Source organism: Streptomyces sp. NBC_00873 (assembly GCF_045207415.1).
Taxonomy (GTDB): Bacteria; Actinomycetota; Actinomycetes; order Streptomycetales; family Streptomycetaceae; genus Streptomyces.
Genome location: NZ_CP108803.1, coordinates 4693814 through 4751484, shown reverse-complemented (window position 1 = coordinate 4751484; position 57671 = coordinate 4693814). Strand labels below are relative to the sequence as shown.

At 69.3% G+C, this 57671-nt stretch carries 51 protein-coding genes, 1 tRNA gene and 1 pseudogene (1 of these 53 cut by a window edge); 28 read left to right on the top strand and 25 right to left on the bottom strand.

Translation table 11 applies throughout. The features are described 5' to 3' along the window. The first annotated feature begins 61 nt into the window (after positions 1-61). Positions 62-961 (top strand): D-alanyl-D-alanine carboxypeptidase family protein, encoded by a 900-nt coding sequence (locus OH809_RS21895; protein ID WP_406420782.1) that lies wholly within the window; start codon positions 62-64, stop codon positions 959-961. Positions 962-1160: 199 nt separating this feature from the next. Further along, complete coding sequence (locus OH809_RS21890; RefSeq protein ID WP_406515471.1) at positions 1161-3089, top strand: PA14 domain-containing protein; 1929 nt, start codon at positions 1161-1163, stop codon at positions 3087-3089. Between the two features lie 75 nt (positions 3090-3164). On the opposite strand, the gene OH809_RS21885 is transcribed toward OH809_RS21890, so the two are convergent. From OH809_RS21885 to pdhA (OH809_RS21875), 3 genes are read right to left on the bottom strand one after another with little or no spacing between them, the layout of a single operon-like run. Beyond that, positions 3165-4559, bottom strand: coding sequence for a dihydrolipoamide acetyltransferase family protein (locus tag OH809_RS21885; protein WP_406420784.1), 1395 nt, complete (start codon positions 4557-4559; stop codon positions 3165-3167). Positions 4560-4570: 11 nt separating this feature from the next. After that, entirely contained in the window at positions 4571-5551 is a 981-nt protein-coding gene (locus tag OH809_RS21880) for an alpha-ketoacid dehydrogenase subunit beta (protein WP_406515470.1), read from the bottom strand. A gap of 2 nt (positions 5552-5553) precedes the next feature. After that, positions 5554-6702 carry a pyruvate dehydrogenase (acetyl-transferring) E1 component subunit alpha gene (gene pdhA / locus OH809_RS21875; protein WP_406420786.1) on the bottom strand — a complete coding sequence of 383 codons (1149 nt, stop codon included), beginning with the start codon at positions 6700-6702 and terminating at the stop codon, positions 5554-5556. A gap of 338 nt (positions 6703-7040) precedes the next feature. On the opposite strand from pdhA (OH809_RS21875), the gene OH809_RS21870 reads away from it, so the two are divergent. The 3 genes and pseudogenes from OH809_RS21870 (at position 7041) to OH809_RS21860 (ending at position 9314) form a co-directional block, all read left to right on the top strand. Further along, positions 7041-7700: a response regulator gene (locus tag OH809_RS21870; RefSeq protein ID WP_406425055.1), complete on the top strand. Its 660-nt coding sequence runs from the start codon at positions 7041-7043 to the stop codon at positions 7698-7700. Between the two features lie 145 nt (positions 7701-7845). Next, a pseudogene (locus tag OH809_RS21865) lies at positions 7846-8267 on the top strand (pyridoxamine 5'-phosphate oxidase family protein). Positions 8268-8330: 63 nt separating this feature from the next. Further along, positions 8331-9314, top strand: a complete 984-nt coding sequence (locus tag OH809_RS21860; RefSeq protein ID WP_406425057.1) for a phosphotransferase — start codon at positions 8331-8333, stop codon at positions 9312-9314. 12 nt (positions 9315-9326) lie between these two features. Here the strand turns inward: OH809_RS21860 and OH809_RS21855 are convergent, their stop codons facing one another. Further along, on the bottom strand, positions 9327-10934 hold the full coding sequence (locus tag OH809_RS21855; protein WP_406420787.1) for a protein kinase domain-containing protein: 1608 nt from the start codon (positions 10932-10934) through the stop codon (positions 9327-9329). A 303-nt stretch (positions 10935-11237) separates the two neighbouring features. Here OH809_RS21855 and OH809_RS21850 point away from each other — a divergent pair, with 303 nt between their 5' ends. Continuing rightward, positions 11238-12869 (top strand): protein kinase domain-containing protein, encoded by a 1632-nt coding sequence (locus OH809_RS21850; protein WP_406420788.1) that lies wholly within the window; start codon positions 11238-11240, stop codon positions 12867-12869. Between the two features lie 412 nt (positions 12870-13281). Here the strand turns inward: OH809_RS21850 and OH809_RS21845 are convergent, their stop codons facing one another. Then, complete coding sequence (locus OH809_RS21845) at positions 13282-13467, bottom strand: hypothetical protein (RefSeq protein ID WP_406515469.1); 186 nt, start codon at positions 13465-13467, stop codon at positions 13282-13284. Positions 13468-13621: 154 nt separating this feature from the next. On the opposite strand from OH809_RS21845, the gene OH809_RS21840 reads away from it, so the two are divergent. The 5 genes from OH809_RS21840 to OH809_RS21820 all read left to right on the top strand — a co-directional run bounded on the left by OH809_RS21840 (position 13622) and on the right by OH809_RS21820 (position 19078). Then, positions 13622-13813, top strand: a complete 192-nt coding sequence (locus OH809_RS21840) for a hypothetical protein (protein ID WP_406420790.1) — start codon at positions 13622-13624, stop codon at positions 13811-13813. An 82-nt stretch (positions 13814-13895) separates the two neighbouring features. After that, entirely contained in the window at positions 13896-14510 is a 615-nt protein-coding gene (locus OH809_RS21835; protein ID WP_406515468.1) for a PadR family transcriptional regulator, read from the top strand. A 277-nt stretch (positions 14511-14787) separates the two neighbouring features. Then, complete coding sequence (locus OH809_RS21830) at positions 14788-15567, top strand: ABC transporter ATP-binding protein (protein WP_406420792.1); 780 nt, start codon at positions 14788-14790, stop codon at positions 15565-15567. Continuing rightward, positions 15564-18410: an FtsX-like permease family protein gene (locus tag OH809_RS21825; RefSeq protein ID WP_406515467.1), complete on the top strand. Its 2847-nt coding sequence runs from the start codon at positions 15564-15566 to the stop codon at positions 18408-18410. Before OH809_RS21830 ends, OH809_RS21825 begins: the two co-directional genes overlap by 4 nt. A 119-nt stretch (positions 18411-18529) precedes the next feature. Then, entirely contained in the window at positions 18530-19078 is a 549-nt protein-coding gene (locus OH809_RS21820) for a bacterial proteasome activator family protein (RefSeq protein ID WP_406420794.1), read from the top strand. Positions 19079-19170: 92 nt separating this feature from the next. On the opposite strand, the gene OH809_RS21815 is transcribed toward OH809_RS21820, so the two are convergent. The 7 genes from OH809_RS21815 to pdhA (OH809_RS21785) all read right to left on the bottom strand — a co-directional run bounded on the left by OH809_RS21815 (position 19171) and on the right by pdhA (OH809_RS21785) (position 27866). Beyond that, positions 19171-20157, bottom strand: coding sequence for an NAD(P)H-quinone oxidoreductase (locus OH809_RS21815; protein WP_406420795.1), 987 nt, complete (start codon positions 20155-20157; stop codon positions 19171-19173). 57 nt (positions 20158-20214) lie between these two features. After that, positions 20215-21345, bottom strand: a complete 1131-nt coding sequence (locus OH809_RS21810; protein ID WP_406420796.1) for a potassium channel family protein — start codon at positions 21343-21345, stop codon at positions 20215-20217. Then, the gene (locus tag OH809_RS21805; RefSeq protein WP_406515466.1) at positions 21303-23345 is read right to left on the bottom strand and encodes a molybdopterin molybdotransferase MoeA; all 2043 of its coding nucleotides are present in this window, start codon (positions 23343-23345) and stop codon (positions 21303-21305) included. Before OH809_RS21805 ends, OH809_RS21810 begins: the two co-directional genes overlap by 43 nt. Beyond that, entirely contained in the window at positions 23342-24190 is an 849-nt protein-coding gene (locus tag OH809_RS21800; RefSeq protein WP_406420798.1) for an NTP transferase domain-containing protein, read from the bottom strand. The genes OH809_RS21805 and OH809_RS21800 overlap by 4 nt, the downstream gene beginning before the upstream one ends. An 84-nt stretch (positions 24191-24274) precedes the next feature. Then, complete coding sequence (locus OH809_RS21795) at positions 24275-25669, bottom strand: dihydrolipoamide acetyltransferase family protein (RefSeq protein ID WP_406515465.1); 1395 nt, start codon at positions 25667-25669, stop codon at positions 24275-24277. Beyond that, on the bottom strand, positions 25669-26697 hold the full coding sequence (locus OH809_RS21790) for an alpha-ketoacid dehydrogenase subunit beta (protein ID WP_406420800.1): 1029 nt from the start codon (positions 26695-26697) through the stop codon (positions 25669-25671). Before OH809_RS21790 ends, OH809_RS21795 begins: the two co-directional genes overlap by 1 nt. Next, complete coding sequence (gene pdhA, locus OH809_RS21785) at positions 26694-27866, bottom strand: pyruvate dehydrogenase (acetyl-transferring) E1 component subunit alpha (protein WP_406515464.1); 1173 nt, start codon at positions 27864-27866, stop codon at positions 26694-26696. Before pdhA (OH809_RS21785) ends, OH809_RS21790 begins: the two co-directional genes overlap by 4 nt. A gap of 264 nt (positions 27867-28130) precedes the next feature. Here pdhA (OH809_RS21785) and OH809_RS21780 point away from each other — a divergent pair, with 264 nt between their 5' ends. Then, complete coding sequence (locus OH809_RS21780; protein ID WP_384033006.1) at positions 28131-28637, top strand: Lrp/AsnC family transcriptional regulator; 507 nt, start codon at positions 28131-28133, stop codon at positions 28635-28637. Positions 28638-28643: 6 nt separating this feature from the next. Here OH809_RS21780 and OH809_RS21775 read toward each other — a convergent pair whose 3' ends face one another. Continuing rightward, a complete protein-coding gene (locus tag OH809_RS21775) occupies positions 28644-29432 on the bottom strand; it encodes an alpha/beta hydrolase family protein (protein WP_406515463.1) in 789 nt (262 codons plus the stop codon). Between the two features lie 42 nt (positions 29433-29474). Then, complete coding sequence (locus OH809_RS21770; protein ID WP_406420802.1) at positions 29475-30068, bottom strand: TetR/AcrR family transcriptional regulator; 594 nt, start codon at positions 30066-30068, stop codon at positions 29475-29477. A gap of 123 nt (positions 30069-30191) precedes the next feature. On the opposite strand from OH809_RS21770, the gene paaN reads away from it, so the two are divergent. After that, complete coding sequence (gene paaN / locus OH809_RS21765) at positions 30192-31892, top strand: phenylacetic acid degradation protein PaaN (RefSeq protein WP_406515462.1); 1701 nt, start codon at positions 30192-30194, stop codon at positions 31890-31892. Positions 31893-32077: 185 nt separating this feature from the next. Here the strand turns inward: paaN and OH809_RS21760 are convergent, their stop codons facing one another. Genes OH809_RS21760 through OH809_RS21750 form a run of 3 tightly spaced genes read right to left on the bottom strand, consistent with a single transcriptional unit; the run spans position 32078 to position 34871 of the window. Beyond that, positions 32078-32812, bottom strand: coding sequence for a TrmH family RNA methyltransferase (locus tag OH809_RS21760; protein WP_406420804.1), 735 nt, complete (start codon positions 32810-32812; stop codon positions 32078-32080). Continuing rightward, the gene (locus OH809_RS21755) at positions 32809-34098 is read right to left on the bottom strand and encodes an HTTM domain-containing protein (RefSeq protein ID WP_406515461.1); all 1290 of its coding nucleotides are present in this window, start codon (positions 34096-34098) and stop codon (positions 32809-32811) included. Before OH809_RS21755 ends, OH809_RS21760 begins: the two co-directional genes overlap by 4 nt. After that, the gene (locus OH809_RS21750; RefSeq protein ID WP_406420806.1) at positions 34095-34871 is read right to left on the bottom strand and encodes a DUF5819 family protein; all 777 of its coding nucleotides are present in this window, start codon (positions 34869-34871) and stop codon (positions 34095-34097) included. The genes OH809_RS21755 and OH809_RS21750 overlap by 4 nt, the downstream gene beginning before the upstream one ends. A gap of 115 nt (positions 34872-34986) precedes the next feature. Between OH809_RS21750 and paaA the strand changes: the two genes are divergently transcribed. The 6 genes from paaA (at position 34987) to OH809_RS21720 (ending at position 40030) form a co-directional block, all read left to right on the top strand. Then, positions 34987-36102 carry a 1,2-phenylacetyl-CoA epoxidase subunit PaaA gene (paaA, locus tag OH809_RS21745; RefSeq protein ID WP_406515460.1) on the top strand — a complete coding sequence of 372 codons (1116 nt, stop codon included), beginning with the start codon at positions 34987-34989 and terminating at the stop codon, positions 36100-36102. After that, positions 36099-36389, top strand: a complete 291-nt coding sequence (paaB, locus tag OH809_RS21740; RefSeq protein WP_030972485.1) for a 1,2-phenylacetyl-CoA epoxidase subunit PaaB — start codon at positions 36099-36101, stop codon at positions 36387-36389. The genes paaA and paaB overlap by 4 nt, the downstream gene beginning before the upstream one ends. Then, positions 36386-37087: a 1,2-phenylacetyl-CoA epoxidase subunit PaaC gene (gene paaC / locus OH809_RS21735; protein ID WP_406515459.1), complete on the top strand. Its 702-nt coding sequence runs from the start codon at positions 36386-36388 to the stop codon at positions 37085-37087. The genes paaB and paaC overlap by 4 nt, the downstream gene beginning before the upstream one ends. Then, positions 37081-37587, top strand: coding sequence for a 1,2-phenylacetyl-CoA epoxidase subunit PaaD (gene paaD, locus OH809_RS21730; RefSeq protein ID WP_406420809.1), 507 nt, complete (start codon positions 37081-37083; stop codon positions 37585-37587). The genes paaC and paaD overlap by 7 nt, the downstream gene beginning before the upstream one ends. Further along, the gene (locus OH809_RS21725; protein ID WP_406420810.1) at positions 37588-38646 is read left to right on the top strand and encodes a 2Fe-2S iron-sulfur cluster-binding protein; all 1059 of its coding nucleotides are present in this window, start codon (positions 37588-37590) and stop codon (positions 38644-38646) included. 196 nt (positions 38647-38842) lie between these two features. Beyond that, positions 38843-40030 (top strand): acyl-CoA dehydrogenase family protein, encoded by a 1188-nt coding sequence (locus OH809_RS21720; protein WP_406515458.1) that lies wholly within the window; start codon positions 38843-38845, stop codon positions 40028-40030. A 52-nt stretch (positions 40031-40082) separates the two neighbouring features. On the opposite strand, the gene OH809_RS21715 is transcribed toward OH809_RS21720, so the two are convergent. The 4 genes from OH809_RS21715 to OH809_RS21700 form a co-directional block, all read right to left on the bottom strand. Beyond that, positions 40083-40427 (bottom strand): rhodanese-like domain-containing protein, encoded by a 345-nt coding sequence (locus OH809_RS21715; RefSeq protein WP_406420812.1) that lies wholly within the window; start codon positions 40425-40427, stop codon positions 40083-40085. Between the two features lie 46 nt (positions 40428-40473). Further along, the gene (locus OH809_RS21710; protein ID WP_406515457.1) at positions 40474-41373 is read right to left on the bottom strand and encodes a hypothetical protein; all 900 of its coding nucleotides are present in this window, start codon (positions 41371-41373) and stop codon (positions 40474-40476) included. Between the two features lie 58 nt (positions 41374-41431). Next, positions 41432-42883 carry a DUF2252 domain-containing protein gene (locus OH809_RS21705; RefSeq protein WP_406515456.1) on the bottom strand — a complete coding sequence of 484 codons (1452 nt, stop codon included), beginning with the start codon at positions 42881-42883 and terminating at the stop codon, positions 41432-41434. Positions 42884-43018: 135 nt separating this feature from the next. Beyond that, positions 43019-44161 carry a hypothetical protein gene (locus OH809_RS21700; protein ID WP_406515455.1) on the bottom strand — a complete coding sequence of 381 codons (1143 nt, stop codon included), beginning with the start codon at positions 44159-44161 and terminating at the stop codon, positions 43019-43021. Positions 44162-44236: 75 nt separating this feature from the next. On the opposite strand from OH809_RS21700, the gene OH809_RS21695 reads away from it, so the two are divergent. Beyond that, on the top strand, positions 44237-44704 hold the full coding sequence (locus tag OH809_RS21695) for a MarR family winged helix-turn-helix transcriptional regulator (protein WP_406420816.1): 468 nt from the start codon (positions 44237-44239) through the stop codon (positions 44702-44704). Between the two features lie 13 nt (positions 44705-44717). On the opposite strand, the gene OH809_RS21690 is transcribed toward OH809_RS21695, so the two are convergent. Next, the gene (locus OH809_RS21690) at positions 44718-45065 is read right to left on the bottom strand and encodes a winged helix-turn-helix transcriptional regulator (protein ID WP_406420817.1); all 348 of its coding nucleotides are present in this window, start codon (positions 45063-45065) and stop codon (positions 44718-44720) included. A gap of 132 nt (positions 45066-45197) precedes the next feature. Here OH809_RS21690 and OH809_RS21685 point away from each other — a divergent pair, with 132 nt between their 5' ends. Next, entirely contained in the window at positions 45198-45809 is a 612-nt protein-coding gene (locus OH809_RS21685; RefSeq protein ID WP_406515454.1) for an FMN-dependent NADH-azoreductase, read from the top strand. Between the two features lie 196 nt (positions 45810-46005). Here the strand turns inward: OH809_RS21685 and OH809_RS21680 are convergent, their stop codons facing one another. The 3 genes from OH809_RS21680 to OH809_RS21670 form a co-directional block, all read right to left on the bottom strand. After that, the gene (locus OH809_RS21680) at positions 46006-46665 is read right to left on the bottom strand and encodes a response regulator (protein WP_406420819.1); all 660 of its coding nucleotides are present in this window, start codon (positions 46663-46665) and stop codon (positions 46006-46008) included. Positions 46666-46800: 135 nt separating this feature from the next. Further along, positions 46801-48186 (bottom strand): sensor histidine kinase, encoded by a 1386-nt coding sequence (locus OH809_RS21675; protein ID WP_406420820.1) that lies wholly within the window; start codon positions 48184-48186, stop codon positions 46801-46803. A 144-nt stretch (positions 48187-48330) separates the two neighbouring features. Beyond that, positions 48331-48413, bottom strand: a tRNA-Leu gene (locus tag OH809_RS21670). A gap of 317 nt (positions 48414-48730) precedes the next feature. Here OH809_RS21670 and OH809_RS21665 point away from each other — a divergent pair. From OH809_RS21665 to OH809_RS21635, 7 genes are all read left to right on the top strand, one after another. Then, positions 48731-49603, top strand: coding sequence for an FhaA domain-containing protein (locus OH809_RS21665; RefSeq protein ID WP_406420821.1), 873 nt, complete (start codon positions 48731-48733; stop codon positions 49601-49603). Between the two features lie 10 nt (positions 49604-49613). Continuing rightward, positions 49614-50129 (top strand): FHA domain-containing protein, encoded by a 516-nt coding sequence (locus OH809_RS21660; RefSeq protein ID WP_037702017.1) that lies wholly within the window; start codon positions 49614-49616, stop codon positions 50127-50129. A gap of 129 nt (positions 50130-50258) precedes the next feature. After that, entirely contained in the window at positions 50259-51776 is a 1518-nt protein-coding gene (locus OH809_RS21655) for a Stp1/IreP family PP2C-type Ser/Thr phosphatase (RefSeq protein WP_406516270.1), read from the top strand. Between the two features lie 23 nt (positions 51777-51799). Beyond that, positions 51800-53212 carry an FtsW/RodA/SpoVE family cell cycle protein gene (locus OH809_RS21650; RefSeq protein WP_406420822.1) on the top strand — a complete coding sequence of 471 codons (1413 nt, stop codon included), beginning with the start codon at positions 51800-51802 and terminating at the stop codon, positions 53210-53212. Continuing rightward, positions 53209-54663, top strand: a complete 1455-nt coding sequence (locus OH809_RS21645) for a peptidoglycan D,D-transpeptidase FtsI family protein (RefSeq protein WP_406515453.1) — start codon at positions 53209-53211, stop codon at positions 54661-54663. Before OH809_RS21650 ends, OH809_RS21645 begins: the two co-directional genes overlap by 4 nt. A 167-nt stretch (positions 54664-54830) precedes the next feature. After that, positions 54831-56828, top strand: coding sequence for a Stk1 family PASTA domain-containing Ser/Thr kinase (gene pknB, locus OH809_RS21640; RefSeq protein ID WP_406515452.1), 1998 nt, complete (start codon positions 54831-54833; stop codon positions 56826-56828). 254 nt (positions 56829-57082) lie between these two features. Beyond that, positions 57083-57671 carry the 5' portion of a restriction endonuclease gene (locus tag OH809_RS21635; protein WP_406515451.1) on the top strand. Its footprint extends 272 nt past the window's final position, so only the first 589 of its 861 coding nucleotides appear in the window; it begins with the start codon at positions 57083-57085; its stop codon lies beyond the right edge, outside the window.

Genomic DNA, 57671 nt, shown 5'->3' with positions numbered 1-57671 from the left:
GTCTCACCACCGAGCGGCACCGACATGCGGCCGCATTCCAGGGGCATTTGGAGCGTTCAAGTTGAAAATCGGTATTAAGGGCATAAATCGCGTTTCCGCCACTGCCACCGTGGCTCTTACCGCGGGTGCCGTCATCGCGGGCAGCGTCTTCGCCTCCGCGGCGCAGGCTGCCACGCTGCCCGTCCCCACGATCGCCGCCAAGGGCGGCTACGTGATGAACAACGGAACGGCGTCGAGCCTCTACTCGAAGGCCGCGGACACCCGTCGCGCCACCGGCTCGACCACCAAGATCATGACGGCCAAGGTGGTGCTGGCCCAGACGAACCTCAACCTGGATTCCAAGGTCACGATCCAGAAGGCGTACAGCGACTACATCGTCGCCAAGGGCGCCTCGTCGGCGCGCCTGATCGTCGGCGACAAGGTCACCGTCCGCCAGCTCCTCTACGGTCTGATGCTGCCGTCCGGCTGCGACGCCGCGTACGCGCTCGCCGACAAGTTCGGCACCGGCACCACCCGCGCGGCCCGCGTGACGTCGTTCATCGGCAAGATGAACGCCTCCGCCAAGTCCCTCGGTCTGACGAACACCCACTTCGACTCGTTCGACGGCATAAGCAATGGCTCGAACTACTCGACGCCGCGCGACCTGACGAAGATCGCCAGCAGTGCGATGAAGAACTCCACGTTCCGCGCGGTCGTGAAGACCAAGTCGACCACGCAGAAGGTCACCACGAGCAGTGGTGGCTACCGCTACATGTCGTGGACCAACACCAACAAGCTGCTCGGCAGCTACACCGGTGCGATCGGCGTGAAGACCGGTTCCGGTCAGTTGGCCGGGTACTGCCTGGTGTTCGCCGCGACCCGTGACGGCAAGACGGTCATCGGCACCGTCCTGGCGTCCACCTCCGAGACGGCCCGGACGGCGGACGCGACGAAGCTCATGAACTACGGCTTCTCGAAGTAGTTCCCCGCCCCGCTCCCGGGGTCACGAGGAGGGGTCCGCCGTGCGGTACGGCGGGCCCTTTCCTGCACCCGGCCGCGGGCTCTCCCCCGTCATTCGGCCTGAAAGGGCAATGCACACATTGACCACCATTCCTCGTGGGCGGCTTCGCAGTGTCACCGCGCTGTCGGTCGCCGCGACCTCCTGCAGTCTGCTCACCGCCGTGAGTGCCACGCCCGCTGCTGCGGCGACCAGTTGCACCTCGCCGGTCTTCAAGCGGCAGTTCTTCGCGAACACGTCGTTCTCCGGTACGCCGAAGAAGACCGACTGCGACTCGGTCATCGACCAGAACTGGGGCACCGGCGCACCCGCCTCCGGCCTGCCGAAGGACAACTTCGGTGTCCGCTGGTCGATGACCCGGGACTTCGGCTCCGGCGGCCCCTTCGCGTTCACCGCGGCGACCCGTGACGGCATTCGCGTGTACGTCGACGGGGTGCGCAAGGTCGACATCTGGAAGAACGTCTCCACCACCCAGAAGAAGACGGTCAACGTCACCGTCCCCTCCGGGAAGCACTCCCTGCGCATCGACTTCGTCAACTGGACGGGCTCGGCCAACGTCACATTCGGTTACGCACCGAGGACGTCGGCCACCATCGACAAGGTCAAGCCGCTCAGCCCGGTCGGCGTGAAGGCGGTCCTCGACAACGCCACGGCGAACGCCAAGGTGACCTGGTCCGCGAACAAGGAGATGGACCTCGCCGGCTACCGCGTCTACCGCCGGCTCAAGGGATCCAGCACGTTCGCCCTCGTGAAGACGACCACCGCGACCTCGTACGCGGGTCTCCCGCCCGAGGCCGGGAAGACGTACTACTACGAGGTACGCGCCTACGACAAGGCCGGGAACGTCTCCACCGGCAGTACCGACCAGCCGGTGACCACCATCGCCGTCACCGCTCCGGCCGGCCTCACCGCGCAGGGCACGGACGCCGCGATCGTGCTGGCCTGGAAGCCCGTCCCGGGCGCGGTCCGCTACAACCTGAAGCGCGACGACCAGCACGGTCACGTGTCGGTCCGCTCCGTCACCGCCACGGCCTTCACCGACACCACGGTGAAGCGCTCCGAGAAGTGGACCTACCAGGTGGCCGCCGTGGACGGCGCCGGGCGCGCCTCCGCGTACGGCCCCGCCGTCGCGGCCTACCGTCCGGTCGCGGCGCCGCGGGACATCGTCGCGACGCCGGGGATCGACAGTGCGACCTTCACCTGGACGACCGATCACTCCGTCGACGGTGATGTGTACGACTTCCACGTCTACCGTTCCGAGACGCTCCCCGTGGACACCTCGGCCGCGCCGATCCGCTGCAGCACCACCTGGAAGACGCTCGGCGACGGGCGGCTCCAGTACACCTGCACCGACACCTCCCCGGCCGGCGGCCTCACCTACCACTACATGATCAAGGCCTACGACAACTCGGGCAGGGAGTCGGTTCCTTCGGCCACGGTCGAGGTCACCACGCTCGCCAGGGACGTGACCCCGCCCGCGCCGGTCACCGGGCTCACCGCCAAGGCCACCGAGTACGGCATCGAGCTGCACTGGAACGCCAACACCGAGCCCGATCTCAAGCGGTACGTGGTGTACCGCGGAGAGCTGATCGACGGCGAGGACGAGCGGGTCTGCTACGGCACCTCGTCCGAGTACCTCGACGCGGCCACCACGTCCTACACCGACGAGCGGCTGCCCGACGGTGAGGAGCGGTGCTACTTCGTCGACGTCGAGGACACCTCCGGCAACTCCAGCTTCCGGATGACGCACAGCGCCGAGGTCGCCGTCGTCACCGAGCTGGACCTGACCCCGTCCGTCGAGACCCCGGCGGGCTCCCCGCTCACGCTCACCGCGACCCGGGGCACCACCGGCACCTCGGTGGACCTGTCCTGGAACACGGTCGCCGATGCGACGGGCTACCTGGTCGAACGGTGGAACCCGAGCGCGGGCGCGTACGAGAAGCTGACCGTCGACCCCGTCACGGACGTGTCGTACACGGACGCCACCGCCCCGACCGGCACCACCCACTTCTACCGGGTGACCGCCGTGTACGCCGACGACACCCGGTCGGCGCCCGCCGCGGACTGGGTGATCCTGGCCCCCGCCGAGTGACCTGACCCGACAGAAAAGCGGGCCTGCGCGGAAGGAATCCCCGCGCGGGCCCGCTTCTTCCGTCTCACACGGCCATCAGGCCCAGGTGATCAGCCTCTTGGGCTGTTCCAGGATCGCGGCGACATCCGCCAGGACCTTGGAACCGAGCTCGCCGTCGACCAGGCGATGATCGAACGACAGCGCCAGCGTGGTGACCTGACGGGGCTTCACCTTGCCCTTGTGGACCCACGGCTGCAGCTTGATCGCACCGACCGCGAGGATCGCGGACTCGCCCGGGTTCAGGATCGGCGTACCCGTGTCGACGCCGAAGACGCCGACGTTGGTGATCGTCACCGTGCCGCCCGCCATGGCGGCGGGAGACGTCCTGCCGTCCCGGGCCGTGGCGACCAGCTCGCCCAGTGCTGCGGCGAGTTGCGGCAGGGTCTTGTCCTGCGCGTCCTTGATGTTCGGCACGATCAGACCGCGCGGGGTGGCGGCCGCGATGCCCAGGTTCACATAGTGCTTCTGCACGATCTCCTGGTTGGCCTCGTCCCACGCGGCGTTGATCTCCGGGTTCCGCTTGATCGCGACCAGGAGCGCCCTGGCGATGATCAGGAGCGGGTTGACCCGGACCCCCGCCATGTCCTTGTCGTCCTTGAGCTCCGCCACGAGCTTCATCGTGCGCGTGACGTCGACCGTCACGAACTCGGTGACATGCGGTGCGGTGAACGCACTGCCGACCATGGCCTGCGCGATGGCCTTCCGCACACCCTTGACCGGGATACGGGTCTCCCGGGCACCCGGCACCGGGGCGGGCACGGTGGCGGTGAACGCCGGTTCCGGGACCGTGGCCGGCACCGGGGCGGGTGCGGTCGCCTGCGCCTGGACGGGCGCGGCCGCCGCGTGCACGTCCTCGCGCGTGATGATCCCGCCCTCGCCGGTCGGGACGACCGTGGCCAGGTCGATGCCCAGGTCCTTGGCCAGCTTGCGCACCGGCGGCTTGGCGAGCGGGCGGCTCTCCGGGACGACCGGTCCGCGACCGTTCAGCTCGCCCTGGATCGCGGCAGCCACGGCAGCCGGCTGCTCGGCGCCCTTGCGGGCGCGGCGCTTGGTGGAGGACTCGGCCACGCCGTAGCCCACCAGCACCGGCTGGCGGCCCTTCGGCGCCTCCGGTTCCGGTTCGGCCGCGGCCGGAGCCGCCTCCGTAGCCGCGTCACCGCTGCCCGGCGCCACGTCCACCGCGATGATCACCTGGCCGACGTCGACGGTCGTGCCCTCGGCGAAGCGCAGCTCGTGCACCACGCCGTCGAACGGGATCGGCAGCTCCACGGCCGCCTTCGCGGTCTCGACCTCGCAGACGACCTGGCCGTCGGTGACGGTGTCGCCCGGCTGTACGTACCACTTGAGGATCTCGGCCTCGGTCAGTCCCTCGCCCACATCGGGCATCTTGAACTCACGGAAGCGAGCAGACGTTTCGGTCATCGTCGTCACGACCCCTCTCCTCAGTACGCCAGCGAGCGGTCGACGGCGTCGAGCACCCGGTCCAGGCCCGGCAGATACTCGTCCTCGAGACGCGCCGGCGGATACGGGACGTGGTAGCCGCCGACCCTGAGCACCGGTGCCTCCAGATGGTAGAAGCAGCGCTCGGTGATGCGGGCGGCGATCTCGGCACCGGAGCCGTAAAACACCGGCGCCTCGTGGACGACGACGAGCCGGCCGGTCTTCTCGACCGAGGCCTGGACGGCGTCGAAGTCGATCGGGGACATCGACCGCAGGTCCAGGACCTCGATCGACTTGCCCTCCTCCTGGGCGGCCGCGGCGGCCTCCAGGCAGACCTTCACCATCGGGCCGTACGCGATGAGGGTGAGGTCCGAGCCCTCCCGCACGGTCGCGGCCTTGTGCAGCGGACCGGGGATGAGGTCGGTCTCGACCTCGCCCTTGTCCCAGTAGCGCCGCTTCGGCTCGAAGAAGATGATCGGGTCGTCGCTCTGGACGGCCTGCTGCATCATCCAGTAGGCGTCCGAGGCGTTGGACGGTGAGACCACCTTCAACCCCGCGACGTGCGCGAACAGCGCCTCGGGCGACTCGCTGTGGTGCTCGACGGCTCCGATGCCGCCGCCGTACGGGATCCGGACGACGACCGGCAGCTTGATCTTGCCGAGCGCGCGGGCGTGCATCTTCGCGAGCTGCGTGACGATCTGGTCGTACGCGGGGAAGACGAAGCCGTCGAACTGGATCTCCACGATCGGCCGGTAGCCGCGCAGGGCCAGACCGATAGCGGTGCCGACGATGCCGGACTCGGCGAGCGGCGTGTCGATGACCCGGCCCTCGCCGAAGTCCTTCTGGAGCCCGTCGGTGATCCGGAAGACCCCGCCCAGCTTGCCGACGTCCTCACCCATGATGAGGACCTTGGGGTCGGTGTCGAGGGCCTTGCGCAGCGACTCGTTGAGCGCCTTCGCGATGGACATCTTTTCCAGGGCCATGACTAGTTGCCCTCCTCGGCGAACGAAGCCTGGTAGGCGGCGAACTGGGCGCGCTCCTCGTCGACGAGGGGGCTGCCGTCGGCGTACGCGTGGTCGAAGATCGCCATCGGGTCCGGGTCGGGCATGGCCCGTACCGCCTCACGGACCCGCTTGCCGAGAGCCTCGCTCTCCTCGTCGAGCGCGGAGAAGTACGCCTCGTCGGCGAGGTCCTGCTTCTCCAGGTACGTACGCAGCCGCAGGATCGGGTCCTTGGCCTCCCAGGAGGCGCGCTCCTCGTCCGCCCGGTACTTCGTCGGGTCGTCGGAGGTGGTGTGCGCGCCCATCCGGTAGGTGAACGCCTCGACGAGGGTGGGGCCCTCGCCCCGGCGGGCCCGCTCCAGCGCCGACTTGGTGACGGCGAGGCAGGCGAGTACGTCGTTGCCGTCGACCCGGACGCCGGGGAAGCCGAAGCCCTGCGCGCGCTGGTAGAGCGGGACGCGGGTCTGCCTCTCGGTGGGCTCGGAGATCGCCCACTGGTTGTTCTGGCAGAAGAAGACGACCGGGGCGTTGTAGACCGCGGAGAAGGTGAACGACTCGGCGACGTCGCCCTGGCTGGAGGCGCCGTCCCCGAAGTACGCGATCACGGCGGAGTCCGCACCGTCCTTGGCTACGCCCATGGCGTAGCCGGTGGCGTGCAGGGTCTGCGAGCCGATGACGATGGTGTACAGGTGGAAGTTGTTGCTGTTCGGGTCCCAGCCGCCGTGATTCACACCGCGGAACATCCCGAGCAGATTGGTCGGGTCGACCCCGCGGCACCAGGCGACACCGTGCTCACGGTAGGTCGGGAAGACGTAGTCGTCGTCCCGCAGCGCCCGGCCGGAGCCGATCTGCGCGGCCTCCTGACCGAGCAGCGAGGCCCACAGACCCAGTTCGCCCTGGCGCTGCAGGGCGGTCGCCTCGGCGTCGAAGCGGCGGGTCAGGACCATGTCCCGGTACAGACCGCGCAGCTCGTCCGCGGTCAGGTCGATCGTGTAGTCCGGGTGCTCGACGCGCTCGCCCTCGGGCGTCAGCAGCTGTACGAGCTCGGGCTCGGAACTCTGTGGTGTCTTCGCGGCGCTGGTCCGCTTGCTGCTGCGTCGCGGTTTGCGCGCGGCAGTGCTCTCCACGGTCACGTGCGTGCTCCTCCGTCGGTCCGGCCCCCGGGGTCTGCCGGGAGACCAGTGCGGCTCGCCTGTGTCCGTACCCGTGCACGGGGTGGGTGCCGCTCGGCCGGGAACAGGCGTGACAGGTGCCCCGGCGAGCGCCCTGTCAAAGGCACGTTACCCAGTGCGTCGCACAACTGTGAAACCCTCCTTGACCTGCGATTTTGCTTGGATTTCCAAGTAAATCGAGAAATTCGGGAACTCTCGCTGGTCACAGCACTGGGAACAGCCTTGCAGGCCGCCGGAACAACGGCACGTTATCCCGCCGTTCAGCGGCAGGGAAGAGGGGAGTGTGTGAGACTGCGAATGTGCGCGAAGAAGGAAAAATCACCGTATTTCTGTTGGACGACCATGAGGTCGTACGACGCGGAGTGCATGAACTGCTCTCGGTCGAGGACGACATCGAAGTCGTCGGCGAAGCCGGTACGGCGGCGGACGCTCTGGTGCGCATCCCCGCCACGCGGCCCGATGTGGCGGTGCTCGACGTACGGCTGCCGGACGGCAGCGGGGTGGAGGTCTGCCGGGAGATCCGTTCCCTGGACGACAGCATCCACTGCCTGATGCTGACCTCGTACGCCGATGACGAAGCTCTCTTCGACGCGATCATGGCGGGCGCGTCGGGATACGTGCTCAAGGCGATTCGCGGCAATGAGCTGCTGAATGCGGTACGGGATGTGGCGGCCGGAAAATCGCTGCTGGACCCGGTTGTGACCGCGCGTGTGCTGGAGCGGCTGCGCGAGGGAAAGAAGGGCCGGGGCGACGACAAGCTCGCGAGCCTCACCGACCAGGAGCGCAAGATCCTCGATCTGATCGGCGAGGGGCTGACGAACCGGGTGATCGGTGAGCGGCTCCATCTCGCCGAGAAGACGATCAAGAACTATGTCTCCAGCCTGCTCTCCAAGCTGGGCATGGAGCGCCGCTCGCAGGCCGCCGCCTATGTGGCGCGGCTCCAGGCCGAGCAGCGCTGAGCGGTACGGGACGGGGCCGCGGGCACCCTCCCTCCTCCCTCTCCGACGGGGCCGCGGTCCCGGGTGGTCCTCGGGACTCTGGTCCCGGACCACCCGGGGCCGCGGCCTCTTTCTGTGCCCACCGCGGTATCGCAGAGTGGAGCGCATGTCCTCCGAGGAACTGCAAGCGATCGAGCTGCTCGCCCGGGTGCCGTACGGCCGGCTGGCGACGACCCGGCGGGCGCTCCCGTATCTGGCGGTGGCCCGTCACATCGTGATCGACGCCACGTCGTCCTGCGGATGCACAGCGGACTCGGGTATCACACCTCGTGCGACGGCACCGTCGTCGCGTACGGGGCGGATAATTTCAACGCGGCGGCCACCGGCGGCGACCTGTGGTCGGTCCAGTTCACCGGCCCTGCCGAGATCGCGCATCCGACCGAGGAGCAGCGCGAGCGCTTCGGTGCGGCACCTCGGGAGGTCAGCGGCGAACCCTTCGAGCCGGTCCACCGCCGCCTCGCCCCGCACTTCGTCACGGTGCACACTCTGGGCTTCCACACAAGTCAGGCGAACCGACACGCAGCGTGATCTACCATTTGGTGAGTGCCGCGCTCATCTGTCACCCTCCCGCCTGTTCCTCCGGTCGGCGAGGTGCTGCGCCGCTACCCGGACACCGGTGAGCCCCTCAGCTGCAAGCCCCTCACCAAGGGCCTCCTCAACCACGGCTACCGCGTCTCCACCACCCGCGGCTCGTACTTCCTCAAACACCATCTCGACGACTCCACCGGCGACCGCGCGACGATCGTCCGCCAGCACCGCGCCACCCAGCGGCTGCAGTCGCTCGGGGTGCCGGTCGCCCCGCCCGTCGAGGACACGGAGGGCGACACGGTCACGGAGATCGACGGCCGGTGCTACGCGCTGCACCCCTGGGTGGACGGACTGCACCGGGTCGGCGCCCAGCTGACCCTCGCCCAGTCGGAACAGCTCGGGGCGCTTCTCGCGGCCGTACACACGGGGCTCGCGCAGGTGATGGAGACGGGGGCGACCGGGGGGCGCGGGCCTGCCAGCCCGGACGCCGTCGACACGTTCGCGCTGATCGACGACCTGCTGGCCGTGGCGCGCGACCGCCGCCCCCGGGACTCCTTCGACGAGCTGGCCGAGCACCGGCTCGTCGAACGGCGTGCCCTGCTGGAGCGGCACGCCGACCGCCGGCCGCCCACCCCCGACATCCCGGCGACCGGCTGGGTGCACGGCGACTTCCACCCGCTGAACGTGCTGTACCGGGGCGCCGACCCGGTGGCGATCATCGACTGGGACCGGCTGGGGGTGCAGCCGCGCGCCGAGGAGGCGGTACGGGCCGCGGCAATCTTCTTCGTACAGCCCGCCGGGAAGCTGGACCTGGAGAGGGTACGGGCCTACGCGCGGGCCTATCGGCGTGCGGTCGGGGCGGGTGCCTGTGAACTGGCTGCCGCGGTGCACCGGGTGTGGTGGGAGCGGCTCAACGACTTCTGGATACTGCGCTGGCGCTACCGCCTGGACGACCGAAGGGCCGACCCGCAGTTTCCTGCGGTGTCGGCCCTGGCGGTCTGGTGGACGCGGGAGTACGAGGCGGTGCGCGACGCCTTCACTGAGTGAGGGCCCGGCGCATCAGGGAGTGGCGCCCGCGGCGGTTCCGGCCGTTCCGTTGGCACCGGTGGTGGTCCCGCCGTCGGTGGTCGTGCCCCCGTCGGTGGTCGTGCCCCCGTCGGTCGTCGTACCCCCGTCGGTCGTCGTACCACCGTCCGTACTGGTGCCGCCGTCCGTGCTCGTACCGCCGTCGGTCGTCGTGCCGCCACCGGTGGTGCCGGTGTCCGACGGGGAGGCCGTGTCGGACGGGGTCTGGGACGGTGTGCTCGGCGAGGGGGACGCGGAGAAGGACGGCCGCTTGCTCGACTGCTGCTTGCCACCGGTGGTGTTGTCCGGCCGCGGGATGATGTCCGTCTGCTCGTCGGTCGGCTCCGCCGAACTCTCCTTCGTGGCGGGGGAGCTGGAGGTCGTGGGCGGCGTCTTCGTGTCGTTGCTGTCGTTGTTGTTGTCCGCGGCGTTCACCGCGATGGCGACACCCGCCCCGATCGCGATCAGCGCGAGGACGACGAACAGCCAGAGCTTGCCGCGGCCGCCACCGCTCCCGTGTCCGCCGTCGTACCCGCCGTCGTCCGGATTCATCGGCGGCAGGATCGGGCTCTGCGAGGTGTCCCCGTGCTGCGGGTGCCCCATCGCCATCGTCCCGCCGGACATGCCCATGGCAGGGGTGTTGCCGCGCTCGTGCGCGGTGACCGGTCCGGTGTTCCACGTACCCGTGTGACCGCCCTGCACCTGGAGCATCTGCAGGCTGTACTGGACCAGCCCGCGCATCTCCTCGGCGCTCTGGAACCGGTCGTCCGGGTCCTTCGCGAGCGACCGCATGACGAGCCCGTCCAGCTCCGGCGGCACCGCGTCCAGGATCTCGGACGGCGGGACCGGAATGTCCTGGACGTGCTGGTACACCACGGAGAGCGGTGTCTCGCCCGTGAACGGGGGCCGCAGCGCGAGGAGTTCGTAGAGCAGACAGCCGGTGGCGTACAGGTCGGAGCGGTGGTCGACGGCCTTGCCCAGCGCCTGCTCGGGGGAGAGGTACTGCGGCGTGCCCATGACCATGCCGGTCTGGGTCATCGTCGACTGCGCGCCGTGCAGCGCACGGGCGATGCCGAAGTCCATCACCTTGACCGCGCCGGAGTTCGTGATGATCACGTTGGCCGGCTTGATGTCACGGTGCACGATGCCGTGCTGGTGCGAGTACGCGAGGGCCTCCAGCACCCCCGAGACGATGATCAGAGCCTGCTCGGGCGGCGGCGCCTCGGCGTTGAGCAGCAGATCACGGATGGTGCGGCCCTCGACGAGCTCCATCACGATGTACGGGACGGTCTGGCCGCCCACGACGTCCTCACCGGAGTCGTACACGGCGACGATCGCATGGTGGTTGAGGCCCGCGACCGACTGTGCCTCACGCGTGAACCGGGCCTTGGAGACCGGGTCCTCGGCAAGATCGGAACGGAGCAGCTTCACCGCGACGGTACGTCCCAGCCGGACGTCCTCCGCGGCAAAGACCTCGGCCATGCCGCCCCGGCCCAGCCGGTGTGTCATCCGGTAACGTCCGTCACCGACCACACCTCCGATGCCCCAGGAGTCGGCTGCATCCGAGACTCCGCCGCCGTTTGCTTCGGGTTCGGGTGCCATCAGTCCTCGCCGTCGTATCTGTCCGCGCGTCCGCGGGTTCTCACGGTGTCTTGCATGCCTTGCTGCATTGCCACGTCACGCTACAGGCTCTGCCGGACACCCCGTTCTCGAGAGGGACGGGCCATCAAACCGGCTGCCGCACCGCTCACGCAAATTCCATGCTTTTCCTGTAACGCTTCCGAGACGCTTCTTGTGCGTAGGGTCACGGAACGGGCACCCGGCTTGACGTGTCGTACCCCTCGGGCAGACTTGGCGCGTCATACGGATCTTCGCGCGAGACGCGCGCCGAGGGGGAAGCAAGTCATGAGCCAGGACGGCGCACACGGCGCCCGGGGTCGCTACGCGGGCGGTTCGGTCGCCGGCGGCCGCTACCAGCTTCGCGACCTGCTCGGCGAAGGCGGGATGGCGTCCGTATATCTGGCGTACGACTCCGCGCTCGACCGTCACGTGGCGATCAAGACCCTGCACACGGAGCTGGGGCGCGAGCAGTCCTTCCGTGAGCGGTTCCGTCGCGAGGCTCAGGCCGTGGCCAAGCTGCAGCACACCAACATCGTCTCGGTCTTCGACACCGGCGAGGACGAGCTCGGCGGCGCGCTGATGCCGTACATCGTCATGGAGTACGTCGAGGGGGAGCCCCTCGGCTCCGTACTCCAGGCGGACATCCGCAGTTACGGTGCGATGCCGGCCGACAAGGCACTCAAGGTCACCGGCGACGTGCTGGCCGCACTGGACACCAGCCACGAAATGGGCCTGGTCCACCGCGACATCAAGCCCGGCAACGTGATGGTGACCAAGCGCGGCGTCGTGAAGGTCATGGACTTCGGCATCGCCCGCGCCATGCAGTCGGGCGTCACGTCGATGACGCAGACCGGCATGGTCGTCGGCACCCCGCAGTACCTCTCCCCCGAACAGGCCCTGGGCCGTGGGGTGGACGCGCGCTCCGACCTGTACTCGGTCGGCATCATGCTGTTCCAGCTGCTGACCGGACGGATCCCGTTCGACGCGGACTCGCCGCTCGCCATCGCGTACGCGCACGTCCAGGAGGAGCCGGTCGCGCCGTCCTCCATCAACCGGTCGATCACCCCGGCGATGGACGCACTGGTCGCCCGGGCACTGAAGAAGAACCCGAACGAGCGCTTCCCCAGCGCGGCGGCGATGCAGGACGAGATCACGCGCGTGCTGAACGCGGGCGGCCGGACGGGCGCCCCGGTGATCATCGGCGGCGCGGCAGGGCCGGCGAATAGCGGGTCGGGCGTCGGCTCCGCGGTCTTCCCGCCGGTCGACCAGTCCACGCAGGCGCCGCAGGGCGTGCAGATGCCGTACCAACCGCAGCAGTACCAGCAGCAGCCCGGCCCGTACGGCCCGCCGACCCCGGCGCCCACGCCGTCGCCGAGCTACGGCTACCCGCAGTCGAACCCGGCGTACCGGACCCCGGCCCCGGCGCCGTACACGATCTCGCCGCAGCCGGTGGGTGGCGGCGGTGGCACCAACGGGGGCGGCAAGCGGAACATGCCGGTGATCGTCGGTTCGATCGTGGTCGCGCTGATCGCGATAGGCGGCCTGATCACGGTGCTGTCGCTGAAGGGCGACCCGGGCTCGGACACGGGCAAGGGCGGTGACCCGAGCAGCTCGACGGTGGCGGGCGAGCACAAGGATCCGGAGCGGAACCGGACGATGAAGACGGAAGATTGCACCGACCCCTCCGAGGACAGCGACGACCCGAGCAAGATCGAGGCGCCGGACTTCACGTACAAGGACTACCTCTCCGCCAAGGAATGTGCCACGGCCGCGGGCTGGACGATCAAGAAGATCAAGGTCCCGGGCAACACCTACGCCGAGGACCAGGTCCTGGAACAGTTCCCGTCCGCCGGTACCGCCATGGACGAGAAAGGCGCCCACTTCGAGCTGCGCGTCTCGACGGGCGACCCGGCCTGACACGCACACACAAGAAGAAGTAACGGTCCGGCACGCGTGAGGTGTGCCGGACCGTTTCGCCTTACGGGCGTCCTGGATACCGTACAGCCATCTGGGATGCCGGACATATCGGCACATGTGACGCTGACCTCATGGCTTCAGCACTCCTCTCCATATGGTCGTCGAGGTGTGTGGCCTGTCTGGTGATAGCCGCGGGGGCGGCCTTGGGGCCGGCACAGGGACAGCCACACTCCGACCAGCGCACTTCCGGTGGTACGCCGGGGCTGACCCGGGCTCGGACCGGCGGACCGGCGGGCGCTCCGCCGCCCCCCGAGCTCTCCTCGCCCCCGAGCTCCGCCACCCCGACCGTCACCCCCTCCTCCGACGCATCCGCCGGCCCTTCGGGCGAACCCTCGGTCACCCCTTCGGCCGATCACTCGACGATTCCGTCCTCGCCCTCATCGCCCTCCACGGCCGCTTCGGCCAGCAGGCCGGCCACCCCCTCCGCCTCGGCATCGGCCTCGCCCTCCGCCTCCGCCTCGGCTTCACGCTCCGCCTCCGACTCCCCCTCGACATCCGCGAACCCGTCCGCCAGGCCGTCCGCCACGCCGTCCGCCACGCCGTCGGCCCGCCCCGAGGCGCAGCCCCCGCTCGCCGGACGGCAGGCCGGGGAAGGGCGCCCGCGGCCGGGCCGACCGCTCTCTCCGAGCGAGCTCACTCATCGCGACAGCCCCCACGGCCTGCCCGAGGTGCAGCCCGAGGTGCAGCCTGTCGTGACAACTCCTGTCGCGCAGCCCGCGGTCACGCCCTCGGTGAGCGGCTCCCCGCCGGAGGGCCGGCTCGCGCCGCAGGCCCTCGACACTCCCGCCGTGCGACGAGTACAGAAGGTGTCGCTGGGCGCCGGAATCGCACTGATAGGGCTGGGGCTGGGCTTCCTGGCGTTCCGTCTGCGCCGGCCGAACTGAGACGGGGCCCACGAGCCCCCGCCGCGCCCGCGCGTCCAGCCGGGGCTTGCATCGCGCAGCATACTCGGTATACATACTCAGTATGTCGATCCGCCACGGGCTGCTGGCCCTGCTGGAGCGGGGGCCCAGATACGGCTCCCAGCTCCGTACTGAATTCGAGTCACGCACCGGCTCCACCTGGCCGCTCAACGTCGGCCAGGTCTACACGACGCTGAACCGGCTGGAGCGCGACGGCCTGGTCGTCCAGGACGACGAGGACAACCAGGGACACGCCCTCTACGCGATCACCGACGTCGGCCGCACCGAGCTGCGGAGCTGGTTCGAGACGCCCGTCGACCGCAGCAACCCACCCCGTGACGAGCTGGCCATCAAGCTCGCCATGGCGGTCGGCGCGCCCGGTGTCGACATCCGGGCCGTCATCCAGTCCCAGCGCCACCACACCGTGAAGGCGATGCAGGACTACACCCGCCTCAAGGCACAGGCCCTCGCCGATGTCCCGGCCAACCGCGACGACGTCGCCTGGCTGCTCGTACTCGAGCAGCTGATCTTCCAGGCGGAGGCCGAGGCCCGCTGGCTGGATCACTGCGAGTCCCGGCTGGTCCGCCTCGCCGGGGCCGCCGCCACGGAGCCGGAGCCCGAGGAACGTACGCCCGGCCGCGCCTCGGCCCGTACCACCCGCCCACACATCCGGCGCTGACCACGGAACAACCCGGCACCGGCCTCGGCCTCGGACCGCCCGCGTACGCACGGACGCCGAGCACCGACCGTCACGTACGCACCCGGCACTCACCGCGGACCGCGACGTACACGCTCCGCGCCGGTCACCGACCGCTTCGGTATCAACGACCGCCTCGGTATCACGGCCGATCCGGTCTCACCGACGGCCCCGCCATCACCGACCGCTTCGGTATCAGCGACGGCCTCGCTATCGGTCGTCGCCCCACAAGACCCGTTCCAAGGGGGAACCACCCACCATGTCCTCGCGCTCGCCTTCCCGATCCGCGTCCTCGTCCGGTTCGCCGCTGTCGGTCGACGCACCGGTGCTCGAACTCCGAGCGCTCACCCGCACCCACGGCACCGGCATCGCCGAGGTGCACGCCCTGCGTGGCATCGACCTCTCCGTACACACCGGTGAACTCGTCGCCGTGATGGGCCCCTCCGGCTCCGGCAAGTCCACCCTGCTGACCATCGCGGGCGGACTCGACACCGCGACCAGCGGCCAGGTCATCATCGAGGGCCAGGACATCGCCGGCCTCGGCCGCAAGGGCGTCGCCGCCCTGCGCCGCCGCAGCGTCGGCTATGTCTTCCAGGACTACAACCTGATCCCGGCGCTCACCGCCGCCGAGAACATCGCCCTGCCGCGCGAGCTCGACGGGGTCTCCGTGCGCAAGGCCCGCAAGGAGGCGCGGGCGGCGCTGGAGGAGTTGAAGCTCCTGGAGATCGCCGACCGGTTCCCGGACGAGATGTCCGGCGGCCAGCAGCAGCGCGTAGCGATCGCCCGTGCGCTGGTGGGGGACCGGCGCCTCGTGCTCGCCGACGAACCGACCGGGGCACTCGACTCCGAGACCGGCGAGGCCGTGCTCGCGCTGCTGCGCAACCGCTGTGACCGGGGCGCGGCCGGTGTGATGGTGACGCACGAGCCGCGGTACGCCGCCTGGGCGGACCGGGTCGTGTTCCTCCGGGACGGTTCGATCGTCGACCAGGCGCTCACCGCCGACGCCGACTCGCTGCTGGCCGCCGAGGGCGCCAAGTGAGCGTCTTCACGGGCTGGCGCGCCTCCCTCCGCATAGCCAGGCGCGACGCGATGCGCGCCAAGGGCCGCAGCGCACTGGTCGTCGCGATGATCGCGATACCGGTACTCGGCGTCACGGCCCTCGATGTGACGTACCGCAGCATGACGCCGACCGTCGCCGAGCAGCTGACCAGCAAAATGGGCTCCGCCGACGCGCTGTTCAGCGACGAGATGATGGGGCCCATCGAGCAACTCCCCGATGGGGAGGTGAGCAACATCTACATGGGCGTGGACGACGCACCGCCCGTGGAGAACGGCGACCCGGTCGACATCAGCACGACGTTCCCCAAGAGGTCGCGGGCGATCAGCATCCGGTCCGTCCCGGCGAGTGTCACCACCCGGTTCGGCGTCACGAACACCGACATCGTCGAGGTCCGGACGTCGGACACGATGGTCCGCGGCAAGATCGACCTCGTGCGCGGCGCCTACCCGCACGGCAAGGGCGAGATGGCCGCCACCGAGCCGTTCCTGAAGGCGACCGGACTGCACGTCGGCTCGACCACCACGGTGCGCAACTCCGGCCGGACGTACACCATCACCGGCGCGGTCGAGCTGCCCAGCGAGCTGAAGACCGAGGCGCTCTACGCCGACCCCGGTGCGGTCATCGCGCCATGGGAGGACAGGGCCGACCACGACAAGAAGGTGCTTCCGCCGAACGCCGGGTCCACGGACTGGCTGGTCAAAGGCCCCGCAGGGGTGGGTGTGACCTGGCCGCACATCATGGAGGCCAATAAGTCGGGCGTCCTCGTCACGTCCCGGCAGGTCGCCCTCGACCCGCCGCCGGACTCCGAGGTGCCGCTGACCGCCAGGAACCCCCACATCGCCGACAGTCGCTCCGGAGAGCGCAGCACAGCACTCGTCACCGTGATTGCCATGGCGGTCCTGGAGATCGTGCTGCTCGCCGGTCCGGCCTTCGCGGTCGGTGCACGCCGCTCCCGCCGCCAGCTCGGCCTTCTCGGCACCTGCGGCGGAGACAGGCGCCACGTCAGGGCCGTGGTGCTCGGTGGCGGTCTGGTGCTCGGTGGCATCGGAGCGGTCGCGGGTGTCGTGGTCGGCCTCGGGCTCACCACGGCCCTCCAGCCCGTGATCGAGAACTGGGCCGGACACCGGTTCGGCTCTCTCTCGATGGCGCCGCTGGAGTTGCTGCTCATCGCCGCGATCGGCCTGATCACCGGTTTGCTGGCGGCGTTCGCCCCGGCGATCGTGGCGAGTCGGCAGTCCGTACTGGAGTCGCTCACCGGAAGACGCGGCGTCCGCCGCTCCTCACGGGTGCTGCCCGTCCTGGGCGCCTGCGTGCTGGCGTTCGGTGCCGCGATCGCCCTCTACGGCGGCACCAGCGGGAATTCGACACTGGTCGCCGGCGGCTCGATGGTCGCCGAACTCGGGCTGTTCGCCTGCATCCCGGTGATCGTCGGCTTCCTCGGGCGGCTCGGCAGGAGGCTGCCTCTCTCGCCCCGGATGGCGCTGCGCGACGCGGCCCGCAACCGCGGCCGTACCGCTCCCGCCGTCGCCGCGGTGATGGCGGCCGTCGCGGGTTCGGTGGCCATCGCCACCTACATGTCCAGCCACTCGGCCGAGTACGAGTACAACTACATCCCCTCGCTCACCAAGGGGACCATCGTCGTCGCGTCCTTCGACGAGAAGGCGGCCGAGCACCTCCCGCCGGCGCGGACGGCGGTGGAGCGGAACATGGCCGTCACCAGCGGGCACGCGGACTTCCGACGGGTCTGGGCAGGCAGCGACTGCAACCTCTACGAGGAGAACCACTGCGGCTCGCTGGAACTGGTCAAGCCCACCGGCAAGGCCCACAGCTGCCCGCTCACCCGCAAGGGAGCCAAGGAACTCGCCGCGCGGCTCTCCGCCGACGAGCACAAGAAGCTGATGCGTTCCCCCGCCTGCCTCATCGACCTGATGGCTTCGGGCCCCTTCAACACCGATGAGAGCAACATCGTCGTCGCGGACGCGGACCTGCTCGACACGTATGTCAAGCTCGACGACCCCGCAGCCGCCGAGGCACTGGCCGCGGGCACACCGGTGCTGCTCAACTCGGTGTACGCGGAGAACGGCGAGGTCACCGTCAAGGCGGTCCACCAGTACAGCGAGAAGGACAAGAAGTACGGGAAGCAACACCCTGGCAAGGCGCGGACCACCATGGACAAGCTGAAGGTGTACGTGGCCCCCGCGCAGTACGCCGCCACCCCTGGAATCCGCATGATCCTTCCGGAAAAGACCGCAGAGCGGCTCGGCCTGCACACCAGGGCGTCCGGCAGCGTGTATGCGGTCGCCCATGCGCCGACGGCCGCCGAGGACCAGCGGGTTTCCGGTGCCATCGAGCAGGCCGGCGGCGGCATCTGGGTGCAGGCCGATTACGGCCCCTTCCTGGGGGAGGACACCATCCTGCTGATCCTGACCCTGTTCGCCGGCGTGGTGACCCTGGGCGCGGCCGCGATCACCACGGGCCTGGCCAAGGCGGACGCGGAAGCCGATCTCAACACTCTCAGCGCGGTGGGTGCCCCTCCGAGCGTGCGGCGGAAGCTGTCCGGCTTCCAGTGCGTGGTGGTGGCGCTCACGGGTGTGGTTCTCGGCACGCTGGCAGGACTCGTGCCCGCGGTGGCGCTGCGCCTCGTCGATCTGCGGGAAGCTCTGAAGTCGATGCGGATCGATCCCACGCAGTCGGCGTACACGCCGATCGTGCTGCCCTGGACGACCGTCGGTCTGCTCGTCGTGTGCATTCCGCTGCTGGCCGGGGTGCTCGCGGCGGCGTTCACGCGGTCGCGCCTGGCGCTGGCACGGCGGGCCGGATGACGAGACGGGCGATGAGATCAATAACCTGACCGGCTGATTCGGTGCCCCCAAAAACGGTGGATCAACGGTTTGCGGGGGCACCACCGTGTTGTACAGCAGGTGTGCGAGACAATGGCGCCATGGAGATGCCGAGGAATGAACGGTCGCAGGAGCACCCCCAAGTCCTCGTAGTGGGGCAGGACGGCATGGCGATCGGCGGCGGTGGCACTGACGACGAATCGCGTGAGGTCCCAGTGACAGAAATGGTCGAACAGCCCGCGAAGGTCATGCGCATCGGCAGCATGATCAAGCAGCTCCTGGAAGAGGTCAGGGCGGCTCCTCTCGACGAGGCGAGCCGGGTCCGGCTCAAGGAGATCCACGCAAGCTCCGTGAAGGAGCTGGAGGATGGCCTCGCCCCGGAACTGGTGGAGGAACTTGAGCGGCTCTCCTTGCCGTTCAACGAGGAGTCGGTGCCCTCCGAGGCGGAACTCCGGATTGCGCAGGCTCAGTTGGTCGGCTGGCTGGAGGGCCTCTTTCACGGCATCCAGACGGCGCTGTTCGCCCAGCAGATGGCGGCCCGGGCGCAACTGGAGCAGATGCGCCGCGCCCTCCCGCCGGGCAGCGGTCACGAGGACGATGACGGCACGTCGGACGCGCACGGGGCGATCCGCTCGGGGCCGTACCTGTAAGCCCGTACGCTTTCCCTCCACCTGTCCACGCACGGACGGACAGCGGGGCCCGGCACACGAATCTGTGTGCCGGGCCCCGCTGTCCGTATGGCTCAGGCTGCCGGCGTCTGCAGAAGCACCTTGCCGATGTGTGCGCTGGACTCCAGCACCCGGTGGGCCTCCGCCGCGTCGGACATCGGCAGGGTACGGTCCACGACCGGCCGGACCACACCACTGCCGATCAGCGGCCACACGTGCTCGCGCACGGCGGCGACGATGGTGGCTTTCTCCGCAAGGGGGCGTCCGCGCAGCGACGTCGCGGTGACGGCAGCCCGCTTGTTCAGCAGGACGCCCAGATTGAGCTCGCCCTTGACACCGCCCTGAAGACCGATGATGGCGAGTCGACCGCTGACGGCAAGCGCCTTCACATTCCGGTCCAGGTACTTCGCACCGACGATGTCGAGGATGACGTCCGCGCCCGCTCCGTCCGTCGCGTTGAGCAACTCCTCGACGAAGTCCTGCTCCCGGTAGTCGATCAGGATGTCGGCCCCGAGCTCCGCGCAGCGCGCCAGCTTCTCGGGCCCGCCCGCCGTCACCGCGACCCGCGCGCCCACGGCCTTGGCGAGCTGGATCGCCATCGTGCCGATACCACTGGACCCGCCGTGCACCAACAGCGTCTCGCCGGGGCGCAGATGGGCCACCATGAAAACGTTCGACCAGACGGTCGACGTCACCTCGGGCAGCGCCGCAGCCACCGCCAGGTCGATGCCGTCCGGTACGGGGAGCAGCTGTCCGGCGGGTACGGCGACCTTCTCCGCGTATCCGCCGCCCGCCAGCAGCGCACACACCTCGTCGCCGACGGACCAGCCGGTGACACCGGGTCCGATCTCCGTGATCCGGCCGGAGCACTCCAGACCGGGGTAGGGGGACGCGCCGGGCGGCGGGTTGTAGAAGCCCTGCCGTTGGAGCACATCGGCGCGGTTGACCGCGCCGGCCACGACCTCGACGAGGACCTCGCCCTCGCCGGGTACGGGATCGGGGACCTCGGCCCATACGAGCGCGTCGGGGCCACCGGGTTCGGGGATCGTGATCGCATGCATGGCGGCGAGGCTACTCCGTGACCTCGTCGCGCCGGGCGAAGAGACACCCCCAGACCGTCACGCCCCTTGTCGGCGCGGCGTGTTCAGCGGCGGGGTGTCCGAGACGCGCACGATGGTGATCAGCCGGTCCGTCAGCTGCAACGGGCTGGCCGCCGGATCGTCGTAACCGAGCAGCCGGTGGCCACGCAGCACGCTGACGACCAGGTCGTCGGTCTCCCGGACGCTCTTGCCGACCTCGGCCTTTATCACCGGCCGTTCGACGAGATCGAGGCCGCTGCCCTGCTGGATCAGGTCCTCCATCACCGTGCCCGCGCTCGGGCTGAGAACCGAGAGGCCCAGCAGCCGGCCCGCGGCACTGGCGCTGGTGATCACGGCATCGGCGCCGGACTGCCGCAGCAGAGGTGCGTTCTCCTCCTCGCGCACCGCCGCGACGATCTTCGCGCCACGGTTGAGTTGCCGCGCCGTCAGCGCGACCAGCACCGCCGTGTCGTCGCGCTGGGTGGCGATGATGATCTGACGCGCCTTCTGGAGTTCGGCCCGCAGCAGCACGTCGCTGCGCGTCGCATCCCCGACGACGCCCACGTAGCCTTCGGCGTTCGCTGCCTCGATCACCTTGTTCGCCGGGTCGACGATCACGATCTGTTCCTTCTTCAGACCGGTGGCGCAGAGCGTCTGGATCGCCGAACGGCCCTTCGTACCGAAGCCGACGACAACGGTGTGGTCACGCAAGTTGGTTCTCCAACGGTTCAGCCGGAAGTCCTCCCGGGTCCGCTCCGTCAGGACCTCCAGGGTGGTGCCGACCAGGATGATCAGGAAGAGCACGCGCAGCGGTGTCACAAGCACCACGTTGGTCAGCCGTGCACTGTCGCTGTACGGAGTGATGTCGCCGTAGCCGGTGGTGGAAAGGGTGACCGTCGAGTAGTAGATGGCGTCGAGCAGGTCCACCGATTCATCTGCGCTGTCGTGGTAGCCGGAACGGTCGGCCCAGACGATCAGCACCGTGGCGGCCAGGACTATCAGCGCCATCAACAGCCGTTTGGCGACCTGTCGGAGCGGCCTGTCGACGACACGGCGCGGAAGCATGATCCGGGTGGGGACGACATGCTCGTCGACCCGCCTGGCCATCGCGTCGTGGCCGGGAAGTTTCACGTGAAACACCCTTCCGTCCACGGCGTCGCCGAGGCCCACGGTAGATCGAGGATCTCCACCTCGGTGCCGGACCGTACCCCGCCCGGCGGCACGACGGCCAGCCCGTCTGCGGCGGCGATCCCACGGAGCATGGCCGGACCGTTGTAGTGCAGCGGTACGACGTGTTCGGGGCCCGAGCCCGCACCGACCCGGTGCACGACAGGGACCAGGCGGGTGTCGTGCGGGTGCCCGTGCACCTCATCGCGCACGACGACCCGGTACGGATCCTCCACCGTCTGGCCGGCCAGCCCGCGCAGCAATGGCTCCGCGAGCGTGAGGAGACCGGAGACGGCGGCGAGGGGGTTGCCGGGCAGCCCGACGAGATACGGGCCCCCGGAGGTCAGCCGGGTCAGCAGCATCGGGTGACCGGGGCGCACGGCGACGCCGTCGACCAACAGCTCCGCGCCGATCTCGGCGAGGACGGGATGGACGTGGTCGAGGGGGCCTGCCGCGGTACCGCCCGTGGTGATGACGAGATCGGCGTCGGAGGTGGTGAGGGCTTGCCGGAGGGCCTCACGGTCGTCGCCGAGGCGTCGCGGAGCGGAAACCTCGGCGCCCATCGCCCGGAGCCAGGGGCCGATCATGGGGCCCAGGGCGTCCCGGATCAGCCCGTCGTGCGGAAGACCGGTGGTGAGCAGTTCGTCCCCGAGGACGAGGACGTCGACGCGCGGGCGGGAGACCGTCAGCAGCTCGTCGTAACCGGCGGCGGCGGACAGCCCGAGGACGGCGGGCGTCACCACCGTTCCGGCGGGCAGGAGTTGATCGCCGGAACAGCACTCCTGCCCACGCGGCCGGATGTCCTGCCCGGGAACCACCTGGCGCTGCGCGTACAACAGCCCCTTGGCCTCGTCGGCGTGAGAGTGTTCGGTCCGGATCACAGCGGTGGCATTGGCCGGGATGCGGGCGCCGGTGGCGATCCGTACGGCATCACCGTCGGGGAGCGGGGCGGGCGCATTGTGCCCGGCCAGAATGCCCAGCCCTTGCCCTCCGTCCTCGCCTCTTCGGAGAGTCCAGGGCCCGGGTCCGGCAACGACCCAGCCGTCCATGGCGGAGGTGTCGAAGGACGGCAGATCGGCGAGTGAGGCAAGCGGCTCGGCCAGTACGCGTCCGATGGCCCGGTCGAGGGTGAGCCGCAGAGTGCGGGGCGAGGTGGACCGCCCGGCCCGCGCGGCAAGAGCACGGGCCTCGCCCCAGGTGGTGGCAGGCCTGCGCTGAACGTCTGCGCGTCGGTCGCGGGCACGCGGGTCGCGGGCGGATTCGGGGGCGGGGTACTGGCCGGAGGAGTGGCCGGGGGGCTGCCGGCCAGGGGCGCGGCCGGGGCTGTGGCCGGCACCGTGGTCAGTGCCCTGGTGAACGCTCGGGCCGGGACCAGGACCAGGACTCTGAACGGGGTCCGGGTCCGATCCCTGCCCGGGTCCTTGGCCAGGGACGTGGTCAGGGCTGTGGTCAGGACTCTGGCGCAGGCCCGAACCGGATCCCTGCCCGGGGCTCTGTTCCGAGAACCCGGCCCGGAGCTGCGGCTGAGCCACTGATCGGGGCTCACGCGGGGAGCGGCGCCCGACCAGCGCGAGCGCTTGGTCGACGGCCCGGTCCTCCTCGGCGCGAGCCCGCTCAGCGGCACGGGCCTCCTCGGCGGCGCGAGCCTCTGCGGCGGCCTGGGCGCCCTCGGCGTTCGGGAGCTCATCCTCCGCACGAGCCTGACCAGCCGCCGAGGCAACCCCTGCAACACCGGCACCCGAGACAGCCTGAGCTTCTCCCGCGACACCGGCCCGGCCGGCAGCCTGAGCTTCTCCCGCGACACCGGCACCCACGGCAGCCAGGTCCTGATCCGCTGCGGTGGCGCGGCCGGCCGCCGGAGCCTCCGCGGCGGCACCGATCTCCCCCGAGGTCAGGACGGCGGACCGGTCCGCCCCCGGGCGTCTGCTCCCCGGATCCGGACGGGGCCCGGGGGTCCAGTCGTCGGCCGCGCCCCCGTCGGCCCTGCGTGGGGGTGTCGTCATGGCGTCTCGGCCTCGTCCGCCCAGCGAAGGGCGAGCGCGGCCGCCTTCCGGGCGGCTTCGGCCACGGCCTCGGCTCCGCCGCCGTCGCCGCTCGCCTTCGCCGCCGCGTACCCGACCAGGAAGGTCGTCAGGGGCGCAGCGGGCCGGGCCACACCGTGGGCGGCATCACGGGCGAGGTCGAGCAGGACGTCGGTGTCGACGTCGAGTTCGATGCCCAGTTCGTTCTTGACTGCGGTGATCCATTCGTCCAGCACGGTCCCATGCTCTCTGATACGGGCCCGGGCTGCGGCAATGTCTTCCCAGGTATCGCAGTCGAAGGAGGCGAGCGGACCGGCCTCGACGCGGGCGAGGTCCAGTTCGTGCGTCAGCAGGCGCAGCGGGAGCCCGGCCAGGCTGCCGTGCTCGGCGGCCAGCAGGGCCAGCTCGCGACGGAGCGGCTCGGAACGGTAGACAGCGACCAGCGGCTGGTCCCGCCTGTCCTGATCCACGCACAGCGCCCCGTCACGCTCCCCGTGAGCAGCTGCGGCCAGCAGTTCCTTGACCGTGCTCTCCCCCAGGAACGGCAGATCGGCGGAGAGCACGAGCAGATGCCCGGCCGTCGTGAGCCGCACCCCGGCACCGAGCGCCGCCAACGGCCCGCCGCCCTGTGGCTCTTCGCGCACCCAGGTCACTGGGCGTACGGTGGGCCGCCGACCGCCCACCACAACGGTGGCTGCGGCGTCGGCGCAGGCGGCGAGCACCCGGTCGAGCAGCGCCCGGCCACCCACCCGCAGGGCTGGTTTGTCGGCACCCCCGAGGCGCTTGGCGGCCCCTCCGGCAAGGACGATGGCGTCATACACGGTCATGCCCCGAGTATGCGTGCCACACGCTCCCGTTGAACCTCCCGGTTCCCTTCCTCCTCGCCCTCCTCCGCTTCCTCTCTTCTTCTCCTACAACGTGCGCAACAGCAGCGCAGGCTGTTCCACGCAGTCGGCCACGTATCGCAGGAAGCCGCCTGCCGTGCCGCCGTCGCAGACCCGGTGGTCGAAGGTCAGCGAGAGCTGAACGACCTGGCGCACGGCCAACTCGCCCTGGTGCACCCACGGTTTGGCCACGATGCGACCGACACCCAGCATGGCCGCCTCCGGGTGGTTGATGATCGGCGTCGAACCGTCGACTCCGAACACCCCGTAGTTGTTCAGCGTGAACGTGCCGCCGCTCAGATCCGCCGGGGTCAGCTTGCCCGTCCGGGCAGCCTCGGTCAGCCGGCCGATCTCGGCACCGATCGACTCCGCGTTACGGTCCTGCGCATTCCGCACGACAGGGACGACCAGCCCCCGGTCGGTCTGGGCCGCGAACCCCAGATGGACGTCGGGCAGCCGCACGATCTCCCGCGCGTCCAGGTCCACCGTGGAGTTGAGCTCGGGGAACCGGGCCAGCGCAGCCGTGCAGATACGGGCCAGCAGGGCGAGCACCGACACCTTCGGCCCCGCAGCCGGACCGCCTGCGCCGTTCATCGCGGCTCTCGCAGCCATCAGCTCGGTGGCGTCCGCGTCGACCCAGCACGTTGCGTCGGGTATCTCGCGCCGGCTGCGTGCCAACTTGTCGGCGACCGCGCCCCGTACACCGCGCAACGGAATCCGCTCCCCGGCGACCGCACGGGCAACCGAAGGGGCCACCGATGCCGGGGACGACGCCCAAGCCGACGCCGGGACTGCGGACACGGGAGCCGACTCCCCTGTTCCGCTCGCCGCCGCCCTGATGGCGGATTCGACATCGGACCGGAGGATCAGACCGTCCCGCCCCGACCCCGTCACCTGCCGCAGGTCGAGATCATGCTGCCGCGCCAGCTTCCGGACCAAAGGCGAGATAACCGCCACCGGCCCCGGTTCCTCACCGGGAACAGCCGCTGGGACCGTCCCTGCGACAGCCCCCGGGGCCGGCTCCGCCGCAGGCACCGTCACAGACCCCGCACCGGAGACCGCGTCGGGCCGAACCCGCCGACGACGCGCCGCCGGTGCCCCCGTCCCGTACCCCACCAGCACATTGCCGGACGACTCGGACTCCGCAGCCCCATCGGCGGAGAGTTCTCCCGCAGTGGACCCGACCGCCACCGTCAACAACGGTGACCCGACCGGAAGTTCCGCGCCCTCCTCGCCGAACCTGGCGGTCACCACACCTCCGTAGGGGCACGGCACCTCCACCATCGCCTTGGCCGTCTCGACCTCGACGACCGGCTGGTCGATGGCGACCACATCGCCGACCTCCACCAGCCAGCGCACGATCTCCGCCTCGGTCAGTCCTTCGCCGAGGTCGGGCAGCTTGAATTCGAGCACCTGGGGCATCAGCTCTCCGCCTCCCACTGCAGCCGCGCGACCGCGTCGAGCACCCGGTCCACGCCCGGCAGATGGTGCCGCTCCAGCATCGGCGGCGGATAGGGGATGTCGAATCCGGCGACCCGCAGGACCGGCGCCTCCAGGTGGTGGAAGCAGCGCTCGGTGATCCGGGCGGCGATCTCCCCGCCGGGGCCGCCGAACCCGGACGACTCATGGACGACGACCGCGCGACCGGTGCGCCGCACCGAAGCGGCGACCGTCTCGTCATCGAACGGGACCAGCGAGCGCAGATCGACCACTTCGAGGTCCCAGCCCTCCTCGACGGCCGCTTCCGCGGCCTCCAGGCAGACGGGCAGGGACGGCCCGTACGTGATCAGCGTCGCGCTGCGCCCGGGGCGGCGGACGACGGCCCGCCCGATCGGTTCGACGGCCACCGGCGCCTCCGGCGACCAGGCCGCCTTCGACCAGTACAGCCGCTTCGGCTCCAGGAAGACCACCGGGTCGTCGGAGGCGATCGAGGCCCGCAGCAGCCCGTACGCGTCGTCGACCGTGGCGGGCGTGACGACATGCAGGCCGGGCGTGGCCATGTAGTACGCCTCAGACGAGTCACTGTGGTGCTCGACCCCGCCGATCCCGCCGCCGTACGGCACCCGCACCGTGATCGGCAGTGGCATGGCACCACCGGTCCGGTTCCGCATCTTGGCGACGTGGCTGATGAGTTGCTCGAACGCCGGGTAGGCGAACGCGTCGAACTGCATCTCCACCACGGGCCGCAGCCCGTACATCGCCATACCGACAGCCGTCCCGAGGATGCCCGCCTCGGCTAGCGGCGTGTCCGTACAGCGGTCCTCGCCGAACTCCTTCGCCAGCCCGTCGGTGATCCGGAAGACCCCGCCGAGCGTGCCGACATCCTCACCGAGAACATGCACCGTCGGGTCCTCGGCCATCGAGTCGCGCAGCGCACGCCCCAGAGCCTGCGCCATGGTGGCCGGCTTGGCCCTCTCCGTCTGCTCGCCGGTCATAGCCGCCGTCGTCATCGCCCTCCCTCCGCGCCACGTGGGCCGCTCTGGCCGTGGTGGTCCTGCTCGGCGTCGAGCTCGACCCGCAACCGGGCCGCCTGCTCCCGCAGTTGCATGGTCTGTTCCGCGTACACGTGGGTGAAGAGGTCCATCGGGTCGAGCACCGGATCGGCGTTCATCCGCTCGCGGAGCCCCGCGGCCATCCGCTCCGCGGCCGCGCGCGCCTCCTCGATGCCGTCTTCAGCGAGCAGCCCGCGCCCGGTCAGCTCCCGCTCCAGAAGCTGAATCGGGTCGTGCGCCCGCCACGCCTCCACCTCGCTGTCGACGCGGTAGCGCGTGGCGTCGTCGGCGTTCGTATGGGCGTCCATCCGGTACGTCACAGCCTCGACGAGCGTGGGACCGCCTCCGGCCCTGGCCCGAGCCACCGCCTCGCCGAGCACCTGGTGCACCGCGGCCGCGTCATTGCCGTCGACCAGTCGGCCCGGCATCCCGTACCCCACCGCCTTATGCGCCAGGGACGGCGCCGCCGTCTGCTTGGCCAGGGGCACGGAGATGGCAAAGCCGTTGTTCTGAACGAGGAAGACCACCGGGGCCCGCCAGACGGCCGCGAAATTCAGCGCCTCGTGGAAGTCGCCCTCGCTGGTCCCGCCGTCGCCGACCATGGCGAGCGCGACCACGTCGTCGCCGGCCAGCCGCGCCGCGTGCGCCAGGCCCACGGCGTGCGGGAGCTGGGTGGCGAGCGGGGTGCAGAGCGGGGCGATGCGGTGCTCGCGCGGGTCGTAACCGGTGTGCCGGTCGCCACGCAGCAGGGTCAGCGCCTCGACCGGATCGAGACCGCGCGCGACCGCCGCGAGGGTGTCGCGGTAGCTGGGAAAGAGCCAGTCGCGCTCTTCCAGCACCAGCGCCGCCGCTATCTCGCAGGCCTCCTGCCCGGTGCTGGAGGGATAGACGGCAAGTCGGCCCTGCTTGGTGAGGGCAGTCGCCTGTGCGTTGTACCGCCGGCCGCGCACCAGCTCGGCGTAGAGCCGCAGGAGCAGCTCCGGGTCTGCGTCGGCCGCGGCGTCCGTACCGAGCACGCGGTACGGCTCGGGGTCCGGGAGCAGCGGCGCGGGGTCGGTGAGCGGCTTCCAGGCCGGGGGCGGCGTGGGCCGGTAAGCGGCCGCGCCGGGCAGCTCTTGGACCGTCATGACAAGCACCTCCTGGCATCGAGGGGTATCGAGCGGCATCTGGCGATATCGAGGGATCACCCGATATCGAGGTGTGGCTGAATATGTCGAAATGTCGAGCACGTGCCGAGGCCCGGATGTGGTGTGCCTCACCTACCGATTGTTCGGTCGCGAACGCATTTTGGCTACAGGCACCGTCAGCCTGTGGACAAACGGTTCTCCACAGCCTGGGATAGGGGCAGGTCGTCCAGAGCAGGGAGGCGCGGGGACATGGCAGCTGAACAAATGGCCGACGGAGCCGAGGACCCCGGCCGGGTTCCGCCCGCGCGGCCCCTCGACGCCATCGACCGCGACATCCTCCGGCTGCTCCAGACGGACGGCCGCGCCTCGATACGGTCGGTGGCCGACCGCGTCCATGTGTCGCGCGCCAATGCCTACGCCCGGATCAACCGGCTCATCGACGACGGGGTGATCCGCGGCTTCAGCGCGCGGGTGGACCATGAGCGGGCGGGGCAGGGCGCCTCCGCGTACATCACGCTCAAGATCGTCCAGAACACCTGGCGAACGGTGCGCGAGCAGCTCCAGGCACTGCCGGGGGCTACCCACATCGCACTGGTCAGCGGCGATTTTGACGTACTGCTGCTCGTGCACACACCGGACAACCGGTCGCTGCGCGAGCTCGTCCTGACCAGGATCCAGGCCATCCCCGAGGTGCTCTCCACCCGCACGCTGCTGGTGTTCGAGGAGACGGACCTGGCCCCGGGCCCCGAGCGCCCCACCGAGCTGACCTAGGGCCTCTCACGAACCGTACTTCTTGAGGAACGCCCGTACCGCGGCCCAGTTCTCCTGGCTGTAGAGCAACGCCACTCCGTGCTCGCCGGCGCCCTTGACGTAGATCAGCTTGTGCTCCGCCGCCTTGGTGCTCGCCCGGTTCAGCGTCTTCGCGTCTTCCCCGAAGTACGCGTCGTACTCGGCGGCCATGTAGAGCACCGGCGCGGTCAGCTTGGGCACGGCGCCCAGCGCGTTCATTCCGGAGTACAGCGTCGGCGCCGAGAGCGAGACCACCGCGTCCGGCTGCGGCTGCAGTTCCGGCGCCGCGGTGAGCACGGCGGTACCCCCCTTGGACGCCCCCATCAACAACAGCTTCTTCGCGCCCTGGCCACGCAGATACCCGGCCGCCCCGACGATCTCGGAGACCTCCTGGCCCACCGAATTGACCGCGAGCACCCGATAGCCGGCCCGGTGCAGCTCGTCGGCCTTGTCCTTCCACTGGCAGGCGGTGCCGTCGGACTGGTGGGCCAGCACGATCCCCGCGCCTGTCCCGGCGCCGCTCGCACCGCCGGGCATATAGCCGCCGGTCTCGGTGGAGTCGGCGGACTTGAAGGTGATGGACGCCGCCTCGGCCTCGGCCGATGTCAGACAGCCGAAGTCATCAGCCTGCCCGGCCGCCTCACTCGCGTCCGCCCCCTTCTCGGCACCGCTGCCACCGGTGTCGCCGCTGCCGTCCCCTCCGCAGCCGGTCAGCGACACGGCGGCAAGCAATGTGACAGCACACAGGAACCCGGGAACACGAAGGACGGCAGCCATGCCGAAGGCATGGTGGTCTGGACCTGTCCTGCCGTCAACGGTTCAGCGGTCGGAACGCATCCCCTCGAAGGCCAGCTGGACGACCGTGTCCGCCAGCTGCTCCCCCTCTGCGTCGCCCCCCGGCTGCGGCCGGTACCACTCCACCAGAGAGTTGACCATTCCGAAGAGCAGCCTCGTCGCGAGCCGTATGTCCACGTCGGAGCGGAGATCGCCGTCCGCGACGGCTGCCTTCAGCAATTCGGCCACCCGCTGGTCGAACTCACGCCGGCGCTCCATGGCCCAGCGCTCGGCCTTCGTATTGCCCCGTACGCGCAGCAGCAGCGTGACGTAGGGCAATTCGGCTATCAGCACCTCGACGGTACGTCGTGTGACGTACTCGACCCGCACGATCGCGCGCCCACGCGCCGCACCCGGCTCGTCGAGAATCCCGAAGAGACCGTCCAGCGCCCGGCTGACCGCGCGCCGCAGCAGCTCTTCCTTGCCCGCGACGTGGTGATAGATGGACGATTTGGAGATGCCCGCCGCCTTGGACAGGTGCTCCATGGACGTGCCGTCGTAACCGCGCTCGTTGAAGACACGGACGGCGACGGTGAGGAGAGTCTCCGGTGTGTACGTGTCTCGCTTGGCCGTGGTCATGTCCGCGATCCTCCCCTACGAGTTGTCCACAGGTTTCGTGGGGCCCCTTGTCCCGACCGATCGTTCGGTTACTCTAACTCTGTCCGCCCGTCCCTGCCCAGCTCGATGAGGAGTTGGTCCGCCATGGCCGCCGAGCTCTCCCCGCACCTGCTGTCCGAGAAGCACCGCCCCACGCTCGACCAGGCCCTCGACGCGATCCACACGCGCGCGTACTGGTCCCCGCACCCCGAGCACCCGAAGGCGTACGGCGAGGGCGGTGCACCGGGCAGCCTGAGCGCCGCCGAGGGCAAGGCCGCCTTCGACGCCGTACTGCACACCCGGCTCGACCTCGGGCAGCCGGGCACCGACGGCTGGACGGGCGGCGAGATCTCGCCCTACGGACCGGAGCTCGGCGTCGAGTATCCGCACGCCGACCTGGATGTGCTGCTTCCGGCGATGCGCGCGGGAATGGCAGCGTGGCGCGAGGCGGGGCCCGAGACCAGGGCGCTGGTCTGTCTGGAGGTCCTGGCGCGGATCAGCGCCCGCACCCATGAGTTCGGCCACGCCGTGATGCACACCAGCGGTCAGGCGTTCATGATGGCGTTCCAGGCGGGCGGCCCGCATGCCCAGGACCGTGGCCTGGAGGCGGTGGCGTATGCGTACGAGGAGCAGATCCGCACCCCGCGGACGGCGGACTGGTCCAAGCCGCAGGGCAAGCGCGATCCGCTGCAGCTGCACAAGACGTACATCGCGGCGGGCCGCGGCATCGCGCTGCTGATCGGCTGCAACACCTTCCCCACGTGGAATGGCTATCCGGGACTCTTCGCCTCTCTCGCCACCGGCAATCCCGTCCTGGTGAAGCCGCACCCGCGCGCCGTGCTCCCCCTGGCGCTCACGGTGCAGGTGGCCCGTGAGGTACTGAGCGAGGCCGGCTTCGACCCCAATCTCGTCTGTCTGGCCGCCGAGCGTCCGGGCGAGGGCATCGCGAAGGCCCTGGCGGTCCGCCCCGAGATCAAGATCATCGACTACACCGGGTCCACCGCCTTCGGCGACTGGCTGGAAACCAACGCCCGCCAGGCACAGGTCTACACGGAGAAGGCGGGGGTCAACACGATCGTCGTCGACTCCACCGACGACTACCGCGGCATGCTGTCCAACCTGGCGTTCTCCCTCTCCCTGTACAGCGGCCAGATGTGCACCACCCCGCAGAACCTGCTGATCCCCCGGGACGGCATCGCGACAGACACGGGCGACAAGACGTACGACGACGTGGTGGGCGACATCGCCGCCGCGGTCACCGGTCTGCTCGGCGACGACGCCCGGGCGAACGCGCTGCTCGGCGCGCTGGTCAACCCGGACGTGAAGGCCCGTCTGGAGGCCGCGGCAGGGCTGGGCGAAGTCGCCTTGGCCTCAAGGGAGGTGGCCAACCCGGAGTTCCCCGACGCGGTGGTCCGTACCCCGGTCGTCGTGAAGCTCGACGGCACGAAGCCGGACGACGAAGCGGCGTATCTGTCGGAGTGCTTCGGACCGGTGGCGTTCGCGGTCGCGGTCGACTCGACGGCGGACGCGGTGGAGCTCCTCCGCCGCACGATCCGTGACAAGGGCGCGATGACGGTCGGGGCGTACACGACGTCACCGGAGGTGGAGCGCGCGGTGGAGGACGTCTGCCTGGACGAGTCGGCCCAGCTCTCGCTGAATCTGACGGGCGGGGTGTACGTCAACCAGACCGCGGCGTTCTCCGACTTCCACGGCTCGGGCGGCAACCCTGCGGCCAACGCGGCCCTGTGCGACGGAGCGTTCGTATCAAATCGCTTCCGCATGGTGGAAGTCCGCCGCCAGGCCTGACACAGCCCCGCCCCTCCCCGGCTCCAGCCCCTCGGCGCCTCTGCAGCTCCTCCGGCGTTTGAGGAACGGGGCCCGGGGAGCGGAGCCCCCATTTCGGGAGGGGCACACGCTACGGGAAGGGGCGCGAGAGACCCGCCGCAGGCGCCACTCCGCCGCCCGCCCGCACAGTCGGGTACTCCCGGGCCTCAGCCCGCTCCCACGCCCCCCGAAATATCCGCATACCGCTGCACCCACGCATGCATGGCAATGGCCGCCGCAGCCCCCGCATTGATCGACCGCGTGGATCCGAACTGCGCAATCGAGCACACCATCGTCGCGTGCTTACGCGCCTCCTCGGTCAGCCCCGGCCCCTCCTGCCCGAAGAGCAGCACACACCGCCGCGGCAGTTCGGTCCGCTCCAGCGGCACCGCCCCCGGCAGATTGTCGATCCCGATGATCGGCAGCCCTTCGGCCGCCGCCCAGGCCGTCAGATCCGCCGTGTCGGGGTGATGCCGCACGTGCTGGTACCGGTCGGTGACCATCGCACCGCGCCTGTTCCACCGCCGCCGGCCCACGATGTGAATCTCCTTGGCGAGGAAGGCATTCGCAGTCCGCACCACCGACCCGATATTGAAGTCGTGGCCCCAGTTCTCCACCGCTACATGGAAGTCGTGCCGCCGAAGATCCAGATCGGCGACGATCGCCTCCCTCGTCCAGTAGCGGTACTCGTCACCGACATTGCGCCGGTCGCCCTGGGCGAGCAGCTCGGGGTCGTACCGCTCGCCCTCGGGATAGGGCAGCGGATGCGGCCCGACGCCGATCTCCGCCCCGAATCCGTCGTCGTACTGCAACGCCTCCGCGGACTGCTCACCGACCCCGAGGCCATCGGCCGACGGACTCTCACTGCTACTGCTCCTACTACTGCCGGTATCACTGCTCACCCGACGAGCGTATGGCCACCGCTTCCGCTGTGCTGCGGGACCTCCTCCTCCTCCTCCTCGCCGCCGCGCTGCTGCTCGGGCACCCGGCCCGTGCGCGAGAACAGCAGCTGCCGCCCGAGCGTCACCCGGCCGCCCAGCCAGACCAGGAAGACCGTCGGCAGGAAGACGGAGTCGGCGGCGATCATCGCCATCGAGAAGAAGGGCAGCCCCAGCAGCAGAGCAATGCCCACGTGCTCGCACATCATCGCGACGAGCAGGACGTTCTTGACGCGCCGGTTGAAAAGAGTGAAGGGGAAGGCGACCTGCACGATGACCGTGCCGTACGTCAGCACCATGACCATCACGGCATTGGACGCGAGGAGGTCCGACAGCGCGGGCCACGGGGTGAAGTACTCGAGTTTGAGCGGGTAGTACAGCGCCGTGCCATCCTGCCAACGCGATCCCTGGATCTTGTACCAGCCCGCGGTCGCGTAGATCAGACAGACTTCGGCCATGATCACGACGAGAGTGGCGTTGTGCGCGAGGTTGGCGAGGACATCGAGCAGCGTGCGCGGTTCGCTCTGCGGCGCGTAACGGTTCACGGCCCACCACACACCGTGCCCGATCCACAGCACCCAGAAGAGAGTCGGCAGCCACCAGGTGCCACCGAGGCCGTCCCTCGCCGTAGCCACAACAAGGACCAGGCCGAGCACAAGCCACAGAATCGTCCCGGCGACATTCGAGGCCGGCCGGGCGCCTCCCGCCCCCGGCTCCTGCTCCTGCTCCTGCTCCGACTCGGCCTCCGCCCCTGACTCGGTACGGCGTGCCCGCGCCGCACGTCGCGCATCCAGCGACCAGACCTGCCCGCAGCGCGTCAGCACGAGGTAGATCGCCATCAGATGGACGACGTTGTCCCCGCCGTCGCCCAGGAAAATGCTGCGGTTCTGCAGCGAGAGCACACCGACCATGAAAAGGACGGACATCGCGCGGGTGTGCCAGCCGACCATCAGCAGTGCGGCGGAAAGCAGGACGACCGCATAGACGATCTCGAACCAGGCCGTGCTGTCCGACCACATGAGCACCGAGAGGGACTCATTGCCCGATATGAGCTGCTTCGCCATGTCCCAACGCCATGGGGCGTCGGGGCCGTACATCTCATGGCGGTGCGGCAGCTCGCGCAGCAGGAACAGCAGGTACGTGGCGGAGAAACCGATCCGGATAACGGCGCTCTGATACGGGCCGAGGGCCGAGGAGGTGATGCGCTGGACGCCGCTGGCGAACTTGCGGCCGGGGGGAACCGTACTCACTTGACCGCCTCCTTGGCGTTCTCGGGGAGGTCGGCGGGGGTGACGGTCCACCACGGCAGCACCCGGTAGTTCGGCTTGGTGCTGATCTTCTCCGTGCTCCACGGCGGCGCGGAGACGGAACGCACCTCGGAGCGGACCTGGATGCGCTCGACGGTGCCGCCGTAGTCGTGCTCGCCGAGGCGCAGCATCACGATGCGGCGGATGTAGCGCTCGGAGAGATCGCCGCGCAGTCCGTTCGGGCGGTTCTGGATGTCGTGGGAGTTGAGATAGAAGTCCCAGGCGCGGCGGAGCTGGTTCTGGTGGATGTGACTGGGGAGGAGATTGCCTCGTATCCCTCTGCCGTCCTCGACCGAGAGACTCATCCACGGAGTGGTGCGACGACCGTCGGGACCGGCTATCTCGGCCCGTACGTGCATAGCGACGTTCTGCTGGAGCGGATTGGGAGCGAAGAGCTTCCAGTTCTGCTCGAACTCGGGATAGACCCAGTCGTCGACCGCTTTGCCATGCTGCTTGGTCAGGGTGTTGGACGGGGCGACGTGCAGAAACACCATGGCCAGATGGGTGCAGGCAATCATCCCGATGACCGACAGCGCGATCGCGGCCGCGATCTGGTACGGAAGGGACAGTCCGGCGATACCGGAACGCACCGGCGCGGGAACTCCGGCGGATTCAGCGAGCGGTGTCGTACGCAGAGGCTGGTCCGAACCCGGATCCACCCCCGGACCACCGCTCCCGTTCCCGTCTCCGACGCCCCTGACGTCGTACGAATCCATCCCGCCCCGATCCCCGTCGATCCCCGGTCAGTTATCCACAGGGTTGACACCCTACGGGCCACCGACTCACCATTGAAGTCAATGAACCGAACGATCGGTCGGTAGGGAGCCCGGGATGGCGGCAGTGACTGCGGACCAGACGGCGCAGGGCCAGGCGCGAGGGACCGCGCAGGCGACAGCAGGTGGGCCCGATGGGCCGGCGGGGGCGGACGCGGCTCAGCAGGCAGCCTTCGAGGCCGCGGTGGCGGCCGACGAGCGCATCGAGCCGCGCGACTGGATGCCGGACGCGTACCGGGCCTCGCTGGTCAGGCAAATGGCCCAGCACGCCCACTCCGAAATCATCGGCATGCAGCCCGAGGCCAACTGGATCAGCCGCGCACCCTCGCTGCGCCGCAAAGCGATCCTGATGGCCAAGGTGCAGGACGAGGCGGGACACGGGCTGTACCTCTACAGCGCGGCGGAAACGCTGGGGACGAGCCGCGAGGAAATGCTCGACAAGCTCCACGCGGGCCGCCAGAGGTATTCGTCAATCTTCAATTACCCCACACTGACCTGGGCGGATGTCGGCGCGATCGGCTGGCTGGTGGACGGCGCCGCGATCACCAACCAGGTGCCGCTCTGCCGCTGCTCGTACGGTCCGTACGCACGGGCCATGGTCCGTATCTGCAAGGAGGAGTCCTTCCACCAGCGCCAGGGGTACGAGCTGCTGCTCACCCTCGGCCGCGGGACCCCGGGGCAGCGCGAGATGGCACAGGATGCGGTGAACCGCTGGTGGTGGCCGTCCCTGATGATGTTCGGCCCGCCGGACGACGCATCGGCGCACTCGGCGCAGTCGATGACCTGGAAGATCAAGCGGCACTCCAACGACGAGCTGCGGCAGCGGTTCGTCGACATCTGTGTCCCGCAGGCCGAAGCGCTGGGGCTCACCCTCCCGGACCCGGACCTCCGGTGGAATGAGGAGCGCGGACACCACGACTTCGGGGCGATCGACTGGACGGAGTTCCAGGAGGTCCTGAAGGGCAACGGCCCGTGCAACGAACAGCGCCTCACACAGCGGCGCCGGGCGCACGAAGAGGGCGCCTGGGTCCGGGACGCGGCGGCTTCGTACGCGCTCAAGCACCCCGCACCGACGCGCAACGCCCACGCGCCGGCCCACATCACAGAAGCACCACACGCGGAAATGTCCCAGACAGAAATGCACACCCCACCGAACGCGGAGGCGACGGCATGAGCAGCTCGACCGACTGGCCGCTCTGGGAGGTGTTCGTGCGCTCGCGGCGCGGCCTCTCCCACACCCACGCGGGCAGCCTGCATGCCCCGGACGCCGAGATGGCCCTGCGCAACGCCCGTGACCTGTACACACGCCGTTCCGAGGGCGTCTCCATCTGGGTGGTGCCATCCACGGAGATCACGGCCTCCTCGCCGGACGAGAAGGACTCGTTCTTCGAGCCGGCCGGCGACAAGCCCTACCGGCACCCCACGTTCTACGAGATCCCGGAAGGGGTGAAGCACCTGTGACCGCGGCCCTCGCCCTCGGCGACGACGCGCTGGTGCTCTCGCACCGGCTGGGGGAGTGGGCGGGCCACGCGCCCGTGCTGGAGGAGGAGGTGGCCCTCGCCAACATCGCCCTGGACCTCCTGGGACAGGCCCGGGTGCTGCTCTCGCTCGCCGGGGACGAGGACGAGCTGGCGTTCCTGCGCGAGGAGCGCGCCTTTCGCAACATCCAACTGGTCGAACAGCCCAACGGCGACTTCGCCCACACCATCGCCCGCCAGCTGTACTTCTCGGTCTACCAGCGGGGGCTGTACGAGCAACTGGCTGCCGGTGGAGGCGAGTTCGCCGGGCTGGCCGCGAAGGCCGTCAAGGAGGTCGCGTACCACCAGGACCACGCCACGCACTGGACGCTGCGGTTGGGCGACGGCACGGAGGAGAGCCACCAGCGGATGCAGCGCGGGGTGGATGCGCTGTGGCGGTTCACCGGTGAACTGTTCCAGCCGGTCGAGGGAGTGGAGATCGACTGGCCATCGCTGCACACCGACTGGCTGGCCACCGTCACCGGCGTCCTGCAGCAGGCGACGCTGACGGTGCCGACCGGTGCGGAGTCCGGGGCCTGGACGGCCGGGGCAGGACGGCAGGGCATCCACACGGAACCTTTCGGGCGGATGCTCGCCGAGATGCAGCATCTGCACCGCAGCCACCCGGGGGCGTCATGGTGACCGGCACGCTGCTGGAAGAGGAGGTGCGCAGGCTCGCCGGGTCCGTGCCCGATCCCGAGCTGCCTGTGCTGACCCTGGAGGAGCTGGGCGTGCTCCGCGGAGTGGAGGTGCTCGCCCCGGGCAAAGTCACCGTCCGCCTCACCCCGACGTACACCGGCTGCCCGGCGATCGAGGCCATGTCGGCAGATATCGAGCAGGTGCTGCACGACCACGGCATACCGGAGGTCTCCGTGGTCACGGTGCTCGCACCGGCCTGGTCGACCGACGACATCAGCGCGGAGGGGCGGCGCAAGCTCGCCGAGTTCGGCATAGCACCCCCACGCCCGCATGATGCCGCCACCGGGTCCGGCGGACCGGTGCCGCTCACCCTCTCGGTGCGCTGCCCGCACTGCGGCTCCACGGACACGGAGCTGCTGAGCCGGTTCTCCTCCACCGCCTGCAAGGCGCTGCGCCGCTGCGCGAGCTGCCGTGAACCGTTCGACCACTTCAAGGAGTTGTAGATGTTCCATCCGCTCCGGGTCCGCGCGATCGAGCGGCTGACCGACGACTCGGTGGCCGTGACCTTCACGGTGCCCCCCGAGCTGCGCGAGACCTTCCGCCACAAGCCAGGGCAGCACCTCAATGTGCGCTACACGGTCCAGGGCGAAGAGATCCGGCGTTCGTACTCGATCTGCACCCCGGCCGCCGATGCCCCAGCCGATCCCGAGCTGCAGGTGGGCATCCGCCTGGTCGACGGCGGCGCGTTCTCCACGTACGCCCTCAAGGAACTCGCCGTCGGCGACCAGGTCGAGGCGATGCCCCCGATGGGACGCTTCGTGCTCACGCCCCGCGCCGGTCACTACGCGGCGATCGTCGGCGGCAGCGGCATCACCCCGGTGCTGTCGATCGCGTCGACTCTGCTGGCCCGGGAGCCCGAGGCCCGGTTCTGTTTGATCCGGAGCGACCGGACGGCTGCCTCGACGATGTTCCTGGACGAGGTCGCCGACCTCAAGGACCGCTACCCGGACCGCTTCCAGCTGGTGACAGTGCTCTCCCGCGAGGAGCAGCAGGCAGGTCTCCCGTCCGGCCGGCTCGACCGGGAGCGGCTGACCGGGCTGCTGCCCGCGCTCCTGTCGGTGGGGGAGGTGGACGGCTGGTATCTGTGTGGGCCGTTCGGCCTGGTCCGGGCGGCAGAGGGTGCGCTGCACGGCCTCGGTGTCGACCGGGCCCGTATCCACCAGGAGATCTTCCACGTCGACGACGGCCCGGCCGTTCCCGCCCGCACGCGGGTCGAGGCACCCGCACACAGCACGCTCACCGCGACACTGGACGGACGCTCGGGCAACTGGCCGGTCCAGGACGGCGAATCGCTGCTGGAAACGGTCTTGCGCAGCCGCTCCGATGCTCCGTACGCCTGTAAGGGCGGGGTGTGCGGGACGTGCAGGGCGTTCCTGGTCTCGGGTGAGGTCCGGATGAACCGCAACTTCGCGCTGGAACCGGAAGAGACAGGGGCGGGCTATGTGCTCGCCTGCCAGTCGCATCCGCTCACACCGGAGGTGGAACTCGACTTCGACCGCTGACCCCTCGGATCACTCGGATCCCACCGGGTTCGGTGGGATCTCCTCGGAACCTCCCCGACCTCCTCGGATCTCCGGGATTCCCCGGACCGTTGCGCCCCTTCCCTGTTCCCTTCTCATAGAACCTGTTCTATCTTGACGCCCCGTCAGGTCCGTCAGGTCTGGGTACGGGCACAGCGGTTCGCGGGAGGTCAGTGCAGTGGACTTCACCTTCACCGAGGAGCAGCAGGCAGCCGTCGAGGCGGCAAGGGCGGTCTTCTCGCGCGTCGAGCCCGACGCAGTGCGCAGCCCCGCGCTCACTCCGGGAGCGGTGGCCGAGGACATTGACCGGTCCGTGTGGGCGGGGCTGGCCGCAGGTGACCTGCTGAGCCTGACGCTGGCACCGGAACACGGCGGGGCCGGGCTCGACGCGGTCGCGCTCTGCCTGGTCCTGCGCGAATCGGCGAAGGTGCTCGCCCGGGTGCCGCTGCTTGAGACCTGCGCGGTCGCGATGACGATCCAGCAGCACGGTGACCCCGGCCTGGCAGCCGAGCTGCTGCCCCGCGTCGGCCGGGGCGAGCTGGTCCTCACCGTCGGGGCCAACGGCCGCACCGGCCACGATCCGGCCGAGCTCGCCGTCACCGCCCGCCGGGACCTTGCGGGAAAGGCCGGCCAGGACCATGACCGGTCCAGCGGCGAGAACGGCGAAAGCGCGGGCTGGGTGCTCGACGGAGTGCAGTCGGGGGTGCCGTGGGCCCAGTCCGCGGACTGGATCGCGGTGCCCGCCCACACGGACGAGGGCCTGGCCGTGCTGGCACTGGTCCGCCGCACGGCTGAGGGCGTCGCACTCGCCGAACAGGTCTCCACGAGCGGTGAGTTGTTCGCCGAGGTCCGGCTGGACACGGTACGGATCGAGGACAGCGCGCTGATCAGTACGCCAGGTGCCTGGGAGTGGCTGCGCACCCTGCTCACCACCGGAACCTGCGCGTTCGCGCTGGGTCTCGGCGAGGCCGTGCTCGCCATGACAAGTGAATACACCGGAAAGCGCGAACAGTTCGGGTATCCCGTCGCGACGTTTCAGTCCGTCGCCGTCCAGGCCGCGGACCGGTACATCGATCTGCGGGCCATGGAAGTGACCCTCTGGCAGGCGGCCTGGCGGATCTCCACCGGTGCGCCCGGAACGCTGCCCGTCGCGGGCGATGTCGCGGTGGCGAAGATCTGGGCGTCGGACGGGGTCCGTCGGGTCGTGCAGACCGCCCAGCATCTGCACGGCGGCTTCGGCGCGGACACCGAGTACCCGCTGCACCGCTTCCACGCCTGGGCGAAGCAGATCGAGCTGTCGCTCGGCCCCGCAGCGATGCACGAGGAGGCACTGGGCGACCTGCTGGCCGCCCATCCCCTCGGCTGAGACCCCCGGCCCACTCCGGCTCCCACCGGAGCGCAGGAGGATCCCGGCCGGATCAGAGAACGAAGGCCGGGTTGCCGTTGTCCGTGACCATCGGGCGCCCGGCGCCGTCCCAGGCGAGCATCCCGCCGTCGACGTTCACGGCGTCGATGCCCTGCTGCACCAGGTACTGGGTGACCTGGGCGGACCGGCCACCGACCCGGCACATCACATGCACGCGCCGGCCGTCCTCCGCCACCTCGGTCAGCTCACCGAAGCGGCCGACGAAGTCACTCATCGGAATGTGCAGGGCACCATCGACATGCCCTGCCGCCCATTCGGCGTTCTCCCGGACGTCCAGCACAAGGCCGTCCGACGGCACCGCCGCGACATCCACCGAGGGCAGCGGGGCGAAATTCATGGGTCATGCCTTCTCTCGTACATACGCTCCGGACTTACCGGAAACGCTACTGCACCAGACCTGCCAGCTCCGCCTCTCGCTGCGAGACCTCACCCAGCAGTTGTTCGGCGATCTCGTCGAGCAGCCGGTCCGGGTCGTCGGGCGCCATCCGCAGCATGGCCCCGATCGCGCCCTCCTCCAGCTCCTGGGCGAGCACCGTCAAAAGTTCCTTGCGCTGGGTCAGCCAGTTCAGCCGGGCGTAGAGCTCCTCGCTCTCGCTGAGCTCCGCCTGCGGTGGAACCGGCCCCGCCGCCCACTCCTCCGCCAGCTCCTTCAGCAGGGCCTCGTCCCCACGCCCGTAAGCGGCGTTGACGCGGGTGATGAACTCGTCCCGGCGCGCCCGCTCCGTCTCGTCCTGGGCGAGATCCGGGTGGGCACTGCGTGCCAGCTCGCGGTAGAGCTTGCGCGCCTCCTCGGTCGGCCGGACCCGCTTGGGCGGCCGCACCGGCTGCTCGGTCAGCATCGCCGCCGCCTCGGGGGACAGCCCGTCGGAGTCGAGCCAGTCGTGGAAGAGCTCGTCGATGCCCGGCATCGGCATCACGAGCGCCCGAGCCTCCTGAGCCCTGCGCAGATCCTCGGGGTCACCGGTCCGAGCGGCTCGGGCCTCCGCGATCTGCGCGTCGAGCTCGTCGAGGCGGGCGTACATCGGGCCGAGCTTCTGGTGGTGCAGCCGGGAGAAGTTCTCCACCTCGACCCGGAAGGTCTCCACCGCGATCTCGAACTCGATCAGCGCCTGCTCCGCCGCCCGCACGGCCTTCGCCAGCCGCGCCTCGGGGCGTGCAGCATCAGCGGAAGCGCCCGCGTCGCCCCGAGGGCCATGCTGCTCGTGCTGTTCCTGCGGCCGGCCGTTGTCCTGCCGGTCATCGTCGTTCCGGGTGGTCGGCACCCCGGCGGCTTCGTGGGTCACCCGTCCAGCGTATGGCCCCGGCCCGCGCCCCGAGGACCCACGGTCGGCGGAGCGCCCCTCACACCCCGAGCTCGGCCGCTATTCGCCCCGAACCGACGGCCCGCACCAGCTCCGCGTGATCCGCCTCCGTACGGTCCGCGTACGTCACGGCGAAGCTCGCCACCGCTTCGTCCAGCTCGTCGTTCTTGCCGCAGTAGCCCGCGATCAGCCGCGGGTCGGCGCTGTGGGCATGAGCCCTCGCCAGCAGTGCGCCCGTCATCCGCCCGTAGTCGTCGACCTGGTCGGCCGCCAGGGCCGCCGGGTCCACACTGCCCTTGCGGTTCCTGAACTGCCGCACCTGGAACGGCCGCCCCTGCACGGTCGCCCAGCCCAGCAGAATGTCGCTGACCACCTGCATCCGCTTCTGCCCGAGCACCACTCGGTGACCCTCGTGCGCCGCCTCGGGCACCTCGAAACCGACGGCGGGCAGATACGGCGCCAGCGCGGAGGGCCGCGCCTCCTTCACCTGCAGGACCAACGGCTCGCCGCGGTGATCGAGCAGCAGCACCACGTACGACCGGGTTCCGACGCTCCCCGTGCCGACCACCCGGAACGCCACATCATGGATCGCGTAACGGGCGAGCAGCGGCACCCGGTCCTCCGAGATCGTGCCCACATAGTCGCCGAGCGCCGCCGCGACCGCCGCGGCCTCCGCATCCGGCACCCGCCGCAACACCGGCGGTGCGTCGACAAAGCGGCGTCCACTGCCTTCGGCCTCCTCCGTGGACTTGGCGGCGAAGCGGGCGCTGGTGTTCTTACGGGCCTTCTGCGAGACCCGTTCCAGCATGCCGACCAGATCCCGCGCGTCCGTGTGCGAGACGAGTTCCTCGTCGGCGATGGCATTCCAGGCGTCGAGCGCGGGCAGTCTGGCCAGCAATCGCATCGTCCGCCGGTACGCACCCACCGTGTCGTACGCACCCCGCCGACAGGTGTCCTCATCCGCCCCGACCTCACGCCCCGCGAGTACGAGCGAGGTGGCGAGCCGCTTGAGGTCCCACTCCCACGGGCCGAACACGGTCTCGTCAAAGTCGTTCAGATCGATGACCAGGCTGCCTCGCGCATCGCCGTACAGCCCGAAATTGGCCGCATGCGCATCGCCGCAGAGCTGGGCGCCCACGCCGGTCACCGGTGTGCCCATCAGGTCATGGGCCATCAGCCCGGCCGAACCGCGCAGAAACGCGAACGGTGTGGCAGCCATCCGCCCTACCCGGATCGGCGCGAGGTCGGGCACTCGGCCCCGGTTCGACTCCTCGACCGCCTGCACGGCGTCGGGCCGGCCCGAGGGAAGGACCAGCGCATCGTGCGAGGTCCTGGGCACCCGGTCGCGCAGCGCCTTGCCCGTCCGCCTCGGCGACTGCGGCGCGCTGTCCGCCGTAACGGCCGCGCGCCGGGCGAACCCGGGCACGACCGGAATGCGCGGCTCATCCGTCACAACCCGCTGCCTCGGCACTGCCGCTTCGAACTCACCCATGGCGCGCAGCCCTCCCCGCCCTCGACCGACATCCTGTCCAACATCAACTGCCGACGACGGTACCGCCGTCCGCCAGCAGCCGTCTGCCCCTGTGGAAAACCTGACCGAACACCTGTGGACAGCGCCTTGCCCTGGTCAGACGCCGACAGACTCCTCCAGCTCCTCCTCCAACTCTTCCCTCGCCTCGACCTCGGCCCGACGCTCCGCCGTCACCCTGTTCTCCGTGCCCGTCCGGCTCTCCGACCCGGCCCGGTGCCGGGACGAACCCACATCCCGGGCCTGCGCAGCAACCTTCCGCCGCTTCCCCTCGGCCAACCCGGCCGCTCCCATCGCGGCCAGCCCCACCACGAACCAGAGCGCGAGCACCAGCACGTGTCCGCCGAGTCCGTGCCCATCGAAGTACACATGGCTCCTCGCACCCTCGACGAAGCCCGCGCCGTTCCAGAACGCGTGCAGCGAACCGAAGAAACCGGGCTGCAGTTCGGGCCGGAAGATGCCGCCGGAACTGGTGAAGTTCAGCATCACGAACAGCACCATCACGCCGAGCGTCGTCCACCGCTTGAGGAACGTGTGCAGCCCCACACCGATCAGGAGAATGCCCGCCGAGTAGAGCCAGGCCATCGCCCAGAGTCCGCCCAGCCCGTGGTCCACCAGCCCGAACATCGGCCCCGAGAACACCGCCCCGATCACGCTCACCACGAGTGACGCACCGAGGGCCAGCGCCGCCCTGATCCGCAACGCCAGCACCGCACCCGCGCCACCGATCACCGCGACCGATGCGTACGACCCGATGCTCACCGCGACCAGCAGGAAGAAGATCCCCTGGCCGGTCGGGTCGCCGTCCGCAGTCGGTGCCGTGTCCGTCACCTTCAGCGGGTCGCCCTGCGCGGCCGCCACCTTCGTGAAGACCTTCTCCACCACCGTGGCGCTGGTGTCGGAGGAGGCGCTGGCCACGAGAAGCTCGGGGTGCTTCCCCGGCAGGTAGGCGCCGTAACTCGCCTGTGTCTTCAAGTGGTTCACGGCGGTGTCCCGGTCGGGGACGGTACGCACGCTGAGCGCGCCGTCACCCTTGTCCTGCAGCGTCTGCGCGAGCACCTGCGCGCTCGGCCCCGATCCGACCACGTCCACCCGCAGGTCGTGCGGTTCCGGAGCATGGAACGCCCCCAGGTAGGCGAGCCCCATCCCGATACACATCAGCAGGGGCGTGACGAGATGGCTCAGCACATGACGCAGGGCAGCGGCGGTCGTGCCGCCGACGGCACTTGGACCCGTGGACATCGGACTCCAATGGTTGGCTTTTGCAACTCTAATTTCCGTTGTACTATACAACTGAACATTCGGAAAGGTGAGACCGTGCCAGACACCGCCGGGGAACGCGAAGAGTCGCTGGACGTCATCGAGCGCGAGCTGACGGCGTTCGCGCGCCGGGCGCGCGCCGCCGCGGCCCGCCTCCATCCGGAGCTGCCGCTGGTCTCGTACACGCTGCTGTCGCACATCGACGACCGGCAGGGCTGCCGCGCAACGGATCTGGCCGCGCACTACATGCTCGACAAATCGACGGTCAGCCGACAGATCGCCACCCTGGAGAAGCTCGGCCTGGTCGAGCGCCACCCGGACCCCACGGACCACCGGATCCAGGTGCTGCACCCCACCAAGGCCGGAACCCTGGCCCTTGCCTCGACTCAGGCCAGCCGTCACGCGGCCTACCAGCAGCGCCTCGCGGAGTGGACCGCGGACGATCTCGCGCGGTTCGCCGAGTACCTGCTGCGCTACAACGCGTCGGGCGGGACGAGCACCCCGGGCACGGGCACGCCCCAGTAACCGCCGGGAGCCGTCAGCAGCCGCCCTCGTCGACCACGAGGTACGTCTGCGCCCAGAGCGCCAGCTCCTTCAGGGCGGGCTCCATCGCGGCACCGGCCCGTGTCAGCCGGTACGAGACCCGCAGTGGCGGCCCCTCGTCGACCTCGCGCACCACCAGCCCCGCCGCACCGAGTTCGGCCAGCCGGTCCGAGAGCATGCGCTCACTGATACCCGGAATCGCCCGCCGCAGATCCGCGAAGTGCACCGGCTGCTGCAGAAGCACGGACACGATCGGGCCCGTCCAGCGCTTCCCGAACAGCTCGAAGACGCGCGTGATGCTCACGTCGACCCGTCGACACCCCTGCTCACTGTGCTCCGCCATGCACCCAGGGTACTGCGTCGCAGTGAGGAGCTTATGATTAGTAAGCCCCTATGTTATTACTAGGTGCATACGAAAAAGATGCCCTGCATCCCCGGCCGGGCACCGCCCTCTAGAGTTCCGTGGAGATCCCCCATGGCCACGCTTCTGCACCTCGACTCCGCCGTCTTCCCGCAGGGCTCCGCATCGCGCGAGGTCACCGCCACCTTCGTCAAGACCTGGCTCGAGCAGCACCCGGACGGACAGGTCGTCTACCGCGACCTCGCCGCGAACCCGCTGCCCCACCTGGACGCCACAGCGGCAGCCGCCGGCGCCGAGGACCCGCTGCGCAGCGAGCTCGCCGCCGAGCTGGAAGCCGCGGACGCCGTCCTGATCGGCGCGCCGATGTACAACTTCAGCATCCCGTCGACCCTGAAGGCCTGGCTCGACCAGGTGATCATCGTCGGCCGCAACGCGGGTCCCGACAGTCCGGTGGCGGGCACCCCGATCACCGTCGTCGCCAGCCGCGGCGGCTCGTACGCCCCCGGCACCCCGCGCGAGGACTCCGAGTTCGTCCAGAACTACCTGGAGAAGCTGCTGACGAGCATGTTCGGCGCCGAGGTCGACTTCATCGTCCCGGAGCTGACGCTGGCCCACTCCCAGCCCGCGATGGCCGAGCTCATCCCGCTCGCCGAGGCCTCCCACGCCAGGGCGTTCACCGAGGCCACGGAGAAGGCCAAGGCTCTCGCCGCGCGACTCGCCGCCTGAGCCGCGACACGACGGAAAACCGGCCGGGGCTCGCGGGGATCGGACACTCCCGCAGGCCCGGCCCATCGTCACGTTCGGACACACAAGCGCCCCGCCGCACAGAAACGCCCCGCCATACCGGAACGCCCTGAATCGGACGTTTCACGTGAAACACATCCCGGCGTTCCAGAGCCTCCAGAACGCGCCCGCAGCACGCCTACAGCCCCGCATCCCTCGCCAACAGCGCAGCCTGCACCCGGTTCTCGCACCCCAGTTTCGCCAGGATCCGGCTCACATACGCCTTCACCGTTGCCTCGCTCATGTGCAGCCGCCTGCCCGCGTCGGCGTTGGACAGCCCCTCGCCGAGCAGGGCCAGTACCTCGCGCTCCCGCCCGCTGAGTTCCGCCACCCGCCACCGCGCCCCTTCGCCCCGCTTGGCCGCCCGTCCCATGGCCAGCTGATCGACCACATGCCGAGTGGCACCGGGCGAGAGATAGGCATCACCGGCCGCTGTCGCCCGAACCGCCTGGATCAGCTCGGCCGGCGCGGTGTCCCTGAGCAGGAATCCGGCGCCCCCTTGCTCCAGCATCCGCAGGACGTTCTCCCGCTCCCCGAACGTCGTGAGCACAATCACCCGCACCGCCGGTGCCGCCGTGCGCAGTTCCACCAGTGCTGTGAGCCCGTCCATCACCGGCATCTGGATGTCGAGCAGCACCACGTCCGCCGCATGGGCGCGGACCTGATCCACGGCCTCGCGCCCATTCGCCGCCTCGGCAACAACCTCGATGGAGCGGTCCGAGGTCAGGATCATCCGTATCCCCGCCCGGATGAGGGGCTCGTCGTCAGCGATGACGACTCTGATCGGCTGCCCCGTCACACGTACCCCCGCACTCGTCCTGTCCGCCTCATCTACTGGGGACCTCATAGGACTTCTTCTCGATCAGCCTGCCGTCCCGGAAGCAGAACCGGAACACCGGCTCGGTACTGAAGCTGTCGCCCACCTCTGAGGACATCAGGACCAGACACCGCGCCCCGGCCGGTTCCTCGGGCCCCGCGCCGTCCAGCCCGGCCGACATGAACGTATCCCCTGCGGGAAGCTGGTCCCGCACCTCGTCCTCCGCCACCCGATCTTGATCGCCCGGTACTGGCTCGGATCGATCATCGCCCTGTCCATCTCTCTCACCAAGAAATACAGGCCGAACCCACCGATCAGCGACACACCGGCCACCCGGAAGCCGCCGCCCTCGGTCCGCCCGGTGTGCACCATGCCGCCGACCAGCCGTGCCCGCTCGTGCAGCCCGGGCAGTCCCTGCCCGCCGCTGACCACCTCACCCACGGTCTGTGCGGGCCGCTGCGGACCACTGACGATCTCGACGACGAAGGAATCCGGCTCATAGCGCAGCTCGACCGTGATGGCCGCGCCCGGTGCGTGCTTGTACGCATTGGTCAGTGCCTCCTGGACGATGCGGTACGCCGCATGGTCCGAGGCAGCCGCGAGCGCCCGGCTCTCCCCCGTACGACGGAGCTCCACAGCGCTGCCGGCGGCCCGCGCCGCCTCCGTCAGCTCATTGATGCCCGCGGTTCCCCGCGCCGCCCGCTGCCCGTCCTCGCCGCCGCGCCCGGGTCCCTCGACGCCGTCCCGAAGAATTCCGACCACTTCCCGCAACTCATGCATGGCATGGACCGAGGCACCGCGCAGCACACCGACCGCCTCGCGCTGCCGAACCGTCAGCTCCGGATCGACCTCCAGCGCCCCCGTATGGACGGAGATCAGCGCGAGTTGGTGACCGAGGCTGTCGTGCATGTCCTGAGCGATCCGCTGGCGCTCCATGAGCCGCGCCTGCCCCACGATCATGGCCCGCTCCCGGATCAGCTGGGCATTGCGCTCCTGGAGGGCGTGCAGCAGGGTCCGGCGCTGCGTCCAGTACCGGCAGGCGAGACCGGGCACGAGCGTCGTCGCCAAAAAGTAGAGGGTGGTGAACAACACCTGGGTCAGCGGCCGCAGCTCCGACCAGGTCATCGCAACGGTCACACCCACGTAGAGGACGTACGAGGTGTTGAACGCCCCCAACGCCCGTCCTGCCCCGGCGATCCGGCGCCCGGAACTCCACGCCACCACCATCAGCAGCAGCGCGAATCCGCCGGAGAGCCCGGCCAGGGCGGACGTCACCACCAGCACGCTCACGGGCAGCCGGCGCCTGAGCAGCGACAGCACCACGACCATGGACGGCACCACCCACAGCCGCAGCTCCCCGCCGCGCAGCAGTTCTTCCGTCCCCGCGGCCAGCAGCCCGAGCACCACGGCCAGCACAGCCTCCCCGGCCGTCCTGCGCCGCGACCACAGCTCCGGCGCCGCACACCACTGCCACCCGGCCCGGAGTTTCGATATCGCGTACACGCCCCGCACCCTAGGCAGCCCTTCGCACACGCGACGCCTTTCTTTCGTTGCGACTGCGCACGACGAAAGTCGCCCCGCCGCCAACCACCTCGTCCGGGAACGAAGAAGCCCCACAGGCCGTTGGCCTGTGGGGCTTCTCTCTTGTGCGCGAGGGGGGATTTGAACCCCCACGTCCCGAAGGACACTGGCACCTGAAGCCAGCGCGTCTGCCGTTCCGCCACTCGCGCATGAGTGGTGCTTTCAGACTCTCCCACCTGTTGGTGCGAGCGCCTGGCGACATCCGGAAGATTAGCACGCTGGACAGGGCGGATTCACATCCGTTGTTTTGCCGAGCGGATGACGGGAAGCGGGAACCCGGAGCGGTCACCCCCACTCCTCCTCAGCACACCGCAGGTGCGGGACACTGTGAGGAGCGGTCACCTCTACGATCCGTGTGAGGGGTGACACTCATCCACTGGGCAGACAAGGGGAACCAGCCGATTTCCCGACGCGTGGATACGATCAGTAAGCAGTACAGGGACGAGAACACCGGAGGAGGTGCCCCATGGGAGTCATGAAGCGTTTCGAGCAGCGTCTCGAAGGTCTGGTCAACGGCACCTTCGCCAAAGTGTTCAAGTCCGAGGTCCAGCCGGTCGAGATCGCGGGTGCCCTCCAGCGCGAGTGCGACAACAACGCAACAATCTGGAACCGCGAGCGGACCGTCGTCCCCAACGACTTCATCGTCGAGCTCAGCGCCCCGGACTACGAGCGTCTGAGCCCGTACTCCGGCCAGCTCGGCGACGAGCTCTCCGGTCTGGTCCGGGACTACGCCAAGCAGCAGCGCTACACCTTCATGGGACCGATCAAGGTTCATCTGGAGAAGGCGGAGGACCTCGACACCGGGCTCTACCGCGTGCGCAGCCGCACCCTCGCTTCGAGTTCCTCGCAGCAGGGCCAGCAGGCTCCCCAGGGCCACCCCGGACAGCCCGGCCCCGGCCCCGGGCGCTCCGCCGCCCCGCAGCCCACCGGCGGTTACGGCTATCCGCCCAGCTCCGTCCCGCCCATGCCCGCGGCCCCGCCGCCGGGCAGCGGCCGTCCCGGAGCACCCACTACCGACCGGCACCCGCCGGCCGCGCCCGGCCCCATGCCGAGCGCGCAGGTACGGCGCTGGATCGAGATCAACGGCACCCGCCATCAGATCTCCCGCCCGACGCTGGTGCTGGGACGCAGCACCGACGCCGACGTGCGGATCGACGACCCCGGCGTATCGCGTCGGCACTGTGAGATCCGGACCGGAACGCCCTCGACGATCCAGGATCTCGGGTCTACCAACGGCATCGTGGTAGACGGGCAGCACACCACCCGCGCTACGCTCCGCGACGGCTCGCGGATCGTCGTGGGCAGTACCACCATCGTTTACCGGCAAGCCGAAGGGTGAAGCGGGGGCAATGTCAGAGCTGACCCTGACGGTCATGCGGCTAGGTTTCCTGGCTGTTCTGTGGCTGTTCGTCATCGTGGCCGTTCAGGTCATCCGCAGCGACCTGTTCGGAACGCGCGTCACGCAGCGCGGCTCACGCCGCAACGCGGGCGACACGCGACCGCAACAGGCACGCCAGACCGCCGCGGCACCGCCGCAGCAACGCCAGCAGCCCGGCCGCCAGCGCCGTGGGGCACCCACAAAGCTGGTCGTCTCCGAGGGCACCCTCACCGGCACCACGGTGGCGCTGCAGGGACAGACCATCACCCTGGGCCGGGCGCACGATTCAACGATCGTGCTGGACGACGACTACGCGTCCAGCAGGCATGCCAGGATCTACCCCGACCGTGACGGCCAGTGGATCGTCGAGGATCTCGGGTCCACCAATGGCACGTATCTCGACCGGACCCGCCTCACCACCCCGACGCCTGTTCCGCTGGGCGCGCCGATCCGGATCGGCAAGACCGTCATCGAGCTGCGGAAGTAGTACGACAATGAGCGAGCGGAGCGAGCGGGCCGCAGCGGTCCGGGCAACGGACCCGGCCGTGCTCCCGACCGGAGGGTGGGCAGTGTGGCGCGAGACCGGCTGTACCCCGAGCCGACGGGCGAGGTGCGCATGAGTCTGTCCCTGCGCTTCGCCGCCGGATCGCACAAGGGCATGATCCGGGAGGGCAACGAGGACTCCGGCTACGCCGGTCCGCGCCTTCTCGCCATCGCCGACGGCATGGGCGGCCAGGCGGCCGGTGAGGTCGCCAGCTCCGAGGTGATCTCCACGCTCGTCCAGCTCGACGACGACGTGCCCGGCTCGGACATCCTCACCTCGCTCGGTACGGCGGTCCAGCGGGCCAACGACCAGCTGCGCATGATGGTCGAGGAGGACCCCCAGCTGGAGGGCATGGGCACCACGCTCACCGCTCTGCTCTGGACCGGTCAGCGCCTCGGTCTGGTCCACGTCGGCGACTCCCGCGCGTACCTGCTGCGTGACGGCGTGCTGACCCAGATCACGCAGGACCACACCTGGGTCCAGCGGCTGGTCGACGAGGGCCGCATCACCGAGGAAGAAGCCACCACCCACCCGCAGCGTTCTCTGCTGATGCGCGCGCTGGGCAGCGGCGACCACGTCGAACCCGACCTCTCCATCCGTGAGGTACGGGCCGGCGACCGCTATCTGATCTGCTCCGACGGGCTCTCCGGCGTCGTCTCGCACCAGACGATGGAGGAGACCCTCGCCAGCTACCAGGGTCCGCAGGAGACGATCCAGGAGCTCATCCAGCTCGCCCTGCGCGGCGGCGGCCCGGACAACATCACCTGCATCGTCGCCGACGTCCTCGACGTCGACAGCAACGACACCCTGGGCGTGCAGCTCAACGACACCCCGGTCATCGTCGGCGCGGTCGCCGAGAACCAGTCCGCCCAGCTGAACGACGGCGACGCCATGACCACCCCGGCCGGCCGGGCGGCCGGTCTCGGCCGCCCCGTCCCGCCGCCCGCGGGCGGCTTCGGCCCGCCCGGAAGCGGTGACGGCCTCGGCTACGGCGAAATGCCGGACGGCTCCTTCGACGCGTACACCGACGACGACTTCGTCAAGCCCGGCGGCGGCCGCAAGTGGCTGAAGCGTTCGTTCTACATCGTGCTCGCGCTGGCCGTCATCGGTGGTGGCGTGTACGGCGGTTACCGCTGGACCCAGAACCAGTTCTTCGTAGGCGCGAAGAGCGACCACGTGGCGCTGTACCGCGGCATCAGCCAGGACCTCGCAGGGGTCTCGCTCTCGAAGGTCGAGAAGGACCACCCCGAGATCGAACTCAAGTACCTCCCGCCCTACCAGCGCAAGCAGGTCGAGGCGACCATCGCCGAGGGCAACCTGGCCGCCGCCCGCGAGAAGATCAGCGAGCTCTCGACCCAGGCGTCCGCCTGCAAGAAGGACGCTCAGCTCCGCGCGGCCGAGGCGGCGAGCAAACCCCGCACCGGCGACGGTGAAGCCGGCGGCACGGGCTCGGACCTCTCGAAGACGTCCACCGGGTCCGGCACCACGTCCACCGCCACCAAGACCAAGCCGACCACAGCGACTCCCACTCCCGGCCCCAGCCTCTCGGAGGAAGAGACGAAGCTGGTCCCGCAGTGCGGTAAGCAGTAAAGCCGTAGGGGGCCTTCAGCACCATGAGCGTTGTCACCAATACGACCACGATCGGCGCGATCGACGCACCGAGCCGTCGCAACACCGAGCTGGGCCTGATGGTCTTCGCCATCGGCATCTCGGTGTTCGCGTACGCCAATGTGGGCCTTGCCATGGACGGCACACTGCCCTCCGGCATGCTCGGATACGGGCTCGGCCTGAGCCTGCTCGGCGGCGTCGCCCACCTCGTGGTGCGCAAGTTCGCTCCGTACGCGGATCCGTTGCTACTACCACTGGCGACCCTGCTCAACGGGCTGGGGCTGGTGCTGATCTGGCGGCTGGACCAGTCGCCGAGGCTGATCTCGCTGGCCAAGCTCCAATACGGTGCTTTCAGCCCCTCTGCCCCCAAGCAGCTGTTGTACTCAGCAGTCGGCGTCGCCCTGTTCGTCGCCGTCCTGCTGGTACTCAAGGACCACCGGATCCTGCAGCGCTACACATACATCTCCATGGCCGTGGCACTGGTCCTGCTGATCCTGCCGATGTTCTTCCCCGCGGTGAACGGCGCCAAGATCTGGATCAGCCTCGGCCCGTTCTCCATCCAGCCGGGCGAGTTCGCAAAGATCATCATCGCGGTCTTCTTCTCTGGCTATCTGATGGTGAAACGCGACGCGCTGGCCCTGGCCAGCCGCCGCTTCATGGGTCTGTACCTGCCCCGCGGCCGCGACCTCGGACCGATCCTCGTGATCTGGGGCCTGTCGATCCTGATCCTGGTCTTCGAGACCGACCTCGGTACGTCTCTGCTCTTCTTCGGCCTGTTCGTGATCATGCTGTACGTCGCCACGGAACGGACCAGTTGGATCGTCTTCGGTCTCCTCATGTCCGCGGCGGGTGCGGTCGGTGTGGCCACGTTCGAGCATCACGTCCAGCAGCGAGTCGACGCCTGGATGGACCCGTTCGCCTGCTACACGACCAACGGGGCCTGCCAGCAGATCGGCGACGCCATCATGTCCTTCGGATCGGGCGGCACCCTCGGCACCGGCTGGGGGCAGGGCAACTCCGACCTGATCGGCTTCGCCGCCAACGCCGACTTCATCCTCTCCACCGTCGGTGAGGAGCTCGGCCTCGCCGGAATGATGGCTGTCCTGCTGATCTACGGTCTGATCGTCGAGCGCGGTGTCCGCACCGCTCTCGCCGCCCGCGACCCGTTCGGGAAGCTCCTCGCGATCGGTCTCTCTGGCGCCTTCGCCATCCAGGTGTTCGTCGTCGCCGGCGGTGTCATGGGTCTCATCCCGCTGACCGGTATGACGATGCCGTTCCTCGCGGCCGGTGGTTCGTCCGTGATCGCCAACTGGGCCCTGATCGGCATCCTGATCCGGATCAGCGACACCGCACGCCGCCCCGCACCGGCCCCCGCCCCGTCCTCCGACGCCGAGATGACCCAGGTGGTCCGACCGTGAACAAGCCCCTGCGCCGGATCGCGATCTTCTGCGGTGTCCTGATCCTCGCCCTGCTCGTGCGGACCAACTATCTCCAGTACGTCCGCGCCGACGAGCTGAACAGCCGCGACGAGAACCGCCGCGTGCGCATCGAGCGGTACGCCCATGAGCGCGGCAACATCATCGTCGACGGCAGCCCGGTGACCAGCTCGGTCGAGACCAAGGGCAGCGACTTCAAGTACAAGCGGGCCTGGAAGAACGGCCCCATGTGGGCGCCCGTCACCGGCTATTCGTCGCAGGCCTTCGACGCCTCGCAGCTCGAAAAGCTCGAGGACGGCATCCTCACGGGCAACGACGACCAGCTCTTCTTCAACCGCACCCTGTCGATGTTCACGGGCGAGAAGAAGCAGGGCGGCAACATCGTCACCACCCTCAACGCCGCCGCTCAGAAGGCCGCCTTCCAGGGGCTTGGCGACAAGAAGGGTGCCGTCGCCGCGCTCGACCCGCAGACCGGCGCCATCCTGGCCCTCGCCAGCACCCCCTCGTACGACCCCTCGACCTTCGCGGGCAACTCCGACGCGGACACCAAGGCCTGGCAGAAGCTCCTGAAGGACAAGGACAAGCCGATGCTCAACCGGGCATTGCGCGAGACCTACCCGCCCGGCTCGACGTTCAAGGTCGTCACCGCCGCCGCTGCCCTGGAGAACGGCCTCTACACCGACATCGACGGCAAGACGGACTCCCCGCTGCCGTACAAGCTTCCGCAGACGACCACCGTCCTGCAGAACGAGGGCAACATCCCGTGCGAGAACGCCTCGCTCCGGGAAGCGCTGCGGATGTCCTGCAACACCGTCTTCGGCAAGATCAGCGACGACCTGGGCAACCAGAAGATGATGGACGAGGCCGCCAAGTTCGGCTTCAACAAGGAGATCTTCACCCCGGTCCGCGCCGACGCGAGTATCTACCCGAAGGACAACCGGCCGCAGAACGCCATGGCGGGCATCGGCCAGGCCTCCAACCGCGCCACCCCGCTCCAGATGGCCATGGTCGCCGCCGCGGTCGCCAACGACGGCAGGCTCATGCAGCCGTACATGGTCGCCAAGCGGCAGGCGCCCAACCTCGACGTGATCTACACCCACGAGAAGGAGGAGCTCAGCCGGCCCCTCTCGGGTGAGAACGCGCAGAAGCTCCAGCAGATGATGGAGACCGTCGTCAAGAGCGGCACGGGAACCAAGGCCCTCATCGACGGCGTCACTGTCGGCGGCAAGACCGGTACCGCCCAGCACGGTCTGAACAACAGCGAGAAGCCGTACGCCTGGTTCATCTCGTACGCGAAGACCAGCAGCGGCTCGCCCGTCGCCGTGGCCGTGGTGGTCGAGGACAGCAGCGCCAACCGGGACGATGTCTCCGGCGGTGGTCTCGCCGCTCCGATCGCCAAGGCCGTGATGGAGGCGGTCATCAACAAGAGGTGACGTCCATCACATCGGGGGCCATACCTGCACATTGGGATACCGGTCAGATATCAGCTCACGGCTGTGGGCCGATCAGGTAGTGCGTGGCCGGTACCGTATGCGCGAGCAGCACACCGCCGGACCACACACCGGTGCGGTCGGGACTGACGGAGAGGGCTGGAACAGTTATGGAAGAGCCGCGTCGCCTCGGCGGCCGGTACGAGCTGGGCTCGGTGCTCGGCCGTGGTGGCATGGCCGAGGTCTACCTCGCGCACGACACCCGGCTCGGCCGCACCGTCGCTGTGAAGACGCTGCGGACCGATCTCGCCCGCGACCCGTCCTTCCAGGCCCGGTTCCGCCGTGAGGCCCAGTCCGCCGCCTCGCTCAATCACCCGGCGATCGTCGCTGTCTACGACACCGGCGAGGACTACGTCGACGGTGTCTCCATCCCGTACATCGTGATGGAGTACGTCGACGGGTCGACGCTCAGAGAACTTCTGCACTCCGGCCGCAAGCTGCTGCCCGAGCGCACCCTCGAAATGACGGTCGGGATCCTCCAGGCGCTGGAGTACTCGCACCGCGCGGGCATCGTCCACCGCGACATCAAGCCGGCGAACGTCATGCTGACGCGCACCGGCCAGGTCAAGGTCATGGACTTCGGTATCGCCCGCGCCATGGGCGACTCCGGTATGACGATGACCCAGACCTCGGCCGTCATCGGCACCGCCCAGTACCTCTCCCCGGAGCAGGCCAAGGGCGAGCAGGTCGATGCGCGCTCCGACCTGTACTCGACCGGCTGTCTGCTCTACGAGCTGCTGACCGTCCGGCCGCCGTTCATCGGTGACTCGCCCGTCGCGGTCGCCTACCAGCACGTACGGGAAGAGCCACAGACCCCCAGCACCTTCGACCCCGAGATCACGCCCGAAATGGACGCGATCGTGTTGAAGGCCCTGGTCAAGGACCCGGACTACCGCTACCAGTCGGCCGACGAGATGCGTGCCGATATCGAGGCCTGCCTCGACGGCCAGCCGGTCGCCGCCACCGCGGCGATGGGCGCGGCCGGTTACGGCGGCTACGACGGGTACGGCAACGACCAGCCCACCACCGCGCTGCGCGCCGCCGACCCGAGCGGCGCCCAGACCTCCATGCTGCCCCCGGTCAATCCGGACGACGGCGGCTACGGAAACGACGAGCGCCCGGACCGCCGCCGCCAGAAGAAGAACAACTACTCGACGATCCTGCTGATCGTCGCGGGTATCCTGGTGCTGATCGGCGCGATCCTGATCGGCAAGGCCGTCTTCGGCGGCGGCAGCGGCGACAACGGCAGGGTCGACGTGCCGAACATGGTCGGTTCGACCGTGGCAGAGGCGAATAATCTCGCGAAGAACGCCGGTGTCATCGTCAAGGTAGGCGCGCGCGAACCGTGCGAGACCCAGGAGAAGAACAAGATCTGCAGCCAGTCACCCAAGGCCGGCACGATGGCGCAGAACGAGGCCGTCACGGTCGTCGTCTCCACCGGTGCGCCGAAGGTCGAGGTCCCAGACGTCACGGAGAAGTCCCAGGAGAACGCCCGCAAGATCCTGGAGGACAAGGGCTTCTCGGTGAAGGTCGTCACGACCGAATCGTCCACCGCGAATCCCGACACCGTACTCGACCAGAGCCCCAAGGGCGGCGCGAAGGCCGAACGGGATTCCGAGGTCAAGATCACGGTCGCCAAGCAGGCCACAGCGCCCCTGCCGGACGTCCGCGGGCGGACCATCGACCAGGCACTGGCCCAGCTCAACGGCAACGGCTTCACCAAGGTCTCTCAGACGCCGGAGGATTCGACCGAACCGGCGGGTACGGTCATCGACCAGAGCCCGGCCGGCCCGAGCCAGCAGCCGAAGGATGTCCAGATCGTCCTGAAGGTCTCCAAGGGCCCGACGCAGCCGGCGACGGTCCCGGTCCCCGACGTCAGGGGTAAGACGGTCGCCGAGGCCAGGCAGAAGCTGAATGAGGCGGGCTTCACGAACATCAAGTTCACGCAAGACAGCTCTCAGGACGACAAGGCCCGGGTCATCAACATCGATCCGCAGCCGGACACCCCGGCAGACCCGGCAACCACCGTCATCACCCTCACCGCAATGGATGACAAGGGAAACGGGAACGGCAATATCTTCGGCGGTCCGTCGGGTTCACAGAACTGACACCGCACAGCACGAACGCGAAGGGCCCCGGTCACCGAAACGGTGACCGGGGCCCTTTGCTGTACTTGCCGCGATGCCTCCGCCTGACATACCGCACATGCAGCCGTAAACCGATCGTGTCTTCATATGTGCTGATTCGTTGAATCGATTGGGCGGGGTATCGAGCCCTTCCCTCTCTTCTGCACACATAGGAGGTCAGGAGCATGATCAACGAAGCAGCTCTGCTGGAGTCGAGGTCACTGCGCGATGGCGTGGTGGACCGGACGCACGTCATCGACAAGGTCAAGACCTTGTCTCTTCTTCCGGACGGCATGCACGTGACGACGGCGATGGTCGCCACGTACTTCGAGGTAACCGAAACCGCCATTCGGGCCATGGTGTTCGACCATCGTGAAGAGCTCGAAAGCAACGGCTATCGCGTCCTCACTGGATCGGAACTGAGTTACTTCAAGCAACTCAGTGGGATCCAGTCACGCACGGCGTCGCTTGCACTCTTCCCCCGGCGAGCTGTCCTCGACGTCGCCATGCTCCTCCGGGACAGTGAAGTCGCACGTCAGGTGCGAACATACCTGCTCGACGTGGAGTACATGGCACGGATTCAGCCTGTGGATAACTCTGTCCACAGGGGACCGGATTCCCTCGACGACCACATCGACCGACGCATCACCCACATCCTCGGCAAGACCATCGTCCCCATGTTCAACGCCCTCATCGAGGCCTCCGGCGAGCACCGCAAGGAGCTGATCTCGCTCCGGGACGACGTTGAGAAGGTCGAGCGGAAGCTCTGCAACCACCACCAAAGGCTCAGGCACCTTGAGCACGCCCAGGGCCCGCGCCCGTACA

What these genes read in the sequence shown, in the direction of transcription:
- OH809_RS21880 (WP_406515470.1), bottom strand. Translation starts at nt 5,551, where the DNA reads ATGGCCCTGGAAAAGATGTCCATCGCGAAGGCGCTCAACGAGTCGCTG.
- OH809_RS21855 (WP_406420787.1), bottom strand. Translation starts at nt 10,934, where the DNA reads ATGGCACCCGAACCCGAAGCAAACGGCGGCGGAGTCTCGGATGCAGCC.
- OH809_RS21850 (WP_406420788.1), top strand. Translation starts at nt 11,238, where the DNA reads ATGAGCCAGGACGGCGCACACGGCGCCCGGGGTCGCTACGCGGGCGGT.
- OH809_RS21835 (WP_406515468.1), top strand. Translation starts at nt 13,896, where the DNA reads ATGTCGATCCGCCACGGGCTGCTGGCCCTGCTGGAGCGGGGGCCCAGA.
- OH809_RS21830 (WP_406420792.1), top strand. Translation starts at nt 14,788, where the DNA reads ATGTCCTCGCGCTCGCCTTCCCGATCCGCGTCCTCGTCCGGTTCGCCG.
- OH809_RS21820 (WP_406420794.1), top strand. Translation starts at nt 18,530, where the DNA reads ATGGAGATGCCGAGGAATGAACGGTCGCAGGAGCACCCCCAAGTCCTC.
- OH809_RS21815 (WP_406420795.1), bottom strand. Translation starts at nt 20,157, where the DNA reads ATGCATGCGATCACGATCCCCGAACCCGGTGGCCCCGACGCGCTCGTA.
- OH809_RS21805 (WP_406515466.1), bottom strand. Translation starts at nt 23,345, where the DNA reads ATGACGACACCCCCACGCAGGGCCGACGGGGGCGCGGCCGACGACTGG.
- OH809_RS21800 (WP_406420798.1), bottom strand. Translation starts at nt 24,190, where the DNA reads ATGACCGTGTATGACGCCATCGTCCTTGCCGGAGGGGCCGCCAAGCGC.
- OH809_RS21795 (WP_406515465.1), bottom strand. Translation starts at nt 25,669, where the DNA reads ATGCCCCAGGTGCTCGAATTCAAGCTGCCCGACCTCGGCGAAGGACTG.
- OH809_RS21790 (WP_406420800.1), bottom strand. Translation starts at nt 26,697, where the DNA reads ATGACGACGGCGGCTATGACCGGCGAGCAGACGGAGAGGGCCAAGCCG.
- pdhA (WP_406515464.1), bottom strand. Translation starts at nt 27,866, where the DNA reads ATGACGGTCCAAGAGCTGCCCGGCGCGGCCGCTTACCGGCCCACGCCG.
- OH809_RS21780 (WP_384033006.1), top strand. Translation starts at nt 28,131, where the DNA reads ATGGCCGACGGAGCCGAGGACCCCGGCCGGGTTCCGCCCGCGCGGCCC.
- OH809_RS21775 (WP_406515463.1), bottom strand. Translation starts at nt 29,432, where the DNA reads ATGGCTGCCGTCCTTCGTGTTCCCGGGTTCCTGTGTGCTGTCACATTG.
- OH809_RS21770 (WP_406420802.1), bottom strand. Translation starts at nt 30,068, where the DNA reads ATGACCACGGCCAAGCGAGACACGTACACACCGGAGACTCTCCTCACC.
- paaN (WP_406515462.1), top strand. Translation starts at nt 30,192, where the DNA reads ATGGCCGCCGAGCTCTCCCCGCACCTGCTGTCCGAGAAGCACCGCCCC.
- OH809_RS21750 (WP_406420806.1), bottom strand. Translation starts at nt 34,871, where the DNA reads ATGGATTCGTACGACGTCAGGGGCGTCGGAGACGGGAACGGGAGCGGT.
- paaA (WP_406515460.1), top strand. Translation starts at nt 34,987, where the DNA reads ATGGCGGCAGTGACTGCGGACCAGACGGCGCAGGGCCAGGCGCGAGGG.
- paaB (WP_030972485.1), top strand. Translation starts at nt 36,099, where the DNA reads ATGAGCAGCTCGACCGACTGGCCGCTCTGGGAGGTGTTCGTGCGCTCG.
- paaD (WP_406420809.1), top strand. Translation starts at nt 37,081, where the DNA reads ATGGTGACCGGCACGCTGCTGGAAGAGGAGGTGCGCAGGCTCGCCGGG.
- OH809_RS21725 (WP_406420810.1), top strand. Translation starts at nt 37,588, where the DNA reads ATGTTCCATCCGCTCCGGGTCCGCGCGATCGAGCGGCTGACCGACGAC.
- OH809_RS21715 (WP_406420812.1), bottom strand. Translation starts at nt 40,427, where the DNA reads ATGAATTTCGCCCCGCTGCCCTCGGTGGATGTCGCGGCGGTGCCGTCG.
- OH809_RS21705 (WP_406515456.1), bottom strand. Translation starts at nt 42,883, where the DNA reads ATGGGTGAGTTCGAAGCGGCAGTGCCGAGGCAGCGGGTTGTGACGGAT.
- OH809_RS21700 (WP_406515455.1), bottom strand. Translation starts at nt 44,161, where the DNA reads ATGTCCACGGGTCCAAGTGCCGTCGGCGGCACGACCGCCGCTGCCCTG.
- OH809_RS21690 (WP_406420817.1), bottom strand. Translation starts at nt 45,065, where the DNA reads ATGGCGGAGCACAGTGAGCAGGGGTGTCGACGGGTCGACGTGAGCATC.
- OH809_RS21685 (WP_406515454.1), top strand. Translation starts at nt 45,198, where the DNA reads ATGGCCACGCTTCTGCACCTCGACTCCGCCGTCTTCCCGCAGGGCTCC.
- OH809_RS21665 (WP_406420821.1), top strand. Translation starts at nt 48,731, where the DNA reads ATGGGAGTCATGAAGCGTTTCGAGCAGCGTCTCGAAGGTCTGGTCAAC.
- OH809_RS21660 (WP_037702017.1), top strand. Translation starts at nt 49,614, where the DNA reads ATGTCAGAGCTGACCCTGACGGTCATGCGGCTAGGTTTCCTGGCTGTT.
- OH809_RS21655 (WP_406516270.1), top strand. Translation starts at nt 50,259, where the DNA reads ATGAGTCTGTCCCTGCGCTTCGCCGCCGGATCGCACAAGGGCATGATC.
- OH809_RS21650 (WP_406420822.1), top strand. Translation starts at nt 51,800, where the DNA reads ATGAGCGTTGTCACCAATACGACCACGATCGGCGCGATCGACGCACCG.
- pknB (WP_406515452.1), top strand. Translation starts at nt 54,831, where the DNA reads ATGGAAGAGCCGCGTCGCCTCGGCGGCCGGTACGAGCTGGGCTCGGTG.